Source organism: uncultured Roseobacter sp. (assembly GCF_947491795.1).
Taxonomy (GTDB): Bacteria; Pseudomonadota; Alphaproteobacteria; order Rhodobacterales; family Rhodobacteraceae; genus Roseobacter.
This window is the reverse complement of the sequence record NZ_CANLKW010000002.1, coordinates 442,172-498,206: the sequence shown is the minus strand read 5'-3', so window position 1 is coordinate 498,206 and position 56,035 is coordinate 442,172. Positions and strand designations below refer to the sequence as shown.

At 56.0% G+C, this 56,035-nt stretch carries 59 protein-coding genes (2 of these 59 cut by a window edge); 28 read left to right on the top strand and 31 right to left on the bottom strand.

From position 1 onward, the window contains the following. Window positions 1-819 carry the 3' portion of a rhodanese-related sulfurtransferase gene (locus Q1A34_RS09240; RefSeq protein ID WP_300033273.1) on the top strand. The gene continues 69 nt to the left of window position 1, outside the view, so 819 of the gene's 888 nt are visible here — the last part of the coding sequence; its start codon lies beyond the left edge, outside the window; the stop codon is at window positions 817-819. Here the strand turns inward: Q1A34_RS09240 and Q1A34_RS09235 are convergent, their stop codons facing one another. Further along, window positions 820-2,040: an MFS transporter gene (locus tag Q1A34_RS09235; protein ID WP_300033271.1), complete on the bottom strand. Its 1,221-nt coding sequence runs from the start codon at window positions 2,038-2,040 to the stop codon at window positions 820-822. It abuts the gene before it with no gap. Window positions 2,041-2,173: 133 nt separating this feature from the next. Between Q1A34_RS09235 and Q1A34_RS09230 the strand changes: the two genes are divergently transcribed. From Q1A34_RS09230 to Q1A34_RS09210, 5 genes are all read left to right on the top strand, one after another. Beyond that, window positions 2,174-3,004: a flagellar motor protein MotB gene (locus Q1A34_RS09230; RefSeq protein WP_300034100.1), complete on the top strand. Its 831-nt coding sequence runs from the start codon at window positions 2,174-2,176 to the stop codon at window positions 3,002-3,004. A gap of 100 nt (window positions 3,005-3,104) precedes the next feature. Then, window positions 3,105-4,433 carry a flagellar hook protein FlgE gene (locus tag Q1A34_RS09225; RefSeq protein ID WP_300033269.1) on the top strand — a complete coding sequence of 443 codons (1,329 nt, stop codon included), beginning with the start codon at window positions 3,105-3,107 and terminating at the stop codon, window positions 4,431-4,433. A gap of 40 nt (window positions 4,434-4,473) precedes the next feature. Beyond that, window positions 4,474-5,919, top strand: coding sequence for a flagellar hook-associated protein FlgK (gene flgK, locus Q1A34_RS09220; protein WP_300033267.1), 1,446 nt, complete (start codon window positions 4,474-4,476; stop codon window positions 5,917-5,919). A 3-nt stretch (window positions 5,920-5,922) separates the two neighbouring features. Then, window positions 5,923-6,927: a flagellin gene (locus Q1A34_RS09215; RefSeq protein ID WP_300033265.1), complete on the top strand. Its 1,005-nt coding sequence runs from the start codon at window positions 5,923-5,925 to the stop codon at window positions 6,925-6,927. Then, on the top strand, window positions 6,924-8,027 hold the full coding sequence (locus Q1A34_RS09210) for a flagellar basal body P-ring protein FlgI (RefSeq protein WP_300033263.1): 1,104 nt from the start codon (window positions 6,924-6,926) through the stop codon (window positions 8,025-8,027). The genes Q1A34_RS09215 and Q1A34_RS09210 overlap by 4 nt, the downstream gene beginning before the upstream one ends. A 635-nt stretch (window positions 8,028-8,662) precedes the next feature. On the opposite strand, the gene fliP is transcribed toward Q1A34_RS09210, so the two are convergent. Genes fliP through fliF form a run of 4 tightly spaced genes read right to left on the bottom strand, consistent with a single transcriptional unit; the run spans window position 8,663 to window position 11,906 of the window. Continuing rightward, window positions 8,663-9,394, bottom strand: a complete 732-nt coding sequence (fliP, locus tag Q1A34_RS09205) for a flagellar type III secretion system pore protein FliP (RefSeq protein WP_300033261.1) — start codon at window positions 9,392-9,394, stop codon at window positions 8,663-8,665. 7 nt (window positions 9,395-9,401) lie between these two features. Continuing rightward, the gene (locus Q1A34_RS09200) at window positions 9,402-9,695 is read right to left on the bottom strand and encodes a FliM/FliN family flagellar motor C-terminal domain-containing protein (RefSeq protein ID WP_300033260.1); all 294 of its coding nucleotides are present in this window, start codon (window positions 9,693-9,695) and stop codon (window positions 9,402-9,404) included. Continuing rightward, window positions 9,688-10,287 carry an ABC transporter ATP-binding protein gene (locus tag Q1A34_RS09195; protein WP_300033258.1) on the bottom strand — a complete coding sequence of 200 codons (600 nt, stop codon included), beginning with the start codon at window positions 10,285-10,287 and terminating at the stop codon, window positions 9,688-9,690. Before Q1A34_RS09195 ends, Q1A34_RS09200 begins: the two co-directional genes overlap by 8 nt. Next, complete coding sequence (fliF, locus tag Q1A34_RS09190; protein WP_300033256.1) at window positions 10,287-11,906, bottom strand: flagellar basal-body MS-ring/collar protein FliF; 1,620 nt, start codon at window positions 11,904-11,906, stop codon at window positions 10,287-10,289. The genes Q1A34_RS09195 and fliF overlap by 1 nt, the downstream gene beginning before the upstream one ends. A gap of 123 nt (window positions 11,907-12,029) precedes the next feature. Between fliF and Q1A34_RS09185 the strand changes: the two genes are divergently transcribed. The 10 genes from Q1A34_RS09185 to Q1A34_RS09140 all read left to right on the top strand — a co-directional run bounded on the left by Q1A34_RS09185 (window position 12,030) and on the right by Q1A34_RS09140 (window position 22,401). Continuing rightward, window positions 12,030-12,524 carry a flagellar basal body-associated FliL family protein gene (locus Q1A34_RS09185; RefSeq protein ID WP_300033255.1) on the top strand — a complete coding sequence of 165 codons (495 nt, stop codon included), beginning with the start codon at window positions 12,030-12,032 and terminating at the stop codon, window positions 12,522-12,524. A gap of 10 nt (window positions 12,525-12,534) precedes the next feature. Next, a complete protein-coding gene (locus Q1A34_RS09180; RefSeq protein ID WP_300033253.1) occupies window positions 12,535-12,924 on the top strand; it encodes a hypothetical protein in 390 nt (129 codons plus the stop codon). Next, window positions 12,924-13,517, top strand: coding sequence for a hypothetical protein (locus Q1A34_RS09175; RefSeq protein ID WP_300033251.1), 594 nt, complete (start codon window positions 12,924-12,926; stop codon window positions 13,515-13,517). Before Q1A34_RS09180 ends, Q1A34_RS09175 begins: the two co-directional genes overlap by 1 nt. Window positions 13,518-13,583: 66 nt before the next feature. Then, entirely contained in the window at window positions 13,584-14,453 is an 870-nt protein-coding gene (gene motA, locus Q1A34_RS09170; protein ID WP_300033250.1) for a flagellar motor stator protein MotA, read from the top strand. Further along, window positions 14,450-16,702: a hypothetical protein gene (locus Q1A34_RS09165; protein WP_300033249.1), complete on the top strand. Its 2,253-nt coding sequence runs from the start codon at window positions 14,450-14,452 to the stop codon at window positions 16,700-16,702. Before motA ends, Q1A34_RS09165 begins: the two co-directional genes overlap by 4 nt. A gap of 822 nt (window positions 16,703-17,524) precedes the next feature. Then, window positions 17,525-18,058, top strand: a complete 534-nt coding sequence (locus Q1A34_RS09160; protein WP_300033247.1) for a transglycosylase SLT domain-containing protein — start codon at window positions 17,525-17,527, stop codon at window positions 18,056-18,058. Window positions 18,059-18,060: 2 nt separating this feature from the next. After that, window positions 18,061-20,142: a flagellar biosynthesis protein FlhA gene (flhA, locus tag Q1A34_RS09155; RefSeq protein WP_300033245.1), complete on the top strand. Its 2,082-nt coding sequence runs from the start codon at window positions 18,061-18,063 to the stop codon at window positions 20,140-20,142. After that, the gene (locus Q1A34_RS09150; RefSeq protein ID WP_300033242.1) at window positions 20,139-20,909 is read left to right on the top strand and encodes a flagellar biosynthetic protein FliR; all 771 of its coding nucleotides are present in this window, start codon (window positions 20,139-20,141) and stop codon (window positions 20,907-20,909) included. The genes flhA and Q1A34_RS09150 overlap by 4 nt, the downstream gene beginning before the upstream one ends. Continuing rightward, on the top strand, window positions 20,906-21,994 hold the full coding sequence (locus Q1A34_RS09145; RefSeq protein WP_300033240.1) for a flagellar type III secretion system protein FlhB: 1,089 nt from the start codon (window positions 20,906-20,908) through the stop codon (window positions 21,992-21,994). The genes Q1A34_RS09150 and Q1A34_RS09145 overlap by 4 nt, the downstream gene beginning before the upstream one ends. Then, window positions 21,991-22,401, top strand: coding sequence for a hypothetical protein (locus Q1A34_RS09140; protein WP_300033238.1), 411 nt, complete (start codon window positions 21,991-21,993; stop codon window positions 22,399-22,401). The genes Q1A34_RS09145 and Q1A34_RS09140 overlap by 4 nt, the downstream gene beginning before the upstream one ends. A gap of 60 nt (window positions 22,402-22,461) precedes the next feature. Here the strand turns inward: Q1A34_RS09140 and Q1A34_RS09135 are convergent, their stop codons facing one another. Genes Q1A34_RS09135 through Q1A34_RS09095 form a run of 9 tightly spaced genes read right to left on the bottom strand, consistent with a single transcriptional unit; the run spans window position 22,462 to window position 27,121 of the window. Then, window positions 22,462-22,977, bottom strand: a complete 516-nt coding sequence (locus Q1A34_RS09135) for a flagellar basal body-associated FliL family protein (RefSeq protein ID WP_300033237.1) — start codon at window positions 22,975-22,977, stop codon at window positions 22,462-22,464. A gap of 12 nt (window positions 22,978-22,989) precedes the next feature. Beyond that, on the bottom strand, window positions 22,990-23,721 hold the full coding sequence (gene flgH / locus Q1A34_RS09130; RefSeq protein ID WP_300033234.1) for a flagellar basal body L-ring protein FlgH: 732 nt from the start codon (window positions 23,719-23,721) through the stop codon (window positions 22,990-22,992). Window positions 23,722-23,733: 12 nt separating this feature from the next. Continuing rightward, window positions 23,734-24,153 carry a flagellar basal body P-ring formation chaperone FlgA gene (gene flgA / locus Q1A34_RS09125; RefSeq protein WP_300033233.1) on the bottom strand — a complete coding sequence of 140 codons (420 nt, stop codon included), beginning with the start codon at window positions 24,151-24,153 and terminating at the stop codon, window positions 23,734-23,736. Then, entirely contained in the window at window positions 24,150-24,935 is a 786-nt protein-coding gene (flgG, locus tag Q1A34_RS09120) for a flagellar basal-body rod protein FlgG (RefSeq protein WP_300033231.1), read from the bottom strand. Before flgG ends, flgA begins: the two co-directional genes overlap by 4 nt. Before the next feature lie 19 nt (window positions 24,936-24,954). Beyond that, window positions 24,955-25,668, bottom strand: a complete 714-nt coding sequence (locus Q1A34_RS09115; RefSeq protein ID WP_300033230.1) for a flagellar hook-basal body complex protein — start codon at window positions 25,666-25,668, stop codon at window positions 24,955-24,957. Between the two features lie 2 nt (window positions 25,669-25,670). After that, entirely contained in the window at window positions 25,671-25,940 is a 270-nt protein-coding gene (locus Q1A34_RS09110) for a flagellar biosynthetic protein FliQ (protein ID WP_300033229.1), read from the bottom strand. 1 nt (window position 25,941) lies between these two features. Further along, window positions 25,942-26,268, bottom strand: coding sequence for a flagellar hook-basal body complex protein FliE (gene fliE / locus Q1A34_RS09105; RefSeq protein ID WP_300033227.1), 327 nt, complete (start codon window positions 26,266-26,268; stop codon window positions 25,942-25,944). A 47-nt stretch (window positions 26,269-26,315) separates the two neighbouring features. Next, the gene (flgC, locus tag Q1A34_RS09100; protein ID WP_300033225.1) at window positions 26,316-26,708 is read right to left on the bottom strand and encodes a flagellar basal body rod protein FlgC; all 393 of its coding nucleotides are present in this window, start codon (window positions 26,706-26,708) and stop codon (window positions 26,316-26,318) included. Between the two features lie 14 nt (window positions 26,709-26,722). Then, entirely contained in the window at window positions 26,723-27,121 is a 399-nt protein-coding gene (locus Q1A34_RS09095; RefSeq protein WP_300033223.1) for a FlgB family protein, read from the bottom strand. A gap of 81 nt (window positions 27,122-27,202) precedes the next feature. Here Q1A34_RS09095 and Q1A34_RS09090 point away from each other — a divergent pair, with 81 nt between their 5' ends. Continuing rightward, window positions 27,203-28,579 (top strand): FliI/YscN family ATPase, encoded by a 1,377-nt coding sequence (locus tag Q1A34_RS09090; RefSeq protein WP_300033221.1) that lies wholly within the window; start codon window positions 27,203-27,205, stop codon window positions 28,577-28,579. Window positions 28,580-28,587: 8 nt separating this feature from the next. Here Q1A34_RS09090 and Q1A34_RS09085 read toward each other — a convergent pair whose 3' ends face one another. The 6 genes from Q1A34_RS09085 to Q1A34_RS09060 all read right to left on the bottom strand — a co-directional run bounded on the left by Q1A34_RS09085 (window position 28,588) and on the right by Q1A34_RS09060 (window position 32,833). Beyond that, on the bottom strand, window positions 28,588-29,886 hold the full coding sequence (locus Q1A34_RS09085) for a DUF1217 domain-containing protein (RefSeq protein ID WP_300033220.1): 1,299 nt from the start codon (window positions 29,884-29,886) through the stop codon (window positions 28,588-28,590). Next, window positions 29,886-30,290, bottom strand: a complete 405-nt coding sequence (gene flbT / locus Q1A34_RS09080) for a flagellar biosynthesis repressor FlbT (RefSeq protein ID WP_300033218.1) — start codon at window positions 30,288-30,290, stop codon at window positions 29,886-29,888. The genes Q1A34_RS09085 and flbT overlap by 1 nt, the downstream gene beginning before the upstream one ends. Next, window positions 30,287-30,658 carry a flagellar biosynthesis regulator FlaF gene (gene flaF, locus Q1A34_RS09075; RefSeq protein ID WP_300033216.1) on the bottom strand — a complete coding sequence of 124 codons (372 nt, stop codon included), beginning with the start codon at window positions 30,656-30,658 and terminating at the stop codon, window positions 30,287-30,289. The genes flbT and flaF overlap by 4 nt, the downstream gene beginning before the upstream one ends. A gap of 74 nt (window positions 30,659-30,732) precedes the next feature. Next, complete coding sequence (locus tag Q1A34_RS09070; RefSeq protein WP_300033215.1) at window positions 30,733-31,989, bottom strand: flagellin; 1,257 nt, start codon at window positions 31,987-31,989, stop codon at window positions 30,733-30,735. 213 nt (window positions 31,990-32,202) lie between these two features. Then, window positions 32,203-32,562, bottom strand: a complete 360-nt coding sequence (locus Q1A34_RS09065) for a flagellar biosynthesis protein FlgN (RefSeq protein ID WP_300033213.1) — start codon at window positions 32,560-32,562, stop codon at window positions 32,203-32,205. After that, a complete protein-coding gene (locus Q1A34_RS09060; protein ID WP_300033212.1) occupies window positions 32,552-32,833 on the bottom strand; it encodes a rod-binding protein in 282 nt (93 codons plus the stop codon). Before Q1A34_RS09060 ends, Q1A34_RS09065 begins: the two co-directional genes overlap by 11 nt. 116 nt (window positions 32,834-32,949) lie before the next feature. On the opposite strand from Q1A34_RS09060, the gene Q1A34_RS09055 reads away from it, so the two are divergent. Both Q1A34_RS09055 and Q1A34_RS09050 read left to right on the top strand, forming a co-directional pair. Then, window positions 32,950-34,380 carry a flagellar hook-length control protein FliK gene (locus Q1A34_RS09055; protein ID WP_300033210.1) on the top strand — a complete coding sequence of 477 codons (1,431 nt, stop codon included), beginning with the start codon at window positions 32,950-32,952 and terminating at the stop codon, window positions 34,378-34,380. 9 nt (window positions 34,381-34,389) lie between these two features. Next, window positions 34,390-35,079, top strand: a complete 690-nt coding sequence (locus tag Q1A34_RS09050) for a flagellar hook capping FlgD N-terminal domain-containing protein (protein WP_300033208.1) — start codon at window positions 34,390-34,392, stop codon at window positions 35,077-35,079. Here Q1A34_RS09050 and Q1A34_RS09045 read toward each other — a convergent pair whose 3' ends face one another. From Q1A34_RS09045 to Q1A34_RS09025, 5 genes are all read right to left on the bottom strand, one after another. After that, window positions 35,080-36,405 carry an FAD-binding oxidoreductase gene (locus Q1A34_RS09045; protein ID WP_300033207.1) on the bottom strand — a complete coding sequence of 442 codons (1,326 nt, stop codon included), beginning with the start codon at window positions 36,403-36,405 and terminating at the stop codon, window positions 35,080-35,082. Beyond that, window positions 36,402-37,220 carry an ABC transporter permease gene (locus tag Q1A34_RS09040; protein WP_300033205.1) on the bottom strand — a complete coding sequence of 273 codons (819 nt, stop codon included), beginning with the start codon at window positions 37,218-37,220 and terminating at the stop codon, window positions 36,402-36,404. The genes Q1A34_RS09045 and Q1A34_RS09040 overlap by 4 nt, the downstream gene beginning before the upstream one ends. Then, window positions 37,217-38,092, bottom strand: a complete 876-nt coding sequence (locus Q1A34_RS09035; RefSeq protein WP_300033203.1) for an ABC transporter permease subunit — start codon at window positions 38,090-38,092, stop codon at window positions 37,217-37,219. Before Q1A34_RS09035 ends, Q1A34_RS09040 begins: the two co-directional genes overlap by 4 nt. A gap of 34 nt (window positions 38,093-38,126) precedes the next feature. Next, window positions 38,127-39,254, bottom strand: coding sequence for an ABC transporter ATP-binding protein (locus tag Q1A34_RS09030; RefSeq protein WP_300033201.1), 1,128 nt, complete (start codon window positions 39,252-39,254; stop codon window positions 38,127-38,129). 80 nt (window positions 39,255-39,334) lie between these two features. Next, entirely contained in the window at window positions 39,335-40,417 is a 1,083-nt protein-coding gene (locus tag Q1A34_RS09025; RefSeq protein ID WP_300033199.1) for a polyamine ABC transporter substrate-binding protein, read from the bottom strand. Between the two features lie 159 nt (window positions 40,418-40,576). On the opposite strand from Q1A34_RS09025, the gene Q1A34_RS09020 reads away from it, so the two are divergent. The 8 genes from Q1A34_RS09020 (at window position 40,577) to Q1A34_RS08985 (ending at window position 48,905) form a co-directional block, all read left to right on the top strand. Then, the gene (locus tag Q1A34_RS09020) at window positions 40,577-41,266 is read left to right on the top strand and encodes a GntR family transcriptional regulator (RefSeq protein WP_300034099.1); all 690 of its coding nucleotides are present in this window, start codon (window positions 40,577-40,579) and stop codon (window positions 41,264-41,266) included. 78 nt (window positions 41,267-41,344) lie between these two features. Continuing rightward, the gene (locus tag Q1A34_RS09015) at window positions 41,345-42,742 is read left to right on the top strand and encodes an aspartate aminotransferase family protein (protein WP_300033197.1); all 1,398 of its coding nucleotides are present in this window, start codon (window positions 41,345-41,347) and stop codon (window positions 42,740-42,742) included. Window positions 42,743-43,005: 263 nt separating this feature from the next. Beyond that, window positions 43,006-44,106 carry an ABC transporter ATP-binding protein gene (locus Q1A34_RS09010; protein ID WP_300033196.1) on the top strand — a complete coding sequence of 367 codons (1,101 nt, stop codon included), beginning with the start codon at window positions 43,006-43,008 and terminating at the stop codon, window positions 44,104-44,106. Between the two features lie 117 nt (window positions 44,107-44,223). Next, window positions 44,224-45,330, top strand: coding sequence for an extracellular solute-binding protein (locus Q1A34_RS09005; protein ID WP_300033194.1), 1,107 nt, complete (start codon window positions 44,224-44,226; stop codon window positions 45,328-45,330). 72 nt (window positions 45,331-45,402) lie between these two features. Then, entirely contained in the window at window positions 45,403-45,693 is a 291-nt protein-coding gene (locus Q1A34_RS09000; RefSeq protein WP_300033193.1) for a DUF1330 domain-containing protein, read from the top strand. Next, entirely contained in the window at window positions 45,690-47,330 is a 1,641-nt protein-coding gene (locus Q1A34_RS08995) for an ABC transporter permease (RefSeq protein ID WP_300033192.1), read from the top strand. The genes Q1A34_RS09000 and Q1A34_RS08995 overlap by 4 nt, the downstream gene beginning before the upstream one ends. 4 nt (window positions 47,331-47,334) lie before the next feature. After that, complete coding sequence (locus tag Q1A34_RS08990; RefSeq protein ID WP_300033190.1) at window positions 47,335-48,513, top strand: ABC transporter permease; 1,179 nt, start codon at window positions 47,335-47,337, stop codon at window positions 48,511-48,513. Then, window positions 48,510-48,905: a lysozyme inhibitor LprI family protein gene (locus Q1A34_RS08985; RefSeq protein WP_300033189.1), complete on the top strand. Its 396-nt coding sequence runs from the start codon at window positions 48,510-48,512 to the stop codon at window positions 48,903-48,905. Before Q1A34_RS08990 ends, Q1A34_RS08985 begins: the two co-directional genes overlap by 4 nt. Before the next feature lie 3 nt (window positions 48,906-48,908). On the opposite strand, the gene Q1A34_RS08980 is transcribed toward Q1A34_RS08985, so the two are convergent. Together Q1A34_RS08980 and Q1A34_RS08975 are read right to left on the bottom strand one after the other, a co-directional pair. Then, entirely contained in the window at window positions 48,909-50,258 is a 1,350-nt protein-coding gene (locus Q1A34_RS08980; protein WP_300033188.1) for a lytic murein transglycosylase, read from the bottom strand. Between the two features lie 72 nt (window positions 50,259-50,330). Then, complete coding sequence (locus tag Q1A34_RS08975) at window positions 50,331-51,050, bottom strand: YafY family protein (RefSeq protein WP_300033186.1); 720 nt, start codon at window positions 51,048-51,050, stop codon at window positions 50,331-50,333. Window positions 51,051-51,132: 82 nt separating this feature from the next. Here Q1A34_RS08975 and Q1A34_RS08970 point away from each other — a divergent pair, with 82 nt between their 5' ends. Next, window positions 51,133-51,825 carry a glutathione S-transferase family protein gene (locus Q1A34_RS08970; protein ID WP_300033184.1) on the top strand — a complete coding sequence of 231 codons (693 nt, stop codon included), beginning with the start codon at window positions 51,133-51,135 and terminating at the stop codon, window positions 51,823-51,825. On the opposite strand, the gene rnr is transcribed toward Q1A34_RS08970, so the two are convergent. The 4 genes from rnr to Q1A34_RS08950 form a co-directional block, all read right to left on the bottom strand. Further along, a complete protein-coding gene (gene rnr / locus Q1A34_RS08965; protein WP_300033182.1) occupies window positions 51,822-54,077 on the bottom strand; it encodes a ribonuclease R in 2,256 nt (751 codons plus the stop codon). The two genes, Q1A34_RS08970 and rnr, sit on opposite strands and share 4 nt — an antisense overlap. Window positions 54,078-54,082: 5 nt before the next feature. Continuing rightward, entirely contained in the window at window positions 54,083-54,676 is a 594-nt protein-coding gene (locus Q1A34_RS08960; protein WP_300033180.1) for a TIGR04282 family arsenosugar biosynthesis glycosyltransferase, read from the bottom strand. Beyond that, window positions 54,673-55,818, bottom strand: coding sequence for a succinyl-diaminopimelate desuccinylase (gene dapE, locus Q1A34_RS08955; RefSeq protein ID WP_300033178.1), 1,146 nt, complete (start codon window positions 55,816-55,818; stop codon window positions 54,673-54,675). Before dapE ends, Q1A34_RS08960 begins: the two co-directional genes overlap by 4 nt. A gap of 193 nt (window positions 55,819-56,011) precedes the next feature. After that, window positions 56,012-56,035, bottom strand: the final stretch of a protein-coding gene (locus Q1A34_RS08950) for a hypothetical protein (RefSeq protein ID WP_300033176.1). The gene runs 318 nt beyond the window's last position; only the last 24 of its 342 coding nucleotides appear in the window; the start codon falls outside the window, past its right edge — the gene reads right to left on this strand; the stop codon is at window positions 56,012-56,014.

Here is a 56,035-nt window from a genome sequence, read left to right as displayed (position 1 = left end):
CTGGATCTGTGCCTGGCACAGGACATCACGGGAACGCTGCTGCTGGCGGGCGAAGGTGTGAATGGCACCATCGCCGGACCGCGGGCAGGCATTGACCGGGTGATCGCCCATCTGCGCGCTCTGCCGGGTTGTAGCGATCTGGAATGGAAAGAAGCGACGAGTGATCAGCCGCCGTTTGGCCGTATGAAAGTCAGGCTCAAGCCAGAGATTGTCACCATGGGTCAGCCGGATGTCGATCCGCGTGCGCGCGTTGGACACTATGTCGAACCCGGAGACTGGAACGACCTGATCCGCTCGCCGGATGTGGCTGTGATTGATACGCGTAACGACTATGAGGTTGCCATCGGCACCTTTGAAGGCGCGGTGGATCCGGAAACCGCGAGCTTTGGTGATTTTCCCGCCTGGTGGGAGGCGAACAGGGAGCGCTTTCACAACAAACGGATCGCTATGTTCTGTACCGGCGGCATCCGCTGTGAAAAATCAACCAATTACCTGCTGGGTCAGGGTGTAGAGGACGTCTATCACCTGAAAGGCGGCATTCTGAAGTACCTGGAAGAGGTTCCCGAAGAACAGAGCGCCTGGGAAGGCGATTGCTTTGTTTTCGACAACCGCGTCAGTGTCGGACATGGACTGCGTGAGGGCCCGCATATGCTCTGTCATGGTTGCCGCCGGCCGATACTGCCCGAGGATACAGACCGCCCGGAATACGAGGCCGGTGTCAGCTGTCACAACTGCGCGCATGAAACATCCGAAGACGACAAAAACCGATTTCGGGAACGGCAGAGACAGATCGCGCTGGCGCGATTGCGCGCGGAGTGATCAGGCAGGCACGGCAGGAATACTACGTGGTTTGCTGCGCACCCAGAGCCAGAGAATGATCGCAATATTCAGACCGTTCCAGGCGATACCGTTCAGGAACGCGAGCCTGTACGACCCGGTCACGTCGTAGATCCACCCCGACATCCAACCGCCCAGGGCCATGCCCATGATCGTGGCCATCATGACAAAACCGACACGGGCACCTGCTTCGCGGGCAGGCATGTATTCGCGCACAATCAGCGCATAGCTGGGCACGATGCCACCCTGGCTGAGGCCAAAGATCATGCTGACCAGATAGAGCGAGACCAGCCCCCCGGATGGCAGATACAGAAACAACGCGAGGCACTGCAATGCAGAACCGATCAGCAGTGTCGGCACGCCCCCCAGTCTGTCGGCAACGAGGCCGGACACAACGCGCGAGGCAACACCACCCATGAGCATCAGGGCCAGCATCTCTGCCCCGACCGCCGGGCCATATCCCAGATCAACACAGTAGGAAACGATATGTACCTGCGGCATCGACATGGCGACGCAGCAGCCGATACCCGCAAGGCCCAGCAGATACTGCAGTGCCCGCGGCGAAAGCCCCGAACTGCGCGCATTCAGACCAGAGGCGATCTCGGCAGTGGCCCGCACAGAGTCCGGCACAGTTCTGCGCAGCAAGAACGCAAGCGGGATAACACCGATCAGCGTGACAGCACCCAGTAAAAGGTACACATCGCGCCAGCCCCCATCATTCAGCATGCCCGCAAGTACAAGCGGCCAGAACGCGCCTGAGAGGTAATTTCCGCTCGCAACCAGGGCCACTGCAATGCCCCGTCTGCGCACGAACCAGTGCGAGATGTCTGCAATCAGCGGACCAAATCCGACAGCCGACCCAAAACCAACCAGCAGCTGCGCAGCAGAAAGAAGTGCGATCGATGTACTGAGCGTCGCCAGACCAAAGCCTGCCGCAATCCCCAGAGAGGCAATGATGAGCGACAGCGTGACACCGAACCGGTCTACCGCCCGGCCGATCACAAAATTGCCAAGCGCAAATCCCACCATTGTAAGGGTATAGGGCATCGAGGCTTCGGCGCGGCCTGCACCGAACTCCGCCTCGACGGCCGGCATGATCACGATGATGGCCCACATACCGACATTGGCGATTACACCGGCAGCCAGGGTGATGCAGAGCCTGAGCCAGGAATATCTGCTGTCGGTGATCCCGGCCGTTGTCATGCGTTATCCCCCGCATCCATCTGGACCGCTTTGCCGCGAACTGGCAAGCGCTGAAAAACCCGGGCGGCATTAAGCTCGCTTAAACTTCTTCTGGGTACATCTATCCCTGGGTGAATTAATGAGTGGTGGAGATATGGGCGCGCAGAGCAATCTGGCACCAATCATCATCAAGAGGAAAAAAGTTATCGCAGGTGGCCACCATGGTGGTGCCTGGAAGGTCGCTTACGCGGACTTCGTAACGGCGATGATGGCCTTCTTCATGATGATGTGGTTGCTGAACGCAACAACAGAACAACAGCGGTCGGGGCTGGCGGATTACTTCTCGCCAACCATTCCGATCAACCGCGTCTCCGGAGGCGGCGACGGGAACTTTGGTGGCGACAGTATGATGTCCGAGGACACGCTTCCTCAGGAAGGGCGTGGCGCGACCGAAGAACATGCCGCCGAGCAGGATAAGTCGCGCGGAGATACCGGTTCAGCGCCTGAAGGTGGCGAAGAGCAGTCGGACACAGACTTTGAGGCGCTGATTGCCGAACTGATCGGACGCGGTGGCGAAACCGAGGTCATGGACAATCTGCTCAAACACATTGTCACACGCATCACTGACGAAGGCCTCGTGATCGAGCTTTTCTCGCGGGAAAACGCGCCTCTGTTTGTCAGCGGCACGGCTGAGCCCACAAAACTTCTCGATGATCTGGTCTCTCTTGTCGCTGGCGTAAGCGTTGCCGTGACCAATCAGGTTGCTATCGGTGGCCATGTCAGAGCCTTTCCTGTGGTTGCGACGGAAAACCCTGTGTGGGACACGTCGTCCAGCAGAGCCGATCTGACGCGCAACATCCTGGAGCGTGAAGGTGTCACTCCTGAACGTATCGAACGTGTCACAGGTCATGCAGACCGGGAGCTTGTGGTGGACAATCCGATGGCCGCCCGGAACGAGCGGGTGGAAATCGTGCTGCTGCGGTGAGCACGGGCATAAATACAGCGCATTTTATATGTTAGCGCGCTGTTAAGCGGGCATGTCTATCTGGTGTGGGACTTGGATCTCACATCAGAAAGGCGTGCTTATGTCCATTTCATCATCGCTCAACGCAGGTGTTGCAGGATTGCAGACGAATGCTCAGCGGTTGGCTTCTATTTCAGACAACATCGCGAACTCCTCGACCTATGGCTACAAGCGGGTTGAAACCGACTTTGAATCAATGGTTCTCTCCGGTGGCGGCGGATCTTACGCAGCCGGCGGTGTCCGGGCCAATACTCAGCGCCTTATCGACGAACGCGGCACGCTGATTTCCACATCCAATTCGACAGATCTTGCGGTGCGTGGGGGCGGTATGCTGCCGGTGGCACAGGCGGCCCAGGTCCAGACGGCCGGAACCGATGCGCCCATGTATCTGACGACCACCGGATCGTTCAGAACCGATGCAGAAGGCTATCTGACCTCCCAGTCGGGGCTGGTCCTTATGGGATGGCCGGCCGCTGCTGACGGCTCCATTCCGGCATTCCCCCGGGACACGGCAGACGGGCTTGAACCTGTCCGTATCAATACCGGACAACTTGCCGGTAACCCGACAACCGCCATGTCCCTCGGGATCAACCTGCCCGCAACGTCCACCGAAGCAGATTCGGCCGGTAACGTGGAACAGATCTCCGTTGAATACTTTGACAACCTTGGCACCTCACAGAGCGTGAACATCACGTTCACACCAGATGTTCCGGCACTGCCAACGGACCCTGCGACCAACCGCTGGACCATGCGTATGTATGACTCCACGGACCCGGGCACGATCATCGGTGAGTATGAAATGACCTTTACCGATGCCCGTGTAGGCGGCGGGTCGCTTGCGACAGTGACACCCTCTCCGACTGTACCTGCCGGCGGCAGTGCGCCTTATGATGGCACGACCGGATTGCTGACAATCAACGTGGCTGCCGGCCCGATCGAAATCGACATCGGTGCGCTCGGTGATACCGAAGGCCTGTCTCAGCTTTCTTATAACTTCGCACCGATCTCGGTGACCAAAGACGGCTCGGCCATTGGTAACTTTGTCGGGGTCGATGTTGATCCAAACGGATTTGTCCGCGCCTCGTTTGATACCGGCGAAATTCGGACGATCTACCAGATCCCGCTGATCAACGTTCCAAACTTCAACGGGCTCCAGTCATTTGACAGTCAGACCTACCTGCCGACGCGCCAAAGTGGGTCCTTCTTTCTCTGGGACGCCGGCGACGGACCCACGGGTGATATCGTTTCCTTTGCCCGCGAGGAATCAACGACCGACGTCGCCGGGGAACTGACGGATATGATCAAGACCCAGCGCGCATATTCCTCCAGCGCGAAAGTCATTCAGACTGTGGATGAGATGCTGCAGGAAACAACAAACATCAAACGCTGATACCCGGCGTTTGACTAAAGCAGTTACCGGGAGAACATGAATGTCCATTTCATCGGCACTTTCAAACGCCATGTCAGGTCTGAGCGCATCGGGGCGCTCATCTGAAGTCATTTCCGCGAACATCGCAAACGCCATGACGCCGGGCTACGGGGTCAGAGGTTTGTCGCTGTCCTCATCGGAGCTTGGCGGCGTCAGTGTCGATGGGGTGGTTCGCAATGTGAACCCGGGGCTGCTGCAGGATCTGCGCCTGTCCAGTGCCTCATTCTCAAATTCAGCGGACCGGACTGGTTTTCTGTCCCGCTATGAGAATTTTCTGGGCACGCCTGATGAGCCAAATTCACTTTCTGCCCGGGTTGCGGAGTTTGAGAGTGCCCTGATTACAGCGTCCAGCCGGCCGGACGCGCCCGAACGCCTGACCGGCACAGTAAATGCCGCACGAGATCTGGCATCGCTCATCTCAGGAGCTTCTGTCGAACTTAAGGAAGCCCGGAGCGATGCCGACAGCACCATCAACGCACAGGTTGACCGGCTCAACAGCTCTCTGGCGAGTGTCAAAGAACTCAATGACCGTATCACCAGGACGATAACCCTTGGGGGGGACCCTTCAGCCCTTGAAGATTCCCGTCAGGCGCTCGTGGATGAAATCAGCGCTTTGGTTCCCGTCCGGCAGGTGCCGCGTGAGAATGGCCAGATTGCCCTGTATTCTACCGGAGGGGTCATCCTCCTTGATGGCAGTGCAGCAGAGATAGAGTTCACACCCGTCAACCAGGTCACGGCCTATATGAGCATTGGCGCCGGAACGTTGTCGGGTCTGACAATGAACGGGATCAGTCTGAATACCACAAGCGAACGCGGCTCTCTTGGCGGTGGCTCTCTGGGCGCGCAATTCGAAATCCGGGACGAGCTTGCTGTTGAGGCTCAGTCGCAACTCGACGCAATCGCCCGGGACCTTATTGAAAGGTTCCAGGACCCGGCAGTCGACACCACACTGGCGGTCGGAGATCCGGGGCTCTTTACAGATGAAGGCATCGCATTTGACCCCCTGAATGAACTCGGGATTTCCAGCAGGCTGGAAATTAACGCGGCTGTGGACGAACGTCAGGGCGGAGAGGCGTGGCGGATCCGCGACGGTATGAATGCAGTTGTGCCGGGCGAGGTCGGGGATGCGAGGTTGCTGCAGTCCCTCAGCGACGCTCTGACGGAAAAACGCACACCGGCCTCCGGAGATTTCGGCGCCGGGTCGTTTTCAGTAATCAACCTCGTCTCTGCGCTGACGTCGCAGCTGGGTTCGGACAGATTCCAATCCGAGCAGAGACAGAGTTTTGCCTCGACGCAATATGACGAACTTACACAGCTTATGCTCAACGAAGGCGTTGATACCGACAAAGAACTCCAGCGCCTGCTGGTGGTCGAGCAAAGCTACGCCGCAAATGTCCGAATGATCGAAGCGGCGGACGAAATGATGCAAACAATTCTGAGGCTGTAAGACATGAGCTCTGTTTCAATTGGCGATCTTTCAAATTCTTTCATGACGCAACGCCGCAGCGTGGCACTCAGGAATGATCTGTTCCGGCTGACCGACGAGCTCTCGAGTGGCCGGGTTGCGGATATCAAGCAGGTTCTGGCAGGAAACCACAGCTACCTCACCGGTCTGGAAAGGTCATTGGAGGTGTTGGAAGGCTATTCTGTAGCAAACAGTGAAGCTGCCTTTGTGACCGATGCCATGCAACTTGCTCTTGAACGGGCACAGGACCTGGGGGCGGATCTTGGCCTTGATCTGCTTATTGCAGGTGGCGGTCCGATTGGCGTTGTCGCTGGCAATCCTTCCGAGAATGCCACCGTACAACTGGACGGAATGATAAAGTCCATTAATGACGACGTCGCCGGCAGAAGTCTGTTTGGCGGCATTGCCACTGACCGGACGCCGTTGCCTGAGGCCCAGGTGCTTATTGATGCGGTACGCACAGTCATTACCGGCTTCACTACGCCAGATGATATCCTGAACGCGGCGCAGACGTGGTTCGACGATCCAGCCGGCTTCGATACTGTCATCTATGCGGGATCGGATACTGCGCTCGCACCCTTCGTGTTATCAGAAACAGAGCGTGTTACCCTTGACGTGCGGGCGGATAATGACGCCATCAAAAATCTGCTGATGCACACCACGCTTGCTGCACTGGGAGGTGATCCGACGATTGGACTGGACGTGCCAACTCAATCCGATCTGTATCTGCGCCTCGGGGAAGGGTTGCGGTCTAATCAGGATGAGCTGACCGGACTGAGATCAAGAATTGGTTTTACGGAAGAGCGCATCGAAATGATTTCGGCCCGCAATATTGCTCAGGAAACCAGTTTAGAATTCGCTCGCAACAATCTGTTGGCTGCTGATCCTTTTGAAACGGCTACCGAACTTGAAAACGTGCAGTTCTATCTGCAGAGCCTTTACTCCGTCACTGCCCGTAACGCACAGCTTTCACTGGTGAATTTCCTATGAGATTTTTTCTTTCGCTGATCCTCGTCGCTCTTACCTTTTCAACGTCGGTATCGGGCAGTCCGGTACGCATTAAGGATCTCGTGGAGTTTGACGGCGTCCGAGGGAATGACCTCGTCGGTTATGGATTGGTCGTCGGCCTGAACGGAACAGGTGACGGATTGCGAAACTCTCCCTTCACGGAAGAGATCATGGCCAATATTCTGGAAAGGCTGGGTGTCAACGTAACAGGTGAGCAGTTCAGGCCAAAAAATGTTGCCGCTGTTTTTGTGACTGCGTCGTTACCGCCGTTCGCACGCGGTGGAGGTCAGATTGATGTAACCGTGTCAGCAATTGGTGACGCAAGCAGCCTTCTTGGGGGCACCCTTGTGATGACGCCTTTGAATGCGGCCGACGGACAGATCTATGCCGTGGCACAAGGAACCATTATCGCAGGCGGAGCTACTGCGGAAGGAGATGGTGCGACTGTGACGCAAGGGGTGCCAACCGCCGGTGTCATTCCTTCCGGCGCTCGGGTGGAGCGGGAAATCGAGTTTGACCTGGCCAGTCTTTCAGAAGTACGCCTCGCGCTTCGTGACGCGGATTTTACGACTGCAGGACGGATCGAGCGGGCCATCAACAATGATTTTGGACGACCTGTCGCCATAATGCTCGACTCTGGGACGGTCCGGTTGAATATCGCGCAGACCGAGATGATATCCGTGGCACACGCGCTTGGCCGAATTGAAAATATCGCTGTTGAACCCGAGCGAAAAGCCCGCGTGGTTGTAGATCAGCGATCCGGCACGATCGTTATGGGTGAAGACGTAAGGATCAGCCGTGTTGCCGTCTCCCAGGGGAACCTGACTCTGCGTATTCAGGAGGCGCCGATTGCGGTTCAACCAAATCCATTTGCAGAAGGTGAAACCGTTGTGGTTCCCAGAACACGGGCAGAAATCGAAGAAGAACCCGGGATTGGTCTTGCAGAAGTACCAACAGGTACTTCGTTGTCAGAGGTGATTACCGGTCTCAATGCACTGGGCGTATCACCAAGAGATATGATTGATATCCTGAAAAGCATCAAAGCCGCGGGAGCGCTGCATGCTGAGTTTATCGTCAGATAGTAAACCTGATAAGATCCGCTAAACGGGCGTTCAAAGTTTTCAGACCACCCGACGCGAACCTATGCGCCTGATCGCCATCATCTGCGGTCGGTAACCATTCGTGGCTTCATCCAGTCGCTCATCAACAACCGACGATGCGCCATTGGTTCAGGCAAATTGGCGAACTCCTGAGAACGGATCAATGTCTGCGTCAACATAGAGGCCGCTCAAAGCGATCCAGAATCAAGTAAACATTGCTACCTGTTGCCACGTTCATTGCAGAGACTTGTCTAAGGCTCAACTTATCTGCCGCGAACTCTCGCTCAGGCATGATGGCTGCTGTGACCGAATTCGCGCTATATCTAAGGGCGGTTGCCGACGCTTTAGATGAGTTGTGAAGGCCGGATGCAACATCGGGCGCTCGATATAAAGCAGATTGCAGGTATGGCCTCCTTCGAGAAGATCGTACCAGACGCTTTGCGCGCCAATGGTTCGGTCTGAATACAGAAAGCTGGAACGGATCGACGCAGATACTTCTGCGGCCCGGATCAACCGGAGGTGTCAACCAAGCCTGGAAGTCACTTTTTTGGCGCGATCTGACGCACCACACATCCAACTTACTGGCCGAAACCGGCAGAAGGTGCACTATTGATCGGCTAAAAGTAGCTTCTCACCAAACTTCCTGCAATCAGGCTCCACCCATCGGCCAGAACAAAAAACGCGAGTTTGAACGGTAGAGAAACTATGGCCGGAGGAACCATCATCATACCCATTGACATCAGCACAGCTGCGACAACGAGATCGATAATCAGAAATGGCAGGAAAATCAAAAACCCAATTTGAAATGCACGGGAAATTTCAGACAAGAGAAAACTTGGAATCAGAACAGACAGTGGTGCATCGGGTGTAGGATTTGCGTTTATTGTCTCCACCCGCAGCTCTGCCATCGAAAAGAATGTTTCCGGATCAATACGAGCTGCCATGAACACCCTGAACGGTTCGAGCGTTCGGACGAAAGCAGTTTCGACATCGATCTCCTCATTGGTCAGAGGAGCAATTCCGTTGGTCCACGCTTCAGTAAACACGGGCTCCATGATAAAATACGTAAGAAACAACGCGAGACTTACGATCAGCATATTCGGTGGTGACTGCTGCAACCCGATGGCCTGCCGCAGAATCGACAGAACCGTTATGAGAAACGGGAAACAAGTCACCATAATTGCCAGCCCAGGTGCCAGACTGAGAACTGTGATCAGAACAAAGAGCTGTATTGTCCGCGCGCTGATGGATCCATCGTCGCCGAAGGAAACTGAAAGATCCTGAGCCGAAACCGGATCGGCTCCACCGATTGCCCATAAGGCAATCAGAATGGTCAGTAAGGTTTTCATTGCTGTTTCAGGAGCCGGATCTGCGGTCGATAACCTCGGTCAGTCTCACAAGCAACTGACCGGCAGCTTCGCCTTCCTGCTCTTCCAGCATTCCACGCGCAATCAGCCGGTCGCCCACATAAAGCTCAACAGGGTCATCTACTGACTTGTCGAGTGTAAGCACCGCATTCTCGCCCAACGAGACCAGTTCGCGGATAAGCGGTCTCGCTTTGCCGACACAAACCGTCACTTCAATGGGAACAGAGGTAAAAGGACTGCTCTGATCGATCGCATCAGCACCGGAAATTCCTTGATCACTCATCTGGCTGCTCCTTTTGAGCTTCGTGGAAAAAGGCGTCTACGGCTTGTGAAACACCCGCAAGAACACCATCAATATCGACTTCGCGTTCCTCAGACCCCATTCGAACAAATGCCTGGCCTTCTCCGGCAGAGGCGTCTCCTGTAACCGAGAAGGGTTCTTTGATGTTGCCCGCTCCAATGCTCTCCACCAGTTCAACGTTCTGAGGCGCCACTACAATTTCAACAGGTTGAGACATCCCGCTTTTCAACAGCGCGTCCACCTGCTCAAGAATATGGCCCGCCAGAGACCTGGCCATAATCTCAGGCAACAGGCGGTCCACGATTTCTTTCATGACCGGCTTCAGTGAGAGCGTCAGTTTCGAAAGAGCCTCATGATAGGAAAATGACATTTCCTGCAAATTCTGCGCAAAATCACTGCTGATCTTGTCCTTCGCATCGGACTGCGCTTTGGCAGAATCGTCCCATCCGGCCTGATATCCTGCCTCGAAGGACGCGAGCTTTTCCTCTTCCACTTTTTCCTGGGAGTCCGCGGCTTTCTCCGGTTCTTTGTTCCTGGAGCCGCCAAAATTCTTGTATCTGTGCGATACAGACATCAGACGCTCTCCTCTTTATCTTCCAGCCAGTTCCTCAGGATTTCGACAGTCTCTTCCTGGCGCTCGCCAATCATGTTTCTCAACCGATCAACCGGATCATCAGACATGCCACCGGCCATGTTCAGTTCCGGCAAGCCACCATCTGCTCCGAAGTCCGAAATCACGGGCAGATCTGGCAGCTCGAAGTCCTCCGACGTGACCTCTCCGCTCAGCCCACCTGCCGGGTCGTCTTCGGACACCGGTGGCAGTGCTGCCGGTTCGTCTCCCGCAGGGGCCGCAGGCTGCGCCGTAAGAAGTGGGCGTACAACAAAGAGCCCGAGAATCAACGTCACCAGCGCCAGCACGGCCATCTGGATAGCTGACATCAGGTCCAGGTTGAGCCCTTCTACCAGAGACGTCCCGGCCGCCGTGCCCTGAGGTGATACACTTTGCAGAGCCATGGATTTGATGGTGATCACGTCACCTCTCTCCGCATCAAAACCTACCGCCGATGCCACAAGGTCTCGAAGCGCGTCCAGTTCCTGCTCATCCCGCGCCTGGAAGGTTTGCCCACCATTCGGATCCGGTTCGGCAACGTCGTTGACGAGGACAGCCACCGTCAGACGTTTGATCGCGCCCGGCACGCGCACGATTTCGCGTTCTGTTTCAGAAACCTCATAATTTACCCGCTCACGGGATTCGCTGTTTTGCGAGGAAGAGTTCTCCCCGTTACCGCCTTCTTCATCCGGCAGATTGGATGCGACTGTAACGTCACCGCCACCGGCTTCATTCGACGTGTTATTACGTTCCTCGGTATCCGTGCTGATCGCGACGCGGCTTTCCGGATCAAAGGTCCGTTCACGGATTGCTTCGCTCTCCGTCACCGTATCGACACTGACTTCGACAACAGCGTTTCCGAAACCTACGCGGGCTTCAAGCATCCGCTGAACCCGATCCCGCAAAACCTGCGCGCGGTCGTCACCCCCGACAGCCGGTGCGGCCTCATCTGCGTTTCCGACAAGGGTACCGTTAGAATCAATCACCGCGACATCGTCGGCTGCGAGGCCGGCCACCGCGGAGGACACAAGAAAACGGATCGCTTTGGCTTGCTGAGACGTAATTGGGCCGCCTGTGGAATTGACGGAAACGGACGCTTTGGGCGTCACACCCCTCTGGAACGGGTTTGAACCGGTACTGGCAATATGAACTCTCGCCATCGACACATGTGGGCTTGAAACGATGGTCCGTGCCAGTTCCCCTTCCTTGGCGCGCCAGTAGGCAGCGTCGAACATCTGAGATGTGGTTCCAAACCCGGAGAGCGTATCCAGCAACTCGTATCCGCGATTCGAATTTGCCGGCAACCCTTCACTCGCGAGAGTCATTCTGAGCTCGTCACGCTCTTTTGCATCCACAAAGATAGATCCGCCACGAACATCAAAAGTCGCGCCGCGCTGTTCCAGCGCCCGGACGACATCACCCGCCGCACCATTCTCCAATCCTGCATAGAGGAGTGTCATGGTTGGTGCCGAGGCCATGCGGGACATTCCCAGCACAGCGAAAAACATCGCCACGGTTGCCAGACCCACGATGATCTGGCGCTTAATCGATAACCCTGTCCAGACAGATAATATTTGCTGCACTTTAGCCTCCGTCATACCAGAACGTTCTGTCCGGCGTTGGCAAGGACTTTGAACGATCTGGCTTAACAATCGGTTAGTGCAATCGCGTCTATAACGGTTTTTGACATCAAAGTTGGAGGCAACATGGCTGACGCAACAGCAGACGACATACCTGTTAAAGAAAAATCGTCCAAAATGCCCCTTATTATTGGACTGGTGCTGGCCCTGGCCGGCGGTGGCGGCGGCTTTTTTGCAGCTCAGTCCGGGCTGATACCGGGCACCGAATCGGGTGGCGGCGAAAAAAATGTTGAGCCGGAAAAAGATGAAGTGGCCGAGCCGACAGTTGCGTTTATCCCCATGGATCAGCTGACAATTTCCCTGCCTTCCCACAGCACTAACCGCTACCTGCGGTTTCGCGGAGAGCTGGAGGTCAGCAAAAAATATACAGACGAAGTCGAACAGCTGATGCCGCGTGTTGTTGATGTTCTGAACACTTATCTGCGCGCGGTGGAATTGAGTGATCTGGAAGAAGCGGCGGCGCTGAACAAGCTTCGCGCCCAGATGCTGCGACGTGTGCAGATTGTTGTAGGTCCGGGGCGGGTGTCAGACCTCCTCGTTATGGAATTCGTGCTTCAGTAAGGAGACAGAAATGGAACTGATTGCAGATATTTTTCTTGGGGCAGGCGCTTTGGGAGCGGCAATCTACTGCTTTATTCTGGGTCGGCGTCTCAACCGGTTCAATGACCTTGAAAAGGGTGTCGGCGGCGCAGTTGCTGTGCTGTCGGCGCAGGTGGACGACCTTACCAAAACGCTGGATGCAGCTCAGGCAACTGCGGCAGGCTCTGCAGAAACACTGACTGATCTGACCACCCGGGCAGAGAAAATGGCTCAGCGTCTCGAGCTCCAGATGGCGTCGATGCATGACATTCCAGACGTGCCTGCACGATCAGAGCCAGCCGTTGCAGCGCAGGCTCCTGCACAGGCACAGGCTGGTGGTGAGCCAATGTTTGTGCGTCACAGGGGGGCGGTAGCGCAGTAATGAAAAAGATGTTTTCCAGAAAAAACGGCAAAGGGTCCGTTCTGCTGATTTGTTTTCTGTTTCTGGGATCGGCAGGTATCAGAATCGGGATGAGCGCGGGTCAGGCTGTCGCGATTGAGCCCAAAGTCGCCGAGACCATGCCAGAAGAAGAAGCCAGGCCCGAACAGACACCGGTAACCAGCCGTGAGAGCCTGGCGCTGATGCTTGAGGCATTCCAGAAACGGGAAGAAAAACTGAAAGAGCGCGAACGTCAGATGGCTGTGCGTGCCAAAGCTCTGGAAGTGGCGGATGCTGAGATCGAAAAACGCCTGCAGTCGCTCCAAAAAGCAGAAGAATCGCTGAGATCTCTGATGGCTGTGGCCGATACCGCTGCAGAAGACGATGTATCAAAACTGACTGCGGTTTATGAAAACATGAAACCCAAAGACGCCGCGGCATTGTTTGAGGAAATGGAGCCTGCCTTTGCAGCTGGATTCCTGGGCCGAATGCGACCCGACGCAGCAGCAGGTATCATGACAAGTCTGTCTCCCGAAAAAGCATATACGATCAGCGTCATTCTCGCCGGAAGAAATGCCAATTTGCCCAGAGGCTGAAGCAGGCGAATTCTTTTTTAACCTCATTCTGCGATGTTTACTGAATAACTGGTTCTGAGGGTAGCTATGATTGGTATAATCGGGATAATCACGATTTTCGCTATGGTTTTTGGCGGCTATCTTTTGGCCGGCGGTAAAATGGGAATTGTTCTCAAAGCCCTGCCATTCGAAATGATGATGATCGGTGGCGCCGCTTTGGGTGCCTTTCTGATCAGCAATGACTCATCTGCAATAAAACAGACAGCAAAGGATATGGGTCGCGTATTCAAGGGTCCAAAATGGCACCACTCAGACTATCGGGATCTGCTCTGTCTTTTGTTTGAACTGATCCGACTGGCCCGTCAGAACCCCGTCGCAATCGAAGAGCATATCGAGGCGCCTGACGATTCAACAATTTTTTCCAAGTATCCGAAAATCCTCGCGGACAAAGAAGCAATTGCCATGATCTGCGACACGCTGCGATCAGCTTCCATGAACTACGATGATCCGCATCAGGTAGAGGAAGTTCTCGAAAAGCGCCTGGAAGGCAATCTGCACCATGCTCTTCACTCCAGCCACGCGTTACAAAACCTGGCTGACGGTTTGCCCGCTCTGGGAATTGTTGCTGCGGTTCTGGGGATCATCAAGACGATGGGCTCGATCGATCAGCCCCCGGAAGTGTTGGGGAAACTGATTGGTGGCGCGCTGGTGGGTACCTTCCTTGGCGTTTTTCTGGCGTATTGCCTTGTCGGCCCCTTCGCGGCAAAGGTCAAAACCGTCACCGAAGAAGATGGTCATTTCTACCAGCTTATCAGAGAGGTGCTCGTGGCCAACCTGCATGCTCATGCGACAAACATCTGCATCGAAGTCGGGCGCCAGAATACACCTTCTCACTGCCGTCCCAGCTTTTCTGAGCTGGAAGAAGCCCTCAAGTCGGTAAAACAGAGCGCTGCATGAAACTTTCTCTGCTGAAGGTAACCGTGGCAGCAACTCTACTGACCAGCCCGCTTGTTGCCGAGCCCATCGTCGTTCGCGCGGGCGAGCACGCATCGTTTACCAGGCTGGTCATGCAACTGCCTGACGATGTGACATGGGAAATCGAGACGGGTGTCGGAAAACACATTCTCAAACTCTCTGGCCACGACGATGGATTTGATACCGACCGGGCGTTTGCAATTATTCCGCGGGACAGGTTAACGACTTTGTCACAGTCAGTGTCAGACCTGGAGCTGAGTCTGGCGTGCGACTGCCCTGTTCAGACTTTCGTGGAAACATCGAATTTTCTTGTAATCGACATACTGGACGGACCTCCGTTGCCTCCGTCAGTACCCGAAGAAACTCCTCTGGAAACTGTATCATCAGAACAAGCCCCCCTTTCCCTGACGAGAAACAACTTTGGATACGGAGAGTTACTGTGGAGAAATTCTGCTGAGCAGGGTCCATCGGACGCAGGAACCGAAACTGAACCTGCGTTGCCAAACGAGAATGAGGCATCTTCCCTAATCCGAGCACAGACGCAGGCATCTCTCCTGCTCGAAGTCGGGGAAGCTATTTCCGCTGGTATATTGGAAGGCGCCGCCGCTGAAATTGCTGCTCCCATCGACATCCAGTCAACTGAAGCCGAAGCACCAATATTCGATTCGTCACGTGTGCGTGCACCCGTTGAAGAAACTGAATACGGAAATCTGCGTGTGACAGATAGCCGGGATATCCCAGAAACAGAAAACCCGTTCCCAGGTATTAACGCCAGTGAAAATTGCATGGCAGCAGACAGAGTCGCGGTGGCCACCTGGGCATCGGATGCACCCTTCGGAAAGCAAGTTGGGAAGCTTCGGGAGAGTCTTTTTGATGAAACCGGAAAGCTCAACGAAGGGGTCGTGCTATCTCTTGCCAGAATGTACATCCATTTTGGTTTTGGCGCGGAAGCCAGGCAGACACTGATGCTCGCGGAGGACACGGCTGAAAACTATCCGGAGCTGTTTGATATGGCCGGAATAGTTGACGGGGTCGCGTTGCGAAACCCAAGGGTTCTTCACCGCTTTATCGAATGCCAACCCGCACTGGTTCTGTGGGCACTGCTTTCGTCAGCTGAAACAACCGACGGCTACAGGATAGACGTAGGAGCAGTGATCGAAAATCTGTTCATGCTGCCCGGACACCTCAGGCTTCAACTGGGCCCTGCGCTCAGCGAAAAGCTGATAGATTTAGGTGAAGTCGATGCTGCATCAATTGTATTACGGAATGTGGAGCAGGTAAACTCAAGGACTGCTTCAGCCGCACCGCTGCCCGAATCAAAAATTCTCAAAGCACAGGGACAAAACGAAGCAGCTAACGAAGTACTTGATGAAGCAATCAAGGAAGATGATGGAAGAAATCCTGCAGCAGTGCTCGCACTGGTGGATGCCATACTTTCTTCAGGCGAAACTGTACCTTCAGAGCTGGCAGGTATTTTGGAAAACATGGCATTTGAGTTCAGGCGCCAACCGGAAGCCACAAGTATATTGCCCGCTCATGCCAGAGTACTGGCCAGATCCGGCAGACTGCCTGAAGCTTTCGTTGCACTCGATCAGGCCTCGCAAACCGGCAGCGATATGCTGAGTTCAAGAAGCGCGGTGTTTTCTGATCTTGCAACGATCCCAGAAGCAGTAACATTTCTGGATCTCTATCTGGAAAACTACAATACCACGCCGAACTTCGTGACACCAAAAACCGCGCGTCTACTCGCCGCCCGGCTCTTGAACCTTGGCTTTCCTGATATGGCGTCTGATGCGTTGAGCGTTGTTACAGGTGGGTTCAATATTGAACAGCACCGCCTACTTTCAGCTCGTATCGAACTTGAGAGGGGCTTTCCTGAAAGGGCAATCGAGCTGGTTTCCGGAATGTCTGACCCGGATGCAAACAGGGTTTTGGCATCAGCCCAGCTGGCAATAGGCGACACTGAGGAGGCTCAGAAAACTTTCGAGGTACTGGAGGATGAGGTTGCAGCTGCTGAAGCCGGTTGGCTTTCCGAAAACTGGGAGGACCTTCTGGCAAACGATACTCCCGTATTTGGCCAGGTCAGAGAACTTTCTGTCCAGCCAACGATCGAAGCAATACAAACGGACGGTGTCATCCAGCAATCCAACTCCATACTTGAAACGACTTCCGAAGCGCGTGTTTCCCTCGAAACACTGCTTTCTGGAACCAGCCTGCAAGAGACCAACTAGAGCCAGGCCTCATCGCTTTTCACTGTGGCGCCAGATGGATGGTACTTGGCTCGAAGATTGATAGCCTATGAGCGGGAAACGGACTGTATGGTTAAAGCGCGGATAGCGCTCCGTGCACCTTACTTTTCAAGTTTCAATTGCAACTCTCGCGTTGTTTCCAGATATGAGTTCGGCGAGATTGTAACTGAATGAAACAGTGTCTTGAGCTGTCGTGATGCTCCAAGATGAACCTGGTTCACGGAAGGCGTGAAAAAAACGCCAGCAATAATGAAGCAGAGAAGATATCGTTGCCCGGATGGCGTTAATTTTGGCGGCAGAACACAGCGAGTAACGGACGGATACGATCTACGCCTGTTGAAACTTCATTTTGGCATAGAAGTGGTGGATGCAGCCTGTTTGAAGGCATACGAAAACACGAGCAGCTTGCCTATCAATAGTTGGGTGTCGGGGTCTGATCAGGCAGACCAGTGATAACCGGTGGCCCGAAAGCACTCTCTCACTCATCAGGCTCTCAGCAACCGCGAACAGTTGGTTGTGGGCCCTAATTCAGGGCAACGTTCGCCTTTTTTGCCAGCCTTTGGTTACTCAAAATAAACCATAAGAAGCTACCATTTAACAAGTTTCAGAATGAAACAGTAAAATGGATGGGCTATGTACCCTTTGACACTGGCAACTGTCGTATTGATGGTAATTTCTTTCACGTTGTGGGCGCCAAAAAAACTATCGGCTAATTCCGCGCTTCAAAACACTTCCAGTGTTTGCGACCAGGCGGCACAGCACGCATCCCACCTTATAAATGTTCCACTGCGGGTTCTGAAAGCAGTGACACGAACCGAGACAGGCAGAACCCTGCACAATGAATTCCTGCCCTGGCCATGGACAGTAAACAGTGCCGGTACCGGAGTATGGTTCCAAAACGAATTCGAAGCCCTGCAGTATATACGAAACGAAATTCAACGGGGCGAGAGAAGTCTTGATATCGGTTGTTTTCAAATAAACTTTCACTGGCACGGCGACCACTTCGATACATTGGAAGAAATGATAAACCCGGAGAAGAATGCGCAATACGCCGCGCGTTTTTTGAAAACCTTATATCAGGAATCAGGTGACTGGACGACGGCCGTTGGCAAATTTCATTCAAGAACAGCACGTCACTCTGAAAACTACCTTAGTCGCTACAGCGAAATTTTTGCGTCACTGGATTACCAGGCAAATGATCCTGCTTCCGCCACCATTCGCGTAAACTCCTTCCCCTTCTTGCAGCGGACCAGTGAAAGGCCAGCCATGGGTTCTCTTGTTCCGAGAACTGCCGGTACTGGGACCAGTTTGTTTGATCGATCCGTGAGTGGTAACTGAAAATGCAAAATCTGAGTGTAAAAGCGTTTCTCAATCCGACCATTCTGCTGGCCGTGGCATTGATGGCCGTCATTGTCATGATGATCCTGCCAATGCCCGCCTGGGTACTCGACACGGGTCTCGCTGCTTCATTCGCGCTTGCGATCCTGATTTTTACTGTAACTCTCTTTATCGAGCGGCCATTGGATTTCTCTGCGTTTCCAACAATCCTGCTTGCATCGTTGATGTTGCGCCTTTCGCTGAACGTGTCGTCAACGAAGCTTATCATCGGTGAAGGTCATACCGGAACTGACGCAGCGGGTGACGTTATTGAAAGTTTTGCGCAGTTTGTAATGGGGGGCAGCGTCTTTCTGGGGTTGGTTGTTTTCTGCGTCCTTTTGATCGTCAATTTTATGGTGATCACAAAGGGCGCGGCCAGGATGGCCGAAGTCGGAGCGCGCTTCGCATTGGATGGCATGCCTGGAAAACAGCTTGCCATCGACAGCGATATGTCTGCCGGTGCCATAACACACACCGAAGCAAAAGAACGGCGCGAACGCGAGCAACAGGAAACGACCTTCTTTGGCTCGCTCGATGGTGCATCAAAATTTGTCAAAGGCGATGCGGTTGCGGGCCTCCTGATCACCCTGCTGAACCTGGTTGCAGGATTGGTTATGGGCATTGCGGTGCACGACATGCCGATTGCCCAGGCTTTTGAAACTTACGCGATCCTGACTGTGGGCGATGGACTTGTATCGCAAATTCCCGCTGTTGTGATTTCGATTGCTTCAGCGCTGCTGCTGGCACGTGGCGGCGCAACGGGTGCAACAGATCTGGCAGTATTCAGCCAATTAGGAAAACACCCCGCTGCTCTGGCAACAGTTGCCGCTCTTATGCTGGCATTCGGGCTGTTCCCGGGCCTGCCGTTCGCACCGTTTATGGTAGGTGGTATCGCGCTCGGTGTGGCATCTTACATGTTGTACAAAAAGAAAAAAACCGAACCTCTTCTGGATGAAACCGTTCCCGAAGTCAGTGTTCCGGCCGAAAAACCTCTCGGAGATGTTCTTGAGATCGACGACGTACATGTCGAATTCGCTCCCGATCTTGTAAACATGGTGCTGGATCCAGGAACCGGCCTCGATGCAAGAATCGCAAACATGAGAACGCATGTTGCGTCGGTGTTTGGCCTGATCCTGCCGGAAATCCGGCTCACTGATAATCCTGCGCTCTCTTCCGGCACATATGTTCTGCGTATTCAGGGTGTGGAACAGGCACGTGCAATTTTGAGCGCGGATCAGGTGCTGGCCCTCGTGCCCGAGGATGTGTCCGCCCTGCCCGACGGTACGGATACAATGGAGCCGGTTTATGGCGCGCCGGCACGCTGGATCAGCAGCAAGGATCAGGAAAATGCCGCCCTGAACGGTCTGACGCTTGTAACCCCGGCCGAAATTCTGGCGACACATCTGTTGGAAACCGTCAAACGGAACTTCAGCCGTCTCCTGACACTGAAATCCCTGCGCCGGCTGCTGTCCGAGATGGTGAATATCTCGAACCCGGCGCGCGCTGAGGCAAACAGAAAACTGCTTGATGAAATGATCCCCGACAAAGTGCCGATCGATGTCCTTCATGCGGTGCTCAGACTGCTTCTGGATGAGCTGGTTTCCATCAGAAATCTGCCGTTGATCCTAGAAGCAACTGCGGAAGCACGGGCCAGAAACGCGCAGCCTGAAGCGATTTGCGAACATGTACGTCAGCGTCTGGGTTTCCAGCTTGTTGCTGAAATGCGCCGGGATGACGGAACACTGCCGCTGGTCCAGCTGGCACCGGAATGGGAAGATACGTTCAGCACCTATCAGGTAGAGGCAGATCGCGGCCTCGACATTGCTTTGCCGCCCGATCTGTTCAACCAGCTGGCTGAGAACGTGTCGAAGAAACTGCAGGACGCTACTGAAAACGGGATACATGCGGCGGTTGTTACAAGCACAAGACGCCGGCGGTTTCTCAGAACCGTCATGCGCGCCAAGGGCATTAACAATCCCGTCCTTTCGTTCGAGGAGATTGGATTGGATGCCCGCCCCTCGCTCGTTGGCGTCGTCGCCGCATGACAGCTTCTGGAGAGCTGCTCGCGCTTTTGTCTGCACAGGTCTGGCATGGCTTCGCAGTCTTTCTGCGGGTGGGTGCGCTGGTCGCGATGTTGCCTGCATTCGGAGAGCAATCAATACCGGCGCGCGTTAAACTGGCAGTAGCACTGGCGTTCACTTTTATCACTGCGCCAGCACTGGCGCAAATTTCCCCGCCGGAAAGTTTCGGCACCCTTGGGCTGATGGTCATGTCTGAATCCCTGGCCGGCCTGGCGATTGGTATCGGTGTGAGGCTTTTTGTTCTTGCATTGCAGACGGCAGGTTCGATTGCTGCTCAGTCGACTTCACTGTCTCAGGTCCTCGGCGGTGCGGCGGTCGATCCGCTTCCTGCCATGGGTTACATTCTTATCGTCGGCGGCCTTGCGCTCGCTGTCATGACTGGTCTGCACGTCAAGGCAGCGCTGCTGATCATATTATCATATGATTTCATCCCCTTCGGGCAGTTTGCCAGCGCAAGCGACCTGACTGACTGGGGCGTCGAACAGATCGCTCACGCCTTTGCGCTGGCATTTACTCTGGCAGCGCCGTTTGTGATTTTGTCGGTCGTCTACAACCTGGCGCTGGGCGCAATAAACAAAGCAATGCCTCAGCTCATGGTCGCTTTCGTTGGCGCGCCACTTATCACGGCAGGTGGCCTGGCCCTGCTCATGATTGCTGCACCTTCCATTCTTGCGGCATGGACGGATGCAATGGATCACTATCTTGCTGATCCCTTCGGCAATACCAGATGAGCGGGCAGGACGAAGATACAGAGAAGTCATTTGAGGCAACGCCTCAGAAGCTTCTCGAAGCGCGGCGCAAGGGAGAATTCGCACGATCGGCCGAAATGCTCACGGCTGCAGGCTATGCGGGGTTGTTCGCTGCGTTTCTGCTCACGGGCGGCTCTGGCATGCTGGCGCTGGGCGAAACTCTTGCCACTATGATTGACCAACCCGCGCAACTTGCTGAGTTATTTTTTAACGGGCGGGCTTCGGCCCCTGCAGGTGGGCTCATCGCCGGTGTAGCGACCTCGCTGGGGCCAATCTTCGCGATGCCGGCGATTTTTGTCATTGTCTGCCTCTTCGCGCTGAAGGGGATCGTGTTCGCCCCGGAAAAAATAAAGCCAAAACTCTCCAAGATTTCCCCTATCTCCAATGCAAAGAATAAATTCGGGCGGTCCGGGCTTTTTCAATTTCTGATCAGTACGATCAAACTTGTCATATATTCGGTCTGTCTGGGTGTTTTTATCAGGCTGAACCTGAACGATATGGTCGCCTCACTGTTTTCCAATCCCTATTCAATCGTTCTGTTACTCACAAAAATCTGTCTGAGCTTTCTGTTCGTGGTTGTCTGCGTTTCTGGTGTGATCGGCGGAGTGGACGCCATCTGGCAGCATTTCGAGCACTTAAGAAAAAACATGATGTCCAGAAAAGAGGTCATGGACGAAACCAAAAACAGCGAGGGCGATCCGCACGTAAAACAAGAACGGCGCAAACGCGCCCACGCATCGGCCAACTCGCAAATGATGGCAGATGTGCCCGAGGCCGACGTCATTATTGTCAATCCCACCCACTATGCTGTTGCGCTGAAGTGGGACCGCCAACCCGGTAAAGCACCCGTCTGCGTCGCCAAAGGCGTGGACGAGATCGCGTTGCGCATTCGTGAAATCGCATCCGAGAATGAAGTTCCCATTCACAGCGATCCGCCTACGGCACGGGCCCTGCACGCCACAACGGATCTGAATGAAGAGATTGCCCCGGAGTATTACCGGGCAGTTGCTGCGGCCATCCGCTTCTCGGAAGCCATGAGAAAACGAACGAAAGGCAGGGCATATTGAAAGATCAGGATATACAGAACCTTTCAAAAGTCGTGCGTACTCAGTACCTGGCGCGACAACAGGATCTGCAAGAGTACCTCCAGCGGGAGGCACAGCTGCGCGCAGAGCTTTCACGTTTGGATCAGCAGGCAAGATCAGCCGAAGAGGCGGTTCATCACCCCATGCAGACAATCGGTGCGGACATTATCTGGAAATCCTGGGTAGGAAGAACAAAAGTTGAGCTGAACCTTCAACTTGCTCAGACACTGGCCGAAAAAGAGCAATATGTGCAGCGTGTCAGAGACGCCTATGGAAAAGTGCTGGTGGCGGATCAGCTTGGAGAAAAGCACCGCTGTGACAAATCGAGGCAGCAAAACAGCAAGGTACTGGAGAAGACCATTGCATCACATCTGCAGATGAAACGCTGAAGGGTTGCCCAGACTGCCCGCAAGCGTGGCCAAAAGTTCAATCTCAAAGGATCAGATTGGTCAATAATCCTGACGGGCAATATCTGAAATCAGGACATCATTGATCGTGTCTGATCCCATAGTTTTCTGTGCAATCTCCCGCAGATTACGTCGCAGAACATCAAGGTTATTGTTGTCTGTAAATGCGCCGTCAAAGCCGCCGATATTGGCAAAGTCAAACAGCACCCGCAGAAAGGCATCTCTGATTTTAGGCTCCGTATCGTAGATGATCTGATCCTTGCCTGCCGGAACCTCAACATTCAAAGAGACAACAACCATCGATGCAATTTTGTTGTCTGACACCACCGGAATCACAAATTGGTTCGACAATTTGACATATTGCATCGTCGGGTCGGCTTCGTCGGAACTTTCAGGTGCTTTGATCTCTTCGGAGACAGCGGCATCTTCGCCCTCTTTCAAGGCGGCTTCTTCCTCTGCGGATTCTACCGGTTCCGGCTCAGGTTTCAGAAACAAGCCTGCTCCGATACCTGCACCAGATCCAACAAACAGCATTATCAGGGGGATCAGAAACTTCATCTCGGCTCACTTTCAAAAGGGCAGAATTGCATCAAGTACCTGCTGGCCCATCCGCGGTTGCTGTACGTCACTGATCTGGCCCCGGCCGCCATAGGAAACCCTCGCGGTCGCGATTTTGTCGTATGTGATTTCATTCTGTCGCGAGATATCTTCCGGACGGACATACCCCGTGACCAGCAGTTCGCGCATTTCAAAGTTAACGCGAAGCTCCTGACTGCCGGCAATCGACAGAACACCGTTTGGTAAGACATCGACAATTGTCGCCGCGACACGCAGCGTCAGTTTTTCGTTTCGTTTAACTGATCCGTCGCCCGAAGAACTGCTGGAGGAATTGATCGACACAGCATCAGTTGTTGATGCGCCGTCAGGCAAACGTTCGTCAATTCTCTGAGGTAAACCAAAGAGGCTAGGAATGCCGAGGCTCTCCGATCCGGATCTGGATCGATCGGTTGCATTTGAAATTTCAGCCTCTTCATCGATTTCAATCACAACTGTAAGTATATCGCCTTTTTGAATTGCCCTTCTGTCTCCCAGCAGCGATTGCCGGGCGCCCGACCAAAGCGACGCAGCTTCGGTAGGTGACGAGGCATCAGCCGTTACCGGCAAGCCAGGCGAAAGCATCGCATTGTGCTCGCTGGTTGCCATAGCGGGGCTGAAGGACGGTGCTTTGCCGAGGTGATCAAGTCGCGCGCACCCTGAAACTGCAAAGCTCATTGCGAGGGCAGATATAAAAATTTGCTTCATTTTACTTCCTGTTTACCTGACCAGAACAGAGCCATCGGGCTGCACCTGTCCAAAGAGTGTCTTTCGCGAGGCAAGGTTCATAATCCTGACCCTGTCCCCTGCCGCACCGCGCTCCAGAGACCTTCCTTCTGTCGCGATAACGAGGCCGGATGCTTCAAATCTCAGTGGGACGATCTGGTTTCGCGCGACGATTGCCGGCGGACCAACATCATCGAACCGAACTGGTCGGCCCGCATAAAGCGTCGTGCGCGCTTCCTGACCGATAACGTTGTGGATCGCATCAAAAGAGCCCGGAATCTCGCCAGAAATTACCTTAACATCCAGTTCTGTGATGATCGCTGTCGCCTTGACTGTACGCGTGGCAACAACTGCATCCGCGAAAACCAGACCTGGAAACAGGCATAGTACTGATGTTAAAAACCTGCTGATCATCGGATCTGCGTGGTCGCGCCCATCATCTGGTCGGCTGCTGAAATGACTTTGGCGTTCATCTCATAGCCACGCTGCGCCTCGATCAGCTCCGTGATTTCCCGGACAGCATCAACGGAACTGTCTTCAAGAAAACCCTGCCGAACAGTACCGAGCCCGTCTTCTCCCGGCGTCGAAACCAGCGGAGGGCCGGATGCTTCAGTCTCGGCAAACAAATTGCCTCCCAGCGCCTCAAGACCCTTGGCATTTGTAAAACCAGTCAGATTGAACTGACCAAGAAGCTGGGCATCGGGATTGTCTGCGAAATAGGCAAACACCTCGCCAGAGGCATTGATAGAGATGCTGCGCGCGTCGTCGGGAATAACGATTTCCGGCTGCACGGCGAACCCGTCAGAATTCACGATCAGGCCTTCGCCGGTACGTTTCAAACCACCATCGCGTGTATATGCAGTCAGCCCCGATGGCAGCACGACCTCAAGATAGCCCGACCCCTCGATCGCAATATCCAGATCACCGCCCGTTGCACTGAGAGACCCCTGCTGGAGCTGAACCGACACCGCCGCGGGGCGCACACCGAGACCCAGCTGAACTCCCGTCGGCAGAACGGTACCATCAGTGGCATTGATTGTTCCTGGTCTCATCATCTGCTGGTAATGCAGGTCCGCAAATTCCGCGCGACGCGCATTGTAGCCTGTGGTGCTCATGTTTGAGAGGTTGTTTGAGATGGTCTCGACACGCATTTGCTGAGCGCTCATCCCGGTGGCTGCAATTTTCAGTGCACGCATGGTTTACTCCTTCGACTGTTTACTGTGACAGCGCTTTCAGCGCCTGACGAATTCGCTCATCTTCTGCCTCGAGGAAACTTGCCCCGAGCTCATAGGCCCGCTGAACCTCAATCATTCTGGTGATCTGCAGGATTGAATCGACGTTTGAGCTTTCAACAAATCTCTGCAGCACATTAGACCCTTCGGCAGGTTCATAACCTGCGTCCGCACGAAACATGACACCGTCTTCGCGCACCATCTGCTGCGGCTCAAGCGGGCGGACAACGCCAATCTGCCCGATAGGATTACCTTCGGCCGATATCGTACCGTCAGCGGCTACAGCGATGTCGCCTACACCTGCGGGCACAAAGACCGGCGCTCCACCCGGATCCAGCACCTGATATCCGTCTGCGGTAACCAGATCACCAGCGGCGTTGGGCGAAAATGCACCGGCTCGTGTCAGCCGCTCTCCGGACGGTGTTGCAATGAGGAAAAAGCCGTCGCCTTCGATTGCAAAATCAAATGTTCCGCCGGTTTGCGTCAGAGTGCCCTGTTCCAGAGATGTGTGCCGGGAATTACCCTGACCCATCGACAGGCTGCTGGCGCCATCAATGGACTGAACGTATTCAGAGAAGACCATCCCCTCCTGGCGATATCCTGATGTTGCGGCGTTGGCGATATTGTTGGCCACGATCCGCATTTCACGCATCAGACCGGACTGTCTTGTAAGAGTTGTATAACCAGTGTTTTCCATACTCAGCCTCCGACGATCAGCGGGATGATCATGTCTTTGAAAAACGCGACGAGTGTTTGCGTCATGAAGCCCATCGACAACCAGAAGACGAGCACGATGGCCGCCAGTTTCGGAACGAACGTCAGCGTCATTTCCTGAATGGATGTCAGCGCCTGTACCAGGCCAATGGACACACCCGTAATCAGTGCCGCCGTCAGGATCGGAATCGAAATGATGACCGCGACCCAAAGGCCATGACGCAACGTGTCAAAAAAGATGAGCTCATCGGCCATATCAGACCGGCATCCTCAGAATTTCCTGGTATGCTTCGACGACCTTGTTGCGCACGGTGACCGCTGCTTCCACAGCAAGTTCCGTCTGCGCAAGTGCCTGCACAAGTGCATGCGGATCAGCGTCGCCTACCATCGAGGCTTTGGCAATTTCTTCGCTCTGTGCGAGGGTTTCGGCAAAGTCCACAACGATCTTGCCAGCTGTCTCTGCCATCCCAGCTTCTTCAGGCTTGGGCTCTGTCGCTGGCCTGGCCTGAACATAGCTCTGAATAGCGGAAGAAGCACGTGAGTCCGTAAACTTCTGAATTGCTGATACTGCTTTCATATCCATTCTGGATCTCCTTTTACGCACGCGGTTTCACCGCGCCGGTTAACTCGTTACTTTCTGAGCAGCTCCATAAGACTGCTCGACATTTTCCGTGTCTGTTCAAATACTTTCAGATTGGCCTCATAGCTGCGCTGCGCTTCACGCGCGTCGCCGAGTTCAATCAGAAGATCAACATTCGATCCGTCAAAGTAGCCATCTCCATCTGCCATCGGATGCGATGGGTCAAAGACACGTTCCAAGCTTGTCCGATCGAGACGGACGCGGCTTGTTTCAACCTCAGAAACATTGCTTCCGGCGTTAAAGGCTGTTTCAAACGACACCAGTTTCCGGCGGTACCCGGGGGTATCGGCATTGGAAATATTCTCGGCAAGATGACGCAGCCGGGTTGCCTGGGCTTTGAGCCCGCTTGTAGTGACAGTCAGTGCTTTTGCGAATTCACTCATTATCTTCTCCAGGGTCAGGCGCGGCTGAGGGTTGCGCGCAGGATTGTCATGGAAGACTTGTAGATTGCCAGCGCACGGTCGTGCTGCCGCTTGGCATCCAGCGATTTCAGCATTTCGCCCTCGAGCGAAACGGTATTTCCATTCGGAGCTTCTGGTGCAGTCCGGTCCAAAACCGGGTCAGGCATTTCGCCGGCGGAGGCCCCATGCATGTGCAGACCGCGGGTCGCGCGTTGCGAAAGGCCACCAACAACACTGTCATCGCGGCTGAAAGTTTCGGAAAACGGCAGGACCGTACGCGCCTTGTAATCAGGCGTATCTGCATTGGCGACATTCTGCGCCGATACAGCCTGTTTCTGGCCCGCGTGAACGGCCATTGCATGTGACATCCTGAAGACATCAAGTTTTTCAAACATCGGGGTTTCTCCCTCGTGCGGTTTCATCAAGGCTTAACTGTGATTCCTTTAGAAAGGGTTTGCGGACACAAAAGGATCATCATGTCACAGCATATTCCCTTCGAAGATCTCACCGCTCAGATCACAGAATTGAATCCGGTGCGCGCCATTGGGCGGGTCACACGGGTAGAAGCCGGCCTGATTCATATTTCCGGTCTCGCGGGCAAAGCGCGAATTGGCGATCTTGCGATGGTTTATCGTTTGGGCGAACCGCTTTCCGGCGAAATTCTGCAGCTGGAAGGGGATGAACTGGTGCTTTTGCCGGACCAGGCACCTGACGGCGTTGCCCTGAATGATCGCGCAGCGCTGCTGCAAGCCCGTGGTATTGCGCCGTCTGATTCGTGGATGGGACGCATTATCGACCCGTTCGGAAATCCTTTGGACGGCAAACCGCTATTGCGCGGATCTCTGTCCCGCAGTCTCAGAAATGCCCCCCCTGACCCGGCACAAAGGCGTGCGATGGGTGACAGGATAAACACGGGGCTTACTGTTCTGAACACACTTTTGCCTGTCGTGAAGGGCCAACGAATCGGTCTGTTTTCCGGGTCGGGCGTAGGGAAGTCGAGCTTACTCGGGCACCTCGCACAGAATATGTCTGCGGACATTGTCGTTATCGCACTGATCGGCGAACGCGGGCGGGAACTGCGGCATTTCATCGAAGATGTACTGGGGGAAGAAGGACTGCGCAGGGCCGTTGTCGTTTGTGCGACCTCCGACCAGTCACCGCTGATCAGACGCCGTTGCGCCTGGGCTGCCATGTCTGTTGCCGAGCATTTTCGGGATCGCGGATCTTCTGTTCTGCTGCTTGCCGATTCAATCACACGCTTCGCCGAAGCACACAGAGAAGTCGCAGTTGCCGCCGGTGAGGCCCCCGTCCTGCGCGGGTTTCCACCCTCAACCGCTCACCTGATCATGTCGCTGTGCGAGCGCGCAGGTCCTGGCGCGCGGATGCAGGGCGACATAACCGGTGTCTTCAGTGTACTTGTTGCCGGTTCTGATATGGATGAACCTGTAGCAGATATTCTGAGAGGTGTTCTGGATGGGCATGTCGTTCTCGACAGAAGCATAGCAGAACGAGGCCGTTACCCTGCGATCGACGTGCTTCGATCCGTGTCTCGCAGCCTGCCCGCAGCCGCGAGTGAACCAGAAAACGAGCTGCTCAGCAAAACACGCCGCCTGCTTTCAGTGTACGATGAAAACGCCATGATGATACGTGCTGGTCTTTATTCTGCCGGCAGTGATCCGGAGGTCGATGCGGCGATACAGATCTGGTCCGAACTGGACATCTTTCTTTCGAAGACCGAAAAGAAGTCCATCGAGCACAGCTTTACCCAGCTTGAACTTGTCCTTCGCCGCAACCGAAACCAATTGTCGGCTGTTCCAACTACGCGGGCGGGGCGTCCGAACTCTGCGGCCTGAGCCAGATCCTACGACTGCAGCAGTGCAAGCGCGATCGAAGCGGAGGAAGTGTTCGAAGAGAAGGCATCCAACTGGGACCTTACAATATATTTTTGTATCAGGTCCTCAGTCATTTCAGGATCAGTGAATATACTGAGTTCATCGCTGCCAAAAACCTGTCTGGAGCGTTCTTTGAACACTAAGAGTTGCTGATCTACGTCAACCTGTCCGAACTCGGAAGGAAGGTTCAGTGCTTTTTCAAAAAGAGCGCGCAAAGGTGGCTCACCCATAATCGTGAACCACTTGGCGTCATTTGACATTTCACGTGTGTCGAAATCGTCCAGTACATACTGGCCGTTTGTTATTGTCAGAGTGCCCTCAAATTCAACGCCTTCTGGTATCTCGAACTGTTGTTCAATGTACAGGTCGTTGATGATGAGACCGAATCCGAAGTCATTTGATTTAAGATCCTCGGCAAAGCCGAATCCAAATGCGCGTGAGAGGTTTCTATAGCCAGGATCTTCCAGAGTACTTCCTAACGCGATATCGGAAATACTTCCTTCGACCAGGACCTGCCGGATTTTCTCTAGTTCCGGACTTACAGGTACTTCTGTTGTCGCCTCGAATGACACGATTGCCTGATAGTCCTCGTCAAGTCCAAATGCACCGAGGGCAATTTTCAGCAATCTCGTATCTCCAAGGAGATCGTCGACAGTTTGGATCTGGCCAATGTTGCGTTCAAAGTATTCAGTATCATCACTGACAGAACCGGCGAATTCGGAAACGGCCTCGGATACAGCTTCAGCAGCAATTCTTTCTGGCGGTTTAACTGGTGGCCCTGCAAGTTCCGCGAGTTTTCTCTGCGCATACAATGCAACACGCATGGTATCATCTTGCTGTCCGGCAGCGACTTCAAAGCTGTTTGACGTGTACAGTGATGTTATACGCTCAGTTAATTCTGTAGTTCCGATATCACTTCTTTCCCCAGGACCGAGGCCAAAGGCCTCCACAAACTCCAGGTACCGGCGATCAGAAAATCTGTTTGCAAATGCGTCGTCATTAGTTGAGCCCTCTTCGAGCATTTTTTGAATGAAGAAGCGATTGTCAATGTCGTCCTGCAATCCAAACGCACCCAACGCGACTTCCAGAAGGCGGCGGTCAGAGACGAGATCCTTCGCTGTACGCACTTCGGAGATGTTCTCTGCGAAGTAAGTAATAGCTCGTGACTGCTCTGCATTCTCAGAAAAGGTCTTGATCTGAGTATCGTATGTTCTCTGAAGGTATGACCACCCGCTGAGACCGGACGTCGGAATGATTGGAGAAAACATCAGTGTGGCCTGGCTGCGAGAAGGCGATCTTCACGTGGCAACAGTGCACGCAGCGCTTTGAGTGCGCGATAGTGTTCACCCTCAACTAAACCACGCGTGGCCTCTGCCAATACATTCCGACTGTCTGCGTCGGTAAAAACCTGGCTCAACTCCTCGATCTGACGCAGCAAAGGCAAATGCGCGTCTTCCGGACTTTTATCGCCCGACAATACCAATTGCATTGCAAAACAGGCGCGCTTTACAGGTGTCTTTGCGTCTTCAGGGTGAATTGCATCGCGAAGACGAAGGATGTTCGCATTTGGCGTCATGATGGACAGCCGACTGCGTCTTTCGCCATTCTCAATAACCACCCCGTTGATAAGGACACGTTCTTTTGGGCTCAGCTTCAAAACCAGACCACTCATTGCGCGGATCCTTCTTGTTTCAGGCCACGCAATATCATGGCATTAATTTCGAGCAACGGAACCGCGCTTTCTTCCTTCATCAGCACTTTGTGCATGTGTTTCTGAACAAAGATGGAAAGAGAAATTATGCTTGCCCGCAGATCATCTGGAAGCGTGTTTCTGTCATCTGCACAATCAACAGCAAGGGCGGTCCAAAGCTTATTGTTCTCGTAGAGCGCTTCAGCCAATGACTTGAAGTCATCAGTTTTAATTGCTTTTTTTATCCTGTAGGAAATCCGCGCAATAACCTCGTACTCGGCGCTTCGCGCTGTTCGAGTGGGAGAGGATGCCGGAGCGTAAGCACTTTGAGCTTGGGCGAAGGCGTTCACTTTGAAACCCTTTAATCAGTCTTCAGGAAAAGGTTGGGAGCGCGAAATTTCGCGCTCCCATTGAGTTGTTTTGCTTACCGGAAGAGCGACAGGATTGTCTGCGGTGCCTGGTTGGCAATGGACAGAGCCTGAACACCAAGCTGCTGCTGTGTCTGCAGTGCCTGAAGGCGGGCAGAAGCAGCTTCCATGTCAGCATCAACCAGCGCGCCGATACCGGAGGTCAGACCATCGATCAGCTTACCGACAAACTCGTTTTGAGTCTCGATTTGCTTACCGCTGGAACCAAGAGAAGCAGCAGAGTCGATGGATGTCTGGATCAGACCTTCGATAGCACCCAGAGCAGCGGCTGCACCGTCTTCAGTGGTTACGTCAAAGCTGTTCAGCAGAGACAGTTTACCACCAATGGATGTGGCGCCGTCGTCTGTAGCGCCCGTGAGCTTCTGCATGTCAGCTGCTACGATCGCATTTGCAGCACCACCTGCTGCTTTGTCATTCGACGCGTTGATCTGACCCGCAGTTGTGTCATCGGCAGAGAAGGTGATCTCTTTGCCCAGGCTATCAGCCGCAAAGTTCAAAGCCGTGATGAGACGATTCTGAATATCTGTGACCGTGTCGCCGTCGTTGACACTGACAACAATGGAATCGGCCAGTGCTGTTCCTTCGAGCGAGTCGATCGAGAACATCACACCCGCTGTCGCATCAGCAGCCACAACTGTGTAGGCGGCGGCTGGTGCTGCACCAACGGCAACTGTGTTCGCTGTCATTGCGTTAGCAGCAGTACCGGTACCAGTTGCACTGAACACACCGGCAGTTGTCGAAAGATCCTGCTTCACCACGTCGATGTTAGAGGATGCGACGCCGGTGGCTGAACGGTCAAGCGACGACAAAACGCTGGAAGTACCACTGTCTGCATCATAACCAGCATTCGACAGAAGGTTCAGACCGTTGAACTGCGCCGCACCAGCGATGGACGAGATCTGATTGGTCAGTGCTTCGATGTCAGTCTGAATCTTGGCACGGTCAACGTTGTCTTCCTGTGCGTTTACAACCTTGCCTTTGATTTCCGTCAGCAGATCGGTGATGCTTTCGGCCGCATTCAACGCAACACCAACTGTGGACTGACCCAGCGCCAGCGAGTCGGAGATTGCCTCAAAGCCGGAGACGTCAGAGGACATCACTTTGGAGATGGCCCATGTCGCGGCGTTGTCTTTGGCGCTCTCGATCGTTTTACCAGTCGAGATTTCGCTCTGCACTTTGCCGAGGTTCATGTTGATGGACTTCAGCGTCTGCAGCGCGACCATTGCGCTGTTGTTTGTAAGAATACTGGACATTTATTACGTTCCTTTGATCATTCACGCTTTTGCGTGGTTTGTGGCCGGGCAGGAGACCTGACCGGTGCGAAACTGTCGTTCTGACCAGTGCAACCGCCGTGCTTCGGAGCTGCGCCACCCGTTGTCGGATGCTCGGTCAAACTGCACTCTCAAAGGCTAATGAAGTCCTAAATCCCCTTTGCTCAATAACGCGACTTTTAAACAAATGCAGCTTCAGGCGCGCTTCTCCACCTTGGATTCTGCATTCATATCAATTGTTTGCCGCTTTCCGCTTTCATCGTAGGTATCCAGCGAATTGCGAACGCGGCGCAGTTCGGCCAGTCTTTGTGCGACAGAGCGTATACCCTGCAGAGCCTGATCAAGAAGCACCTGGTTGCGTTTTACTTTCACATTCAGGAGTTCAAGCTGATCAATCTCGCCGGCTTCAAGAACGGAGAGCTGGTCAATCAGAGCTTCCTTTCGTTCAAGAAGACGTCCGACCTGTTCAAGCTCGCCGGCAAGCAGTGCCTTCTTTTCTGCCTCAAGCAGATCATCAAGTTCGCCGATCACGGTCGAAAAACTGTTATCCGTCATTCTGTTTCTCCTTCAGAGACTGAAATATCGATTCGCTGAGGCCAATGCCCCCGGCCCGCACCATCTGCATGGCCTGTTCTTCAATCAGAAAAGACGAAAACTGGTCTTCTCCGGTGCCCCCGCCAAACTGCGAGCTTGTCTGGCCAAGTCCCGCAGATTTAAGCATTTCTGCCAGAAATCCCGCCTCCAGCTTTTCCGCGGCAGCACGCAGAGCGCGATCCTGCGAAGAGACAGCCGCGACCTGTGGGCCAACGGGTGGAATAAATGTCATCTCAGGTATCTCCAATTGCATCTATTTTCCGGGATCATCCCTGTAACCGGTAAAGATGCAGTAACCAACGGGCGTCATAAGGGGGGAAATCAACGGAAGAACTCCGGGAGAAAGCAATGTTGGATATTCCCTTTCTAAAGTCGTCGCCTGGCCCGGCGCGCACAGATTCTGTGAAAACCGAACGTTCAGATCCAAATCGCCCCGGCAAGGGGTCTGATGAATTTGAAGCTGTCATGGCTGAAGAAGCCGAGACGGCGGGCGCCGAAAATGGAAAGCCTGAGGACGTGGCGGAGGCTCCGAACGCACCTTCTGAAAAAAACGAAGGTGAAAGTGATCCAGAAGCCAGAAACGGATCAGAAAATGACGATCCGGCCGACTCCGTCGACCAGCCTGAAGCGACGTTTGCGGAAGACATCGACATTCTGGAGGCTGAGGCTGAAGACAGTTCCGGTTCTGAAGAACAAATCAGCGAAAAGGCGCCGGGAAATGGGCAGGCCATCTCAGAGCTTGCCTTCCTTCAACGCGCTACCGTATCGGACGCCGTCCGGCAGGAAGACGGCCGCTCCGCTTCTCAAACGGTAAAGTCAGGCGCTCTTGCGTCAGAATTGAATAAGCAACCCAGGCAGGACACACTTGGCGTTGCCAGCGCCGCTCAGGTGATTGGCAAAAAAGCTGAACCCCCAGTGGTCGCTGGAATGGATCAGGCCAGCCAGAAAAGCATGGGCCCTGATGTAAACAGCCGGGAAAATGTGCCCGTAAACCGGATGACGGCAGGAGCGGAACTGCCTGAAACAGCTCAGAAAGCAGCAGCTTTAAACATTCAACAGTTGAGGGATCCAAGGGCGCCAGACCGGGAGGCAAAGTCAGAAGGCCCGCGTCGTACTGACCTGAGTGATTCTGAACTTCGCGCGGCCAGCGAAACAGTCCGCAAGGCAGACAACATTGCAACCAAAACATCCCCGAATATCGTGATCAAACCTGTTCCGACACCTGCGGAAAACGCTCTGTCTGTCAATGCCGCGGCCAAGGGTGAAGTTTTTGACCTGCAGCCGGTCGTTACCGGAAGTTCGGAAACTGCCCAGTGGGACCCGCGCAGCAACGGTCCGGCAAACCTGAACCAGATACTCGCGCGGGCAGAAACACCGGCGATGGTCGCGCGTCAGATGGCAGAAATCCTTCAGAAAATGCCGGATAAACCGGTTGAGTTATTGCTCAGTCCAAGAGAACTCGGGCGGGTACGCATGAGCATCTCTGCCGGCGAGGGGACAATAACCGTCAACGTGGTAGCAGAACGGCCTGAAACACTTGATCTGATGAAGCGAAACATTGATCAGCTGGCCCGGGAGTTCGAAAGCATTGGATATGACACAATCAATTTCTCTTTTTCAGAAGGCCAGCAGCAGTCTGGTGAAGGGGAGACTGCTTCAGATCAGTCTGACAGCCAGATTTATGTAAACCATGACGCTGCCGAACAAGCACTGCCAGAAGTTAACGGACCGATTCCGGCCCGGTTGGCTGAGCAGACCGGCGTAGACATCAGACTTTGAGGATACAAAATGGATATCAGTCCGGTCACAACAGCACAGAGCCAGAGCACAACTGCAGCAACAAATTCTCAGGCGTCTGCTGTTATTTCATCCGATTTCGAAACTTTTTTGCAGATGCTGACGGCGCAGGCCCGGTATCAGGATCCGCTGGAACCGATTGACTCGTCCGAATACGCGGCACAACTCGCGCAGTTCTCCATGGTCGAGCAACAGGTTCTTTCGAACGATCTGCTGACGGAACTCAGTAACCGGTTGGGCGCTGGAAACATCGCCGAAATGGCCGGCTGGATTGGCATGGAAGCCAGGACAACCGCACCAGTTCAGTTTGATGGCGGACCAATTACTGTTGTCCCCACTCCTGATCCTGGTGCCGATGAAGCTGTCCTGGTCGTATACAATCAGGAGGGCAGTGAAGTTCAGCGCCAGCAGATTGCCACCGGAACCGACCCGATTGAATGGACGGGTACAGCGCCTGACGGTTCAGAACTGCCGCCCGGTGTCTATAGTTTTGCTGTCGAAAGCCGCGCACTCGGTGAAGTGATCGGCACGACAACGGCCAGCAGCTATGGCCGGATTACTGAAGCGCGCCAGCAGGGTGGTGAGACCATGCTGATCCTGAGCGGTGGCGCTGCCGTCCGGACGTCGGATGTGGATGCGCTTCGCGATGCGGCGCCAATGCCGCTGGAAGAGCCGGTTTGATCACAGATCTTTCAGCCTGAGACCTGCGTAGAGCGGCAAGACAAGTAAACGGCGCGCCGCACCAAGTGGAAATTTTCCAGGTGGTGTGCGCATAGCCTTTGGATAGCAGGCCGGTTGCTCGCCAGACACCAGCGAGGCGAGGATACTGCCGGTAAGTGTGCCCATGGCGACGCCGTTTCCGTGATAACACAGGCCGGCCCACATGCCCGGCGACCCTGGCACCGCGCCCGCGAATGGCATACGCGAACGCGCAAGGCTGACCAGCCCGGACCAGCTGTTCTGGCTCTCTGCGTGCGCCCATGCCGGAAACATCTGCTCGAAATCGCGTCGCACCGCGCGCCGTGCTTTCTGCTCAGCCCCCGGCCCGGAAAATACGCCACCGCGCATGCCAAAAAGAAACCGCTGATCCGGCATCAGGCGAAAATAGTGTAACAGGTTTCGGGTGTCATAGCTCATCTGATCGCTGGTCCAGCCCTGATCGGATAATTCCTTGTCGGTCAGGGGCCGGGTCACGAGGACATTTGACTGGGTAGGTAAAAAACGCGCAGTGAGCCAGCCGGGAATATCCTCGGACGAATAGCCATTTGTGGCGACAACAACCTGGTTTGCCGTGACCCGAACGTCACCGACGCAAAGTCTGTAACCACCGGCAGCCTTTTCAATCGAACGTACCGGGCTGCTGTCAAAAATAAGTGCGCCGGCACGTTCTGCCGCTGCGGCCAGACCTGCAAGGTACTTTGCCGGGTTCAGTCCGAACCCGATTGGAATGGTCATCGCACCGTGGAAAGGACCCGACATACCCTGATCCGCAAGATCTGCCCTGAAGAACAGCGCCGGCTCGACGCCGTAGTTTTCCCGTACACTTGCAGCACCTGCTTCAAGAGACTTCATGTCCCTGGGCCTGTGCGCTAGCGCTGTTTCCCCCCTTGAATGGCGATCAGCGGAGATTTTTTCGGCCGTGAGTATACTGCCTACCAGGTCCACCGCCGCTTTCTCCGCTGCGCGCCATTCCAGCCTGCCGCTTTTGCCAAACTTTCGGTCCAGAAATCTGTCGTCGGCTTTGGCGCCACCGAGACAACAAAACCCCCCGTTCCGGCCAGAGGCACCCCAGCCGATACGCTTTGCCTCGAACACATGAACACGCGCACCTTTACGGGCCAGGTGGAGGGCGGCTGAAAGCCCGGTAAAACCGCCACCAATGACCACAACATCTGCACTCGCAGGTTCGCTGATTGTCGGGCGGGCCGGGATTGCGCAGGTTTCATCCCACCAGCACCCCTGACGCGGGCCTTCCCCATAGGTGAAAGCTGGAAATATCCGCTTCATTCAGCGCGGGCCGCTGCCTGTTCATCGCGTTGCTGGCGCAAACTGTTCCTTTTGGACACCAATGACGCGCTGATCACACCAAAGGTGACAATAGCAATCATGAGCGTGGACAGGGCGTTGATTTCAGGAGAGACGCCGAGACGGACAGCCGAAAAAATCTTGATCGGCAGGGTCGTTGCGGATGGACCGGCTGTGAACGAGGCGATCACGAGATCATCAAGGCTGAGCGTGAAAGCAAGCAGCCAGCCCGAAATAACAGCCGGGGCAATGATCGGCAGTGTGACCAGACGAAAGGCCTCAAACCCGGTGCAGCCCAGATCAAGTGCCGCTTCCTCAAGCGAGCGATCAAACGTCAGCAGACGTGAAGAGACGACCACCGACACGTAACACATGGCAAAAGTGGTGTGAGCCAGAACGATCGTCAGCACGCCGCGGTCCAGCCCGATGCCAATGAACAGCAACAACAGAGACAGACCTGTAATGACTTCGGGCATCACAAGCGGGGCGTAAATCATCCCGGAAAAGACCGTGCGGCCCATGAAACGCCCGCCACGGACCAGCACATATGCGGCCATCGTCCCCAGAACGGTGGCCAGGGTAGATGACAGAACTGCCACCTTCAGCGTTACCCAGGCAGCATCGAGGAAAGCCTCGTTCTGCAGAAGCTCACCATACCACTTTGTCGAGAAACCCGCCCAGACCGTGACCAGTTTGCTTTCGTTGAACGAATAGATGACCAGAATGATCATCGGCAGATAGAGAAACGCAAAGCCCAGGGTCAGGGACGTGGTGTTGAACCAGCTGAGCCTCTTCATTGCTCTGCCTCCGCCTGGCGCTGCTGGTTCCGCTGGAAAAGCACAATCGGAATGATGAGTATTAGCAGCAGGATGACAGCAACGGCACTGGCAACAGGCCAGTCGCGGTTGTTAAAGAACTCTTCCCAGAGAACCTTGCCGATCATCAGCGTGCCGGATCCGCCCAGAAGGGAAGGGATCACAAACTCTCCCAGCGCGGGAATGAAAACCAGAAAACTACCCGCGACAATGCCATTTTTGGAAAGCGGAATGGTGACCAGCCAGAACGCCTGGAACCGCGAACAGCCCAGATCCTCCGCTGCTTCGATCAGCGAGCCATCCAGCCTATCGAGAGCCGCAAAGATCGGAAGGATCATGAAGGGCAGATAGGTATAAACGATCCCGATATAGACCGCCGTTGTTGTGTTCAGGATTGTCAGCGGTTCGCTGATGAGCCCGGTCCACAACAGGAACTGATTGAGAAAGCCCTCCTGGCTGAGAATGCCCATCCAGGCGTAAACGCGGATCAGAAATGACGTCCAGAAAGGCAGAATGACCAGCATCATCAGCGTCGGACGCCACTCCTCCGGCGCACGCGCCATCGCATAGGCCATCGGGTATCCGACAAGCAGCGTCAGAAAGGTGGAAATCAGGGCGATCCGGAGCGAGCTGAGATAAGCCTTCCAGTAGAGATCATCAGAGGCGAGAAAGGCGAAATTCTCAAAGTCGAGTGCCTTGAAAAACGGCACAATCCCGTCGGACAGCGTCGGCGTATAGGGCGGAATGGCCAGCTCCACGTCCGACAAAGAGATCTTGAATACGATCAGAAACGGGACAAGAAACAGCGCGAGCAGCCAGGTGTAGGGGACCGCGATCAGAATCAGGCGCTGCATGGCCGTACCTTTCTGATGATGCCAGCCTGCCCCGTCATTGTGCGAGCAACACGCCGGCGGTGGCCGTCCAGCTCAGCCAGACGGTGTCTTCCCAGGTAAAACTGCGTCGCGAGACGCGCCGCGTGTTCGCGGTCTGCGCTTTGACAATCTGGCCGCCCGGCAATTCAACGTGGTAGGTCGAGATATTTCCCAGATAGGCAATATCGAGGATCGTGCCCTGGACTGCATTGTCTGCATCTGCCGGCCGATCAGCGTGGATGCCGACCTTTTCCGGTCTGATAGCCAGATGACAGGACTGCCCTTCTGAAAACGGGCGATCCGAAACCGCGTTGAGAGGTGCGGCTGTCTTGGACCATTTTATCTGGTAGGTCTGCTCACCCACAGGGCTGGCCGCTCCCTTGATAATGTTCACATCGCCAATGAAATCAGCGACATAGACGCTCTCGGGCACTTCATAGATATGCTCCGGCGTTGCGACCTGCATGATGCGGCCTTCATCCATCACCGCCACGCGGCTCGCGACTGTCATGGCCTCTTCCTGGTCATGTGTGACGATCACAAATGTCGTGCCGGTCTTTTCCTGAATATCCATCAGTTCGAACTGGGTTGCCTGACGCAGTTTGGCATCCAGCGCACCCAGCGGTTCGTCCAGCAGGAGCAGCTTCGGTGCTTTGGCGAGACTACGGGCCAGAGCCACGCGCTGGCGCTGTCCACCAGAGATCTGGTGCGGTTTTCGGCGGGCGAATTTTTCGAGCCGGGTGAGCTTGAGCATTTCACTAACGCGGTCATCGATATCCTGTTTTGGCATATTGCCACGGCGCAGGCCAAACGCGATGTTTTCGTACACGCTGAGATGCGGGAACAGTGCATAGGACTGGAACATCATGTTCACTGCACGCTTGTTCGGCGGCACCGGCGCGATGTCCTGGCCGGCCAGTTCAATGACCCCGCTGGTTGGTGTCTCGAACCCTGCAAGCATGCGCATCATCGTGGTTTTGCCACAGCCGGACGGCCCCAGCAGGGCAAAAAATTCCTGCTCGTAGATATCGAGGGTCAGATCATCAATTGCCGTGAAATCACCGAACGACTTGGTGACGTTTCTGAAACGGATAAGAGGTTTCTGACTGGCATCATTCCAGGGCGCAAAGACGGATTCCGGCACGGTTTATCCTCGTATTTCCCCGATCAGGGGCGGATGCAAAAAGGGCGGCCCGCCTGGGAGCCGCCCCGATTGTCTCAGGCTCAGGTGCCCGATTTAATTTTGGTCCAGAGCCGTGTAACGACACGCTGCACCTTCGCAGGATAGGGCGTCGTCGTGTACAGGTTCTCCAGTGTTGCTGCATCCGGATAGATCGCCGGATCACCGATCACGTCTTCAACGAGCAGCGGCTGGGACGCGAGGTTGCCGTTGGCGTAGTACACATAGTTCGACGCATCCGCCATGTTCTGCGCATCCATGATAAAGTTCAGGAACTTGTGCGCCGCTTCCGGATTTGGGGCATCTGCGGGAATGGCCATCTGGTCAAACCACATCAGGGCACCCTCGGACGGCGCATTATATGCAATCTCGACACCGTTTTCGGCCTCGGCTGCACGGTCACGGGCCTGGAGGATATCACCGGACCAGCCGAACGCCACACAGATGTCCCCGTTTGCCAGAGCGTTGATATACTCGGAGCTGTGGAATTTCTGAATATACGGGCGCACGCCCAGCAGAACTTCTTCCGCCTTTGCGATGACATCGGGATCGTGGCTGTCAGGATCCTCTCCGATATACTTGAGTGCCGCCGGGATCATTTCAGACGGCGCATCCAGAAGATGCACGCCGCACCCGGCGAGTTTTTCCATGTTTTCCGGGTTGAACACCAGTTCAAGCGAACCCAGGGGCGCGTCTTCGCCCAGCAGTTCGGTGACCTTGCCGACATTCACGCCAAGGCCGGTAGTGCCCCACATGTAGTTGATGGAATAGGCGTTGTCCGGGTCATACTGCGCTGTCCGCTGCTCGACCGTGTCCCACATGTTTTCAAGGTTTGGCAGCTGGGATGGATCCAGTTTCTGGAACGCGCCCGCTGTGATCTGACGCTGCAGGAAGGTGCCGGAGGGCACCACAACATCATAGCCTGACCCGCCGGCCAGCATTTTGGTTTCCAGAACTTCGTTACTGTCGAACACGTCGTAGATCAGATTGATGCCGGTTTCGGCCTCGAACTTCTCCAGAAGTGCTTCGTCGATATAGTCAGACCAGTTGTATACGCGGACTTCATCGGCAAAGGATGCGGTCGCTGTAAGCGCCAGAACAGCGCTGCTCATCATGAGCTTTTTCATAGATTACTCCCGTTTGTGCGGACCGGGTTGGCCCCGGTTCCAGCGAATTTGATCAAGTTTTGCCTCATGGGGCAAGATACTTTATGCTTTCATGTGAGAGCGAGGTGTGCAAGGCGCCCGCCTGATGAGCCCGGAATGAGTGAAACAACGATGCAGATGATGCGTAAAAACGAGGCAGGCAGCCAGACAACAGGGGCCGCAAAACCACCTGCACACCAGTCTGTCTATGAGCAGCTGCGGGATCTGATCCTGTTTGGAGAGCTTGCGCCGGGCCAGGCCGTTACGATTCAGGGTCTGGCGGAAAGGCTGGGAGCGGGCATGACGCCCGTGCGCGAGGCAATCCGGCGCATGACATCAAATGGCGCTCTCAGCATGCAGGGAAACCGGCGGGTCATCGTGCCTGAACTGACAGAAAATTGCATTGAACAGCTTGATTTTATGCGGAAAATGCTGGAACCGGAACTGGCCCGGCGTGCAGCTGAGCGCATGACATCCGCTTGTATTGAAGACCTGAAATCCTGTGATGATGCGCTCAATACAGCGATCTCACAGGGTGATATCAAAGGGTACCTGACCCACAATTACAGGTTTCACGCCTGTCTCTATGCCGCAGCAGATGCGCCCGTGCTGATGGCGACGACGGACCGGCTGTGGCTGCGGTTCGGGCCCTCGCTGCGTGTGGTCTGCGGACGGTTCGGCACTGCAAACCTGCCGGATAAACACGTGGAACTGCTGGAAGCCCTTGCGAAAGGCGATCCGGAAGCAGCGTCGAGGGCACTGGGAGAGGATGTCGAACAGGGAATGCTGCAGATCCGCGCCGCCCTGACGGATACCGCCCCGGCGCAGTGATTCGATTGACTCCGCAAAATTTGATCATATTCTGCGGGTAACAAAGAACATCCTTTTCCCTACACTGCAGGAAATGTCATGCCCGCGATTACAAACCATCTGCCCACCGCCCAGTTGCAAGCGCTGGATGCAGCCCACCATATGCATCCCTTCACGACAAACGACGAACTTGAGGCTAAGGGTGCGCGGATCATCACCCGCGCAAAAGGCGTCTGGCTGACGGACAGCGAAGGCAATGAAATCCTCGACGGCATGGCCGGGCTCTGGTGTGTGAACATCGGCTACGGACGGTCCGAGATGGCCGATGTGGCCGCGCGCCAGATGCAGGAACTGCCCTACTACAACACCTTCTTTATGACGACACATGTGCCTGCCATTGCGCTCGCACAGGAGATAACAAAGCTCGCACCCGAAGGCATGAACCATGTGTTTTTTGCCGGCTCAGGGTCAGAAGCGAATGACACGAATATCCGCATGGTCCGCACCTATTGGGCTGAAAAGGGCAAGCCCTCGAAATCCCATATCATCGGCCGCAAAAATGCCTATCACGGCTCATCTGTCGGCTCGGGCAGTCTTGGTGGCATGACCTATATGCACGAACAGGGCGGTATGCCGATCCCGGGCATTCATCACATTGGCCAGCCGGACTGGTGGGCCGAGGGTGGTGACATGACGCCGGAAGAGTTCGGTCTGGCCCGCGCCCGCGAGCTTGAGCAAAAGATCGGCGAACTGGGTGAAGAGAATGTTGCCGCCTTTATTGCCGAACCGGTGCAGGGCGCTGGCGGTGTTGTGGTGGCGCCGGACACGTACTGGCCGGAAATTCAGCGGATCTGCGACAAATACGAAATTCTGCTGATCGCGGATGAGGTCATCTGCGGCTTTGGGCGCACGGGCAACTGGTTTGGCAGCCAGACGATGAACATCCGCCCGCATATCATGACAATCGCCAAGGGGCTGAGTTCCGGCTACCAGCCGATCGGTGGATCCATCGTCTGCGATGAGGTGGCCCGGGTGATCGGCGCAACCGAGTTCAACCACGGCTATACCTATTCCGGCCATCCGGTCGCCGCTGCGGTTGCCCTGGAAAATCTGCGTATTCTGCAGGAAGAAAACATTCTGGATCACGTCAGAAACGTTGCAGCACCCGCGCTGAAATCCGGCCTGGAGGGTCTTCTGGATCATCCGCTGGTCGGCGGCCTGAATATCCAGGGCATGATGGCATCGCTGCCGCTGACCCCGCACAAGGAAAGCCGCGCAAAGTTTGCGGGCGATGCTGGCACGATCGGTTTCATGTGCCGCGAACGCTGTTTTGCCAACAACCTTGTCATGCGCCACGTTGGCGACCGCATGATCATTTCTCCGCCACTGGTCATCACGCCCGAAGAGATTGCGACATTCATGCAGCGTGCACGCACGGCGCTGGACGAAACATATGCCGCAGCCCGGAAAGAAGGCCTGCTGAAAGCAGCTTCCTGAAGAAGGCTTCTGATCTGTCCACGGGCTCCCGGCCCGTGGATTCGCCGTTTTGCGCAGGCGCGGCTTCGGAGGAGATTTTCCCGATTTGGCGAACTGAGCGCATCGAATGGCCTGAAAATGGCTGAAATTCAGTGCTTTCATCGTAATTCGCACTTCAGCACCCTCTGACATGGCTAATTGCTTGCGCTCGGACGCCACACTGTTGTTAGCTAACGCGCAAATGAGTGCGGTTAACCGCCAAGGGAAAACACGGGGAGCCACAAGTGGCAGACACAAGCAATGCAGACGCGTTCGTTGAATTCGAGCGGGTTCAGAAAAGCTATGACGGTGAGAACCTCGTCGTAAAAGATCTCAACCTGTTTATGCCAAAGGGCGAGTTTCTGACCATGCTCGGGCCATCAGGGTCTGGAAAAACAACCTGCCTGATGATGCTCGCAGGCTTTGAGACCGCAACGCATGGCGACATTCGTCTCGACGGGCAGTCGATCAACAACATCCCTCCGCACAAACGCGGCATTGGCATGGTGTTTCAGAACTATGCTCTGTTCCCGCATATGACCGTTGCCGAAAACCTGTCCTTCCCGCTCGAAGTTCGCAAAATGGGCAAATCCGAGCGCGAGGAAAAGGTAAAACGCGCGCTCGATATGGTGCAGATGGGGGCCTTTGGTGGCAGGCGACCGGCGCAGATGTCCGGCGGCCAGCAGCAGCGGGTCGCCCTGGCGCGCGCCCTGGTATTTGAACCCGAGCTGGTTCTGATGGATGAACCACTGGGTGCCCTGGACAAACAACTCCGCGAAACCCTGCAGTTCGAGATTACCAATCTGGCGCATGATCTGGGCATTACCGTGGTATATGTGACGCACGACCAGACAGAGGCACTGACCATGTCCGACCGCGTTGCGGTTTTCGACGATGGGCGCATCCAGCAGCTGGCACCGCCGGACAAGCTTTATGAAGAGCCGGAAAACAGCTTTGTTGCGCAGTTCATCGGCGAGAACAACACGCTGGAAGGCGTTGTTAAAGAGATCAAAGGCGACAGCTGCCTTGTTCAGCTGGACGGCGGTGAACTGATCGACGCCAAGCCCGTAAACGTCACAGCCGCCGGCGACCGCACGCGCGTTTCAATCCGGCCTGAGCGTGTGGAATACAACAAAGATCGTCTCAGCCCTGATGCGCATACACTCAAGGCCGAAGTGCTGGAATTCATCTACATGGGCGATATTTTCCGTACCCGCCTTCGCGTGGCGGGCACAGATGAGTTTGTGATCAAAACACGAAACGCGCCTGACGTGGAACGCCTGAAACCCGGCCAGCAGATTGAAATCGGCTGGCTGCCAGAGGATTGCCGCGCGCTCGACTCCTGAGCGCTGCGCCAATGAGATGTCGTGTCTCACCAGACACGATGGAAAAGAGGCGGAGGTCAGACCCGTTGCCCCCGCCCGACAAAACACCAGACGGGATAAAAAACTGGGAGACTACAAATGAAACTCACCAAGACACTGCTTGCCACGACCGCGCTGACAGTTGCAGCCGGCATGGTGTCCGCAGACGGCCATATGGCCAGCGAAATGACAATCGTCAGCTGGGGCGGAGCCTACTCCAATTCGCAGCAGCAAGCCTATCACAACCCCTATATGGAAAAGACAGGCGTCAACATCATCAATGACGAAAGCTCGGCTGAAGCCGTAGCCAAACTGCGCGCCATGAACGAAGCGGGCAACGTCACCTGGGACGTTGTTGACGTTGTTGCGGCCGATGCGATCCGTCTGTGTGACGAAGGTCTGGCGATGGAAATCGACCCTGATGAGCACCTGGCACCCGCACCTGACGGCACATCCGCCGAGGATGACTTTGGCGACCTGATCGTCTCTGACTGCTTCATCCCGCAGATCGTGTACTCCACGACAGTCGGCTACCGCACAGATATGGTTGGCGATACTGCGCCGACATCCATCTGCGCGCTCTTCGACACCGACGCCTACCCTGGCAAACGCGCGCTGGAAAAGCGCCCGATCAACAACATGGAATGGGCGCTGCTCTGTGACGGTGTTGCCAAAGAAGAAGTCTATGACGTTCTGGAAACAGACGAAGGTCAGCAACAGGCGCTCGACAAACTGGCAACGATCAAAGACGACGTGATCTGGTGGTCGGCCGGTGCGGATACGCCCCAGCTGCTGGCAGACGGCGAGATCGTCATGGGTTCGACATATAACGGTCGTCTCTTCTCGGTCATCGAAGAGCAGAACCAGCCCGTTGGCATGCTCTGGGACGCGCAGGTGTTCGACCTTGACGGCTGGATCATTCCCGCCGGTCTGAGCGATGAGCGCAAAGCCCGTGCACTGGACTACATCTACTTTGCCACAGACACACAGCGTCTGGCAGACCAGTCCAAATACATCAGCTACGGCCCGGCACGTGCTTCTTCTGCACCGCTGGTCGGACAGCACGCGGAGCTGGGCATCGATATGGCGCCTCACATGCCAACCGATCCGAACAACGCCAAGAACACGTTCCTCTACAACTACGAGTTCTGGGCTGACTATCGCGACGACATCGACGCGAAGTTCCAGGCATGGCTGGCGCAATAAGCGCAGTCTGCTGAGCTGAAAATACGGGAGGGGCGGCACGCTGCCCCTTCTTCCCTGCAAAAGGACCTGACCATGCCCAAAGGCTACATCATCGCCCATGTCACCGTGAGAAACCCCGAGGCGTACAAAGAGTACATTGTCAGGGACACGCCGATCCTGAAAAATCTGGGTGGTGTGTTTGTGATCCGCGGCGGACAGTCCCAGGTCATGGAGGGCACAGCCCATGACCGGCATGTCGTTATGGAATTCCCGTCTTATGAGGCAGCTCTCGCCGCCTATAACGACCCCGAGTATCAGGAGGTTGCCGAAATCCGGCGCCAGAATGCGGACAGTACAATTATCGTCGTGGAGGGTGTTGAATGACCGACACTGCTGAACACAGCGGCCCTATGATGGCTGCCGATGGTACGCCGCTGAAAACCAGTCTGAACCGTGCCCTGCGCCGCCAGAAGCTGCGCGCGCTGATGCTGATCGCGCCCCTGCTGATCTTTGTTCTGGTCACCTTTATCGCGCCGATCGCGGATATGCTGTTCCGCTCGATTGAAAACCAGATCGTCTCTGACACACTTCCGCGCACCACTGCCGAACTGGCTGACTGGGACGGGGACAGTGGCGAGTTGCCCGGTCCGGCAATTTTTGAATCGCTCTACAAGGACATATTCATCGCGCAGGAACGCAAGCTGCATACGCGTCTGGGCTCCCGTCTGAACTATGAGCTGACAGGCGTTTCCTCGCTTTTCCGTAAATCCGGACGCCGTGTTGATGACATGGGCGAAGTTTATCAGGATCAGTTCGAAGACCTGAACAGCTTCTGGAAAAAGGGTGAAAACTGGAACGCCCTGCTGGGATCTGACAGCTGGATGACCGCCCAGTCCAGCTGGAACGAAGACAGTGGCAGCGCACAGCCCGCCTTTGAGATACGCGCGGAACTTTCGGCACTGCTGCCCGAAACAGCTGCCACTTACGCTATTTTCGCCGATTTCGTACAGAACGAAGACGAAGACAATCTGCTCAGCGAAGACCCCTGGGCCATTGTGTATTCCGCGCTTTACGAAGACCTGTCTGCAGGTGCCGACGTGTCCGGCTATTCAGGGCCCGGCGCCACAGAATTGCAGGAGGCTGCGGCGCTTGCAGCAGACTTTGAGGTTGTGGATTTCACCGCCGCATTTGAGGACATTGACGAGGACTGGCACAATATAGAGGTCTGGCAGACCATACAGACCTACAGCCCGGAATTCACCAGCGGCTACTTCCTGAACGCCGTGGACATGAAAAAGGGCCTCGATGGCGCAGAGATGCGTCCGGAGAACGAACAACTCTATATCAAACTGTTCATCCGGACGTTCATCATGTCCATGGCAATCACCTGCAGCTGTATCCTGCTGGGCTATCCGGTCGCGTGGATCCTTGCGAACCTGCCGGCGCGCACAGCCAATCTGCTGATGATCCTGGTGCTGCTGCCATTCTGGACGTCGCTGCTGGTGCGGACATCCGCCTGGAAGGTCATGCTGCAGCAACAGGGCGTGATCAACGACACGCTTGTGTGGCTCGGTGTCGTTGCCGACGACAGCCGTCTGGCACTGATCAACAACCAGACGGGTACGATCATCGCGATGACCCACATCCTGCTGCCTTTCATGATCCTGCCGCTCTATTCCGTGATGAAAACAATTCCGCCGACTTACCTGCGCGCAGCAAAGTCTCTGGGGGCAACCAACTGGACGGCCTTCTGGCGGGTCTATTTTCCGCAATCAGTGCCGGGCATCGGCGCGGGTTCGATCCTCGTGTTCATTCTGGCCATCGGCTACTACATCACCCCGGAACTGGTCGGCGGCACGACGGGGACATTCATCTCCAACCGGATTGCCTATCACATTTCCAGTTCTCTCAACTGGGGTCTGGCTGCGGCACTCGGGGCCATCCTGCTGGCCGTGGTGCTGGGCCTCTACTGGGCCTATGACCGTATCGTCGGCATCGATAACGTGAAGCTGGGAGGCTGAGACAATGGCTGCTCTGACACCGATTTCCCGCACACCCGTTTCTTTTTATGTGCCGGTGGTCGCCGCTGGCGGTGCTATCGCGGGCATGTTCGTGGGCACCGCCCAGGGCAGCACGCTGCTGGGTATTCTCGGCGGCGCGCTGATCATGGCCACTGCCGCCTTTCTGCTGACGCAGGTCATCAAGGCTGAAAAGCCCGGCCGCTGGGGTCTTCTGGTGCTTTGCGCTGTTGCCGGGTTTGCCGTTGGCGGCCTGCCTGCGGGCATCATCGGCGCGGCCTTTGGCTGGTTTTTCGGCTGGTTCAGCTTCTGGCTCTACGAGGGGCGGTACCGGGCCTATCTGGCACCCTATCTGACGCCGGGGCAGGTACTGTGGCATTTCTCCTTTCGGGTCATCTGCGGCGCTATCCTGGTGTTCCTGATCACGCCGATCATTGTGGTGATGCCCCTGTCGTTCAACGCACAGGACTTCTTCACTTTTACCCCGGAAATGCTGCGGTTTGACCCGGCGGGTTACTCGCTCAAGCATTACGAGGATTTCTTTACAAACTCCGACTGGCAGGGTGCACTGGCGAACTCGGTTAAAATCGCGCCCGCAGCGACGCTGCTGTCCGTCAGCTTTGGCACTCTGGCCGCCATCGGCCTCAGCCAGCCGCATGTGCCATTCCGCCGTGCGATCATGGCAATCCTGATTTCACCGATGATCGTGCCACTGATCATCTCTGCGGCGGGTATGTACTTTTTCTACAGCCGTATTGGTCTGCAGGGCACATACGTCGGCGTTGTTCTGGCACATGCCGCCCTGGGTATTCCTTTTGTGATCATCACCGTCACAGCGACACTGGTGGGTTTTGACAATTCGCTGACGCGCGCGGCGGCGAACATGGGGGCTAATCCGGTCACCACATTTTTCCGGGTACAGATGCCGCTCATTCTCCCCGGTGTGATTTCCGGTGGGCTCTTTGCCTTTATCACCTCCTTTGACGAGGTGGTGGTTGTGCTCTTTGTCGGCTCTGCCGGTCAGAAAACACTGCCCTGGCAGATGTTCACCGGTCTGCGCGAACAGATCAGCCCGACCATCCTGGCCGTCGCTACAATCCTCGTGATCATCTCAATCGCACTGCTGACAGTCGTGGAAATGCTCAGACGCCGGTCCGAGCGCCTGCGTGGAATGAGCCCGGGATGATCCGCACTCTGCTGGCATCACTGGCCATCTGCGGTGCAACCACCGCAGCACTCCATGCTGACCCGACGCTGGAATGCAGCCTGTCATCCGGTTCACAGGTTGAAACGGCTGACTGCCTGATCGCAGCTGAAAAGGCGGCAGTCGGCGCGCTGGAACTGATTGTCGGTTTCGCCACAGAGTCCGCACAGGAACTCGACGAGGTCGTGGGCAGGGAAGTTGCCGTGCCCGCGCTGCTGGCCTCCCAGGAGGCATGGGAGGACTGGCGCGACGCAGAATGCGATTACGCCGGATCGCTTTTTGGGGGTGGCTCCGGCACGGGCATCGAAATCCGTTCCTGCCGGATCATCCTGACGCGCGCGCGCACCCAGGCCCTGCTGGAACGGTTCAGATAATCCTCAGCGCAGCTTTTCCAGCAAGCTCAGCGAGGCATAACCATCCGGGGTCAGACCACGCGCGCGCTGATAAGCGCGGACCGCAGCAATGGTGTTCGGCCCGATGCGCCCATCCACACCCTGTGTGTTGAACCCGGCCCGTGTCAGACGCTCCTGCAATTCGCGCCGTTCTGCACGGGTCAGCGCGCGGCCATCTGCAGGCCAGTCTGATACGAAATCACCCCCGCCTTTGATCCGGTCACTCAGGTGGCCGACACCGATAACATAGGCATCCGCAGCATTGTAACGTTCAATCGCCCGGAAATTACGAAAGATCAGAAAAGCGACCCCACCGGCACCGGCGGGCAGCAGCAGCGAAGCCTTTCCGTGGTTCGGCACCTGCCGTCCTCTGGTGTCAACAACACCAAGGCGGGCCCATTGCGCAGGCGTTTTGGTGATTTTCCGGTTGGCCTGCGCATAGTCGAACCCGCGCGGCACCTTTACTTCGACACCCCAGGGCTGCCCTTTGGTCCAGCCCGATTTGTTCAGATAGGCCGCTGTGGACGCCAGGGCATCCACCGGATCGTCCGCCCAGATATCGCGGCGCCCGTCACCATCAAAATCGACCGCAAAGGCAAGATAGGAAGTCGGAATAAACTGAGTATGCCCCATCGCTCCGGCCCAGCTGCCGGTCATATTGCGCGGGCTGGTGTCACCGTTCTGCAGGATTTTCAGGGCCGCGATCAGCTGTTCCTCAAAAAAGGCACCGCGCCGTCCGTCAAAGGCAAGGGTCGCAAGCGATCCGATAACATCATTACTGCCGCGAAATACGCCATAGCCACTCTCCAGCCCCCAGACAGCAACGACGACTTCTTTTTCCACACCATAACGCCGCTCAATCGCCTCGAGGGTCCGCCGGTGTTTCTTCAGGGCAGCCTTACCATTGCGGATGCGTTTGTCAGAAACCGCACTGTCGAGATATTGCCAGATCGTCTTGGTGAACTCCGACTGGTTGCGGTCCCGTTTGATGACATCCGCATCATAGCGGACGTTCCGGAACGCGCTCCGCAGGGTGGCATCGCTGATCCCCTGTGCACGGGCACGTCGCTGAAAATTCTGCACCCAGCGGTCAAACCCGGCGGGTGATGCCACCTGAACAACCGCCGGGGCGGGCGCTGTGCCGCGCGTCGCCGGGCGCAGTTTGGGCCGGGCCGCAGTCGCCACAAGGGGGACGGCGTTTTTCAGAACCGGCACTTCTGCACTGGCCGGACGAACGGCCGGGCGCAGTGACTTGCCAATGTTCTGCGCCTCAGCCACACCGGTAAAGGCGAGACCGGCGGTTAAAATACCTGCACTCCAGATCTTCCACTGCATGTTGATATCCTGCTGCTCTGTTCATTTTTTATTTGCCCCATTGTAGCGCTTTCAGCGCCTCAGAGGAAGAATTCAATCGGGACGGGTGCGATCTTCTGCCGACGCATCGATGTCACAACGGATACGATCGAGATGTTCGCGCAGCATGGCCACACGTTTCGGCCGGAAACTCTGTTCTGTCCGTTCAAAGCTGCTGATCCGGTCCAGACGGAACGTCCTGAAATCGTGACGCAGATGACACCAGGCCATCAGTACATTGCTGCGATCAAGGTACACAAACCCCAGCGGGTCGACACGGCGCTCGGTCGCTGAACCCTTTGCGTCCGTATATGTCAGGATCACGCTGACCTCGTCCCAGGTTGCGGCGCGCAGTTTTGAGACATCGACCGATATCTCGGGTCGCGGCGCAAACCGGTGCGCGTCCAGAACCGCGTGCTGCAGACGGTGCGCCTGGCGCGGCGGCACGCGCGCACGGATTTTTGCAAGGGCGGATTCAGCCGCACGGGCAAGTGCGGGATCGGCAATCACCGAGACATCGCGCAGGCCCAGCACCAGTGCCTCCAACTCATCGTCCTCAAACCCAAGCGGTGGCAGTGCCGCATCCTCAATCAGGGTGTACCCGAACCCCGCCTCTCCATCGATGACCGCGCCAATGCCGCGCAGCGCATCAATATCGCGATAAATCGTGCGCAGCGACATGCCCATCTCTTCGGACAGGCGGGTTGCTGTGACGGGCGGGCTCAGACGCCGCAACGTTTGCATCATCTGAAAAAGGCGGTGGGTTCTGCTCATAAATATACCTTACCACATGTGCTGCCAGAATCTGTCAGGACGCCAGCCTATTCTGAGAGCCCCGCAAAAAAGGATCCCTCCCATGATCAACCTGCTGACCTACCCCGCTGCCTTCGGCCAATTCTCTTCCAGCCCGTTCTGTACCAAGGCGGCCTGGCTTCTGAACCTGTCCGGTCAGATGTGGCGCCGCGAGGATACCCTGGACCCACGCATGATGCCTTACAGCAAACTGCCCGTCATCCGCGTCGAAGACCGCCTGATCGCCGACAGCGATGGCATCCGCGCCCATCTGGAATCCAACGGTGCTGATTTTGATCGTGCCCTGACCGAAGAGGACAGGGCCGTCTCGCGCGCCTTTATCCGGATGTCCGAGGAACACATGTATTTCCATCTGGTGCTCGACCGGTGGGGCAACCCGGATATCTGGCCGGTCGTGCGCGAAACGTATTTTGCGGGCGTCCCTCGTCTGATCCGCCCGATGGTGACACGACAGCTGCGCGCAAAAGTGCTCGCCGGAATGAAAACCCAGGGCCTTGGACGTCTTGATGAAGTGCAGCGCCTGAACCGGATAGAGCCTGATATCGCCGCGATCACAACGCGTCTGCGTCACCGGGACTTTCTGTTCGGAGACCGGCCAAGTGCGGCAGACACGTCGGTTGCGCCGGTGCTCAGTGCAATCCGTGCGACCCCCGGCACAACGCTGCTGAAACGGTTTGTCGAAGACAACGCCATTCTGACGGGCTATCTGGACCGCTGCGCGCGCACGATGGGTTAGCGCCGGGTACGCTTTACCTTGCGCTTTGTTCTGGCTGCCTTGTTTTTGGCCTTTGCGCCGCGGCGCCGGGGAGACCGGCCCGCGGGGGACTGACGCCCCCGGGGCATCGCCGCCCCATCCAGTGACAGCAGCTCCAGCGCGATACCGCCCGTGACCGGCACAGCTTCGGCCAGACGCACGGTGACGCGCTGGCCGATGCTAATGATGATCCCGGTATCCGACCCCATCAGCGTGCCGGCATCACGGTCAAAATGAAAATACTCCCGCCCGATGGACCGCATCGGAACAAGGCCGTCCGCACCGGTTTCATCGAGCTTCACAAACACGCCGAACCGGGCAATACCGCTGATCCGCCCGGTGAACTCATTGCCGACCCGCTCGGACAGGAAGGCCGCCATATACCGGTCTGTGGTATCCCGCTCCGCAACCATCGAACGGCGTTCTGTGTCCGAAATATGCGTCCCGGTCTCTTCAAGCGTGTCAAAGTCCTCGGGCCGCAGACCGTCTTTCCCCCAGCCGTGCGCAGCGATCAGCGCGCGGTGCACAATCAGGTCAGCGTATCGCCGGATGGGCGATGTGAAATGCGCATAGTGGCGCAGTGCCAGCCCGAAATGACCGAGGTTCTGTGGCGCATAATAGGCCTGCGTCATAGACCGCAGCGTCGACAGGTTAATCAGCTCGGCTTCATCCGTGCCTGCGGCATCATTCAGCAACCGGTTCAGATGCGCTGTTTTCAGCACCTGACCTTTGGCGAGGCTGAACCCGCTGGCCTGCGCAGTCTCCCGCAGCGCTTCCAGTTTCTCGGGGCTGGGTTCTTCGTGGACCCTGAACAGCAGCGGCAAGCGTTTTTCGATCAGAGTCTCTGCGGCGGCGACATTGGCCAGAACCATGAACTCTTCAATCAGACGATGCGCATCCAGACGGTCCTTGAAGCTGACCGAGGTGACGGTGCCGTCGTCGTCCAGAACGATACGCCGTTCCGGCAGATCCAGGTCCAGCGGCTGGCGCCGTTTGCGCGCTGCGACCAGCGCGCCATAGGCAGCATAAAGCGGCTGTAAAACAGTCTCTGTTAAAGGGCCTGTGCGGTCATTCGGGGCCCCGTCGATTGCCTCCTGCACCTCTTCGTAATGCAGCGATGCAGGCGACCGCATCAGCCCGCGATGAAAGGTATGGCTCAGCTTGTTACCTTCTGCATCCAGCTGCATCCGGACAGCGATACACGCCCGGGGCACGCCTTCGTGCAGCGAACACAGATCACCCGACAGACGGTCCGGCAGCATCGGCACCACGCGGTCGGGAAAATAGGTGGAATTGCCACGCTTACGCGCTTCGAGGTCCAGCGCTGACCCGGGCGTGACATAGGCGGCGACATCCGCAATCGCGACCCAGACGATATGACCGCCGGTATTCGCCGGATCCTCGTCTGCATGCGCATAGCAGGCGTCGTCATGGTCGCGTGCATCCGACGGATCAATGGTGATCAGCGGCAGGTCGCGCAGGTCTTCGCGGCCTTTCAGACCCAGCGGCTTTGCCTTGTCAGCCTCTGCGACGACATCATCGGGGAAACTGTCCGGGATACCGTGTTCGTGGATGGCAATCAGGGACACCGCTTTGGGCGCGGACGGGTCGCCAAGACGCTCAACCACCCGCGCGCGGGGCCGGCCCATGCGCCCTGCAGGGCCCGCCAGTTCCGCCTCAACCAGTTCACCGTCTTTCGCGCCATGCGTCGCATCGACCGCGACGATCCATTCGCTGTCTGATCCCTTGTCGATCGGGACAATCCGCCCACCGTCCGATGTGGTGCGAAAAACGCCCAGAATACGCCTGGGATTAGAGCCTATTCTGCGGATCATACGCGCCTCGTAGTGGTGCGCCTCTCCTTTGATCTGCGTCAGGCGCGCCAGGATGCGGTCGCCCGCACCAAGCGCCGGGTCCGACGCACGCGGGATGATCAGAACCACCGGTTCGACACCCTCGCCCTGCCACTCCATCGGCTTTGCGAACAGATCGCCATCACCGTCCGGGCCGGTCACCTGCAGCACAGCCACCGGGGGCAGACGGTCCGGGTCCTGGTAACTGCGTTTGCGCTTTTCCAGATGCCCTTCGGCTTCCAGTTCGCGCAAAACACGTTTCAGGTCGATGCGGGCCGCACCTTTGATACCGAACGCCTTGGCGATATCGCGTTTGGCGGTCAGTGTTGGATTCGCACTGATCCAGTCGAGTATCTCAGCCTTGGAGGGGGTTTTTGTCATGTCCCTCAGGTAGCACGGGCGCCAGGGGACGTCATGCGCAAATCCCTGGCCGTATCAACATCCGCCAGCTTTTTCACAAAGCGTATCCGACGGCCTGGTAACGTCGCCAGCGTATCCTGCAGGGCATGCTCTGTTGACCACCGTACCCCGCTGAACAGTGTCGGCGGCACAGGTGCAGCACCCCGCAGTCCGATCAGCCAGTATCCGCCATCAGGTGCAGGACCAAAAACCGCGTCACAACACCCCAGCGCGCCGAAGGCGGCGGCAATATCCTGGCGGGTGATCCCCGGAATGTCCGCACCGATCACGCAGACCTCCCCCGGCATTGCAAGGGCACGTGCCATCCGCGCGCCCAGATCACCGGCCCCCTGGGGGAGCCGCCGCAGATCAGCGGGCCAGACGCGGCTTTGCATGCCTTGCGCATCGGGTGAGACGGCCAGAACCAGGTCCCATCGGGGGTCGCGGACCCGGCGCAGCAATGAACGAGTCTGATGGCGGAACCACCACGCCGCCGCCGTCATGCCGATATCGCGCCCCAGGCGTGTTTTGACCCGGCCGGGGTGCGGTTCTTTCAGCATGACGACAAGCGTCTTTCTCACGCAAAATAGTCCTGCAGAATGCGCCCATAGATGGCCGTCAGCTGCCGGATATGTGCGACATCGACGTGCTCGTCCACCTGGTGCATGGATTGCCCGACGAGGCCGAATTCAACGACCGGACAATGGTTTTTGACAAAGCGTGCATCCGACGTTCCACCGCTTGTGGACAGCACCGGCGTTACCCCGGTTTCGGCCTCGACCGCTTTTGCGACCAGCCCGGACAACGGACCGGGCGGGGTCAGAAAGCTTTCACCGGAAATCTTGATCCGCAGGTCCGTCTGCACCCCGAATTCAGTCTCTGTCCGGGCGATTTCCTCTTTGATCCAGTCGCTGAGCGATGCGCCGCTGTGCAGATCGTTAAAACGGATATTCACCGCTGCACTGCAGGTGGCCGGGATTACATTTGTTGCGGAATTGCCGGTATCTACGGTGACGACAGCCAGCGTCGAGGGGTCAAAGTGATCTGTCCCCTGATCCAGCTCGCGGCTTGCCAGCCTGTCCATCAGACGGACCATGGCGGGCAGTGGGTTGAGCGCCCGGTGCGGATAGGCCGAATGACCCTGTTTCCCCGTCAGGGTGATCCACGCTGTCATAGATCCACGGCGGCCGATTTTGATCATTTCACCCATGGTCTGCGGGCAGGTCGGCTCCCCCACCAGACAGACATCCATCTTTTCTCCGCTGGCATCCATATGATCAAGCAGCGCTGTTGTACCGTCCAGCGCATCACCCTCCTCATCGCCGGTGATGGCCAGGATGACAGCACCGTCCGGCGGGGTCCGGATCACGAAGTCCACAGCAGCAGCCGCAAACGCCGCGACACCCGATTTCATATCCGTTGTGCCACGCCCGTACATAACACCATCGCGGGTTTCCGCGCCAAAGGGTGGAAAAGACCAGGAGGCAGCGTCCCCCACGGGCACGACATCGGTATGTCCGTTGAACCCGAATGTGCGCGCATGCCCTTTGTCGCCCCACCGCGCCAGCAGATTGACGATGCCGCCGCGATCCACCCGCGTGCAGTCAAACCCTGCCGGTTCCAGCAGGTTGACCAGCACATCCAGTGCACCATTGTCCTGGGGTGTGACAGACGCGCAGCGCACCAGTTCAGCGGTAATTGCGACAGGATCGGGCCTCGACATCTCTTTCTCCACAGAATGCATTCCGCTTCAGGGCTAAAAGCTAAGCGGCGCAAGCGCAATGGGGGTCGCAAAAGTGTTCGGAGATTCCCGGTGATTGTGCAGGGAACACAGTCTCTCTGGCTGTGGCAGACAGTACATTCTGAATGTGGTCGCGGCCATTTACATGGCGTGTCAGCGCGCAGCGTGCTGCGAGCTATCCTTTATCAGTGTCGAAAAA

Coding starts and splice junctions, on each gene's coding strand:
- Q1A34_RS09210 (WP_300033263.1), top strand. CDS start 6,924: ATGAGATTTTTTCTTTCGCTGATCCTCGTCGCTCTTACCTTTTCAACG.
- Q1A34_RS09015 (WP_300033197.1), top strand. CDS start 41,345: ATGCCCGCGATTACAAACCATCTGCCCACCGCCCAGTTGCAAGCGCTG.
- Q1A34_RS09000 (WP_300033193.1), top strand. CDS start 45,403: ATGCCCAAAGGCTACATCATCGCCCATGTCACCGTGAGAAACCCCGAG.
- Q1A34_RS09020 (WP_300034099.1), top strand. CDS start 40,577: ATGCGTAAAAACGAGGCAGGCAGCCAGACAACAGGGGCCGCAAAACCA.
- Q1A34_RS09195 (WP_300033258.1), bottom strand. CDS start 10,287: ATGTCTGTATCGCACAGATACAAGAATTTTGGCGGCTCCAGGAACAAA.
- Q1A34_RS09060 (WP_300033212.1), bottom strand. CDS start 32,833: ATGACATTTATTCCACCCGTTGGCCCACAGGTCGCGGCTGTCTCTTCG.
- Q1A34_RS09110 (WP_300033229.1), bottom strand. CDS start 25,940: ATGGCCGATGAGCTCATCTTTTTTGACACGTTGCGTCATGGCCTTTGG.
- Q1A34_RS09115 (WP_300033230.1), bottom strand. CDS start 25,668: ATGGAAAACACTGGTTATACAACTCTTACAAGACAGTCCGGTCTGATG.
- Q1A34_RS09230 (WP_300034100.1), top strand. CDS start 2,174: ATGGGCGCGCAGAGCAATCTGGCACCAATCATCATCAAGAGGAAAAAA.
- flgH (WP_300033234.1), bottom strand. CDS start 23,721: ATGAAGCAAATTTTTATATCTGCCCTCGCAATGAGCTTTGCAGTTTCA.
- Q1A34_RS09040 (WP_300033205.1), bottom strand. CDS start 37,220: ATGAAGAGGCTCAGCTGGTTCAACACCACGTCCCTGACCCTGGGCTTT.
- Q1A34_RS09085 (WP_300033220.1), bottom strand. CDS start 29,886: ATGTTTTCTCCAATCATTCCGACGTCCGGTCTCAGCGGGTGGTCATAC.
- flgA (WP_300033233.1), bottom strand. CDS start 24,153: ATGATCAGCAGGTTTTTAACATCAGTACTATGCCTGTTTCCAGGTCTG.
- Q1A34_RS09150 (WP_300033242.1), top strand. CDS start 20,139: ATGACAGCTTCTGGAGAGCTGCTCGCGCTTTTGTCTGCACAGGTCTGG.
- motA (WP_300033250.1), top strand. CDS start 13,584: ATGATTGGTATAATCGGGATAATCACGATTTTCGCTATGGTTTTTGGC.
- fliP (WP_300033261.1), bottom strand. CDS start 9,394: ATGAAAACCTTACTGACCATTCTGATTGCCTTATGGGCAATCGGTGGA.
- Q1A34_RS09235 (WP_300033271.1), bottom strand. CDS start 2,040: ATGACAACGGCCGGGATCACCGACAGCAGATATTCCTGGCTCAGGCTC.
- Q1A34_RS09200 (WP_300033260.1), bottom strand. CDS start 9,695: ATGAGTGATCAAGGAATTTCCGGTGCTGATGCGATCGATCAGAGCAGT.
- Q1A34_RS08970 (WP_300033184.1), top strand. CDS start 51,133: ATGATCAACCTGCTGACCTACCCCGCTGCCTTCGGCCAATTCTCTTCC.
- Q1A34_RS08995 (WP_300033192.1), top strand. CDS start 45,690: ATGACCGACACTGCTGAACACAGCGGCCCTATGATGGCTGCCGATGGT.
- dapE (WP_300033178.1), bottom strand. CDS start 55,818: ATGTCGAGGCCCGATCCTGTCGCAATTACCGCTGAACTGGTGCGCTGC.
- Q1A34_RS09185 (WP_300033255.1), top strand. CDS start 12,030: ATGGCTGACGCAACAGCAGACGACATACCTGTTAAAGAAAAATCGTCC.
- Q1A34_RS09095 (WP_300033223.1), bottom strand. CDS start 27,121: ATGTTTGAAAAACTTGATGTCTTCAGGATGTCACATGCAATGGCCGTT.
- fliE (WP_300033227.1), bottom strand. CDS start 26,268: ATGGATATGAAAGCAGTATCAGCAATTCAGAAGTTTACGGACTCACGT.
- Q1A34_RS09005 (WP_300033194.1), top strand. CDS start 44,224: ATGAAACTCACCAAGACACTGCTTGCCACGACCGCGCTGACAGTTGCA.
- Q1A34_RS09145 (WP_300033240.1), top strand. CDS start 20,906: ATGAGCGGGCAGGACGAAGATACAGAGAAGTCATTTGAGGCAACGCCT.
- Q1A34_RS09070 (WP_300033215.1), bottom strand. CDS start 31,989: ATGTCCAGTATTCTTACAAACAACAGCGCAATGGTCGCGCTGCAGACG.
- Q1A34_RS09050 (WP_300033208.1), top strand. CDS start 34,390: ATGGATATCAGTCCGGTCACAACAGCACAGAGCCAGAGCACAACTGCA.
- flgK (WP_300033267.1), top strand. CDS start 4,474: ATGTCCATTTCATCGGCACTTTCAAACGCCATGTCAGGTCTGAGCGCA.
- Q1A34_RS09180 (WP_300033253.1), top strand. CDS start 12,535: ATGGAACTGATTGCAGATATTTTTCTTGGGGCAGGCGCTTTGGGAGCG.
- rnr (WP_300033182.1), bottom strand. CDS start 54,077: ATGACAAAAACCCCCTCCAAGGCTGAGATACTCGACTGGATCAGTGCG.
- flhA (WP_300033245.1), top strand. CDS start 18,061: ATGCAAAATCTGAGTGTAAAAGCGTTTCTCAATCCGACCATTCTGCTG.
- Q1A34_RS08985 (WP_300033189.1), top strand. CDS start 48,510: ATGATCCGCACTCTGCTGGCATCACTGGCCATCTGCGGTGCAACCACC.
- Q1A34_RS09055 (WP_300033210.1), top strand. CDS start 32,950: ATGTTGGATATTCCCTTTCTAAAGTCGTCGCCTGGCCCGGCGCGCACA.
- Q1A34_RS09025 (WP_300033199.1), bottom strand. CDS start 40,417: ATGAAAAAGCTCATGATGAGCAGCGCTGTTCTGGCGCTTACAGCGACC.
- Q1A34_RS09135 (WP_300033237.1), bottom strand. CDS start 22,977: ATGAAGTTTCTGATCCCCCTGATAATGCTGTTTGTTGGATCTGGTGCA.
- Q1A34_RS09065 (WP_300033213.1), bottom strand. CDS start 32,562: ATGACGGATAACAGTTTTTCGACCGTGATCGGCGAACTTGATGATCTG.
- Q1A34_RS09090 (WP_300033221.1), top strand. CDS start 27,203: ATGTCACAGCATATTCCCTTCGAAGATCTCACCGCTCAGATCACAGAA.
- flgG (WP_300033231.1), bottom strand. CDS start 24,935: ATGCGTGCACTGAAAATTGCAGCCACCGGGATGAGCGCTCAGCAAATG.
- Q1A34_RS09045 (WP_300033207.1), bottom strand. CDS start 36,405: ATGAAGCGGATATTTCCAGCTTTCACCTATGGGGAAGGCCCGCGTCAG.
- flgC (WP_300033225.1), bottom strand. CDS start 26,708: ATGAGTGAATTCGCAAAAGCACTGACTGTCACTACAAGCGGGCTCAAA.
- Q1A34_RS09035 (WP_300033203.1), bottom strand. CDS start 38,092: ATGCAGCGCCTGATTCTGATCGCGGTCCCCTACACCTGGCTGCTCGCG.
- Q1A34_RS08975 (WP_300033186.1), bottom strand. CDS start 51,050: ATGAGCAGAACCCACCGCCTTTTTCAGATGATGCAAACGTTGCGGCGT.
- Q1A34_RS09215 (WP_300033265.1), top strand. CDS start 5,923: ATGAGCTCTGTTTCAATTGGCGATCTTTCAAATTCTTTCATGACGCAA.
- Q1A34_RS08990 (WP_300033190.1), top strand. CDS start 47,335: ATGGCTGCTCTGACACCGATTTCCCGCACACCCGTTTCTTTTTATGTG.
- Q1A34_RS08980 (WP_300033188.1), bottom strand. CDS start 50,258: ATGCAGTGGAAGATCTGGAGTGCAGGTATTTTAACCGCCGGTCTCGCC.
- Q1A34_RS09225 (WP_300033269.1), top strand. CDS start 3,105: ATGTCCATTTCATCATCGCTCAACGCAGGTGTTGCAGGATTGCAGACG.
- Q1A34_RS09165 (WP_300033249.1), top strand. CDS start 14,450: ATGAAACTTTCTCTGCTGAAGGTAACCGTGGCAGCAACTCTACTGACC.
- Q1A34_RS09175 (WP_300033251.1), top strand. CDS start 12,924: ATGAAAAAGATGTTTTCCAGAAAAAACGGCAAAGGGTCCGTTCTGCTG.
- flbT (WP_300033218.1), bottom strand. CDS start 30,290: ATGAGTGGTCTGGTTTTGAAGCTGAGCCCAAAAGAACGTGTCCTTATC.